The 56,581-nt window shown below is 71.6% G+C and carries 49 protein-coding genes, 1 other RNA gene and 1 pseudogene (2 of these 51 cut by a window edge); 27 read left to right on the forward strand and 24 right to left on the reverse strand.

All coding sequences use genetic code 11. The features are described 5' to 3' along the window. Positions 1-1,956: the 5' portion of an APC family permease gene (locus HHX41_RS16635; protein ID WP_169980182.1), read on the reverse strand. The gene continues 87 nt to the left of window position 1, outside the view; 1,956 of the gene's 2,043 nt are visible here — the first part of the coding sequence; its start codon is at positions 1,954-1,956; its stop codon lies off the left edge, out of view. A gap of 106 nt (positions 1,957-2,062) precedes the next feature. Between HHX41_RS16635 and HHX41_RS16640 the strand changes: the two genes are divergently transcribed. Both HHX41_RS16640 and HHX41_RS16645 read left to right on the forward strand, forming a co-directional pair. Next, positions 2,063-2,731, forward strand: a complete 669-nt coding sequence (locus HHX41_RS16640) for a TrkA family potassium uptake protein (RefSeq protein ID WP_182906669.1) — start codon at positions 2,063-2,065, stop codon at positions 2,729-2,731. Beyond that, positions 2,731-3,399: a TrkA family potassium uptake protein gene (locus tag HHX41_RS16645; protein WP_169980178.1), complete on the forward strand. Its 669-nt coding sequence runs from the start codon at positions 2,731-2,733 to the stop codon at positions 3,397-3,399. Before HHX41_RS16640 ends, HHX41_RS16645 begins: the two co-directional genes overlap by 1 nt. Before the next feature lie 57 nt (positions 3,400-3,456). Here HHX41_RS16645 and HHX41_RS16650 read toward each other — a convergent pair whose 3' ends face one another. The 6 genes from HHX41_RS16650 to valS all read right to left on the reverse strand — a co-directional run bounded on the left by HHX41_RS16650 (position 3,457) and on the right by valS (position 9,807). Continuing rightward, positions 3,457-4,149 carry a DUF3159 domain-containing protein gene (locus HHX41_RS16650; protein WP_182906670.1) on the reverse strand — a complete coding sequence of 231 codons (693 nt, stop codon included), beginning with the start codon at positions 4,147-4,149 and terminating at the stop codon, positions 3,457-3,459. Between the two features lie 16 nt (positions 4,150-4,165). Beyond that, a complete protein-coding gene (locus HHX41_RS16655; RefSeq protein ID WP_030505482.1) occupies positions 4,166-4,558 on the reverse strand; it encodes an OB-fold nucleic acid binding domain-containing protein in 393 nt (130 codons plus the stop codon). Positions 4,559-4,729: 171 nt separating this feature from the next. Further along, positions 4,730-5,404: a DUF3710 domain-containing protein gene (locus HHX41_RS16660; RefSeq protein ID WP_182906671.1), complete on the reverse strand. Its 675-nt coding sequence runs from the start codon at positions 5,402-5,404 to the stop codon at positions 4,730-4,732. Positions 5,405-5,451: 47 nt separating this feature from the next. Further along, positions 5,452-5,892 carry a dUTP diphosphatase gene (gene dut, locus HHX41_RS16665; protein ID WP_182906672.1) on the reverse strand — a complete coding sequence of 147 codons (441 nt, stop codon included), beginning with the start codon at positions 5,890-5,892 and terminating at the stop codon, positions 5,452-5,454. Positions 5,893-5,903: 11 nt separating this feature from the next. Continuing rightward, positions 5,904-7,085 (reverse strand): AI-2E family transporter, encoded by a 1,182-nt coding sequence (locus tag HHX41_RS16670; protein ID WP_182906673.1) that lies wholly within the window; start codon positions 7,083-7,085, stop codon positions 5,904-5,906. A 199-nt stretch (positions 7,086-7,284) separates the two neighbouring features. Beyond that, positions 7,285-9,807 (reverse strand): valine--tRNA ligase, encoded by a 2,523-nt coding sequence (gene valS, locus HHX41_RS16675; RefSeq protein ID WP_169980169.1) that lies wholly within the window; start codon positions 9,805-9,807, stop codon positions 7,285-7,287. Between the two features lie 69 nt (positions 9,808-9,876). Between valS and HHX41_RS16680 the strand changes: the two genes are divergently transcribed. Continuing rightward, a complete protein-coding gene (locus HHX41_RS16680; RefSeq protein WP_169980167.1) occupies positions 9,877-10,194 on the forward strand; it encodes a DUF4235 domain-containing protein in 318 nt (105 codons plus the stop codon). Here the strand turns inward: HHX41_RS16680 and HHX41_RS16685 are convergent. From HHX41_RS16685 to HHX41_RS16705, 5 genes are all read right to left on the reverse strand, one after another. Then, entirely contained in the window at positions 10,184-11,581 is a 1,398-nt protein-coding gene (locus tag HHX41_RS16685; protein ID WP_169980165.1) for a trehalose-6-phosphate synthase, read from the reverse strand. The two genes, HHX41_RS16680 and HHX41_RS16685, sit on opposite strands and share 11 nt — an antisense overlap. A 258-nt stretch (positions 11,582-11,839) precedes the next feature. Next, positions 11,840-12,649 carry a hypothetical protein gene (locus tag HHX41_RS16690; protein ID WP_310742020.1) on the reverse strand — a complete coding sequence of 270 codons (810 nt, stop codon included), beginning with the start codon at positions 12,647-12,649 and terminating at the stop codon, positions 11,840-11,842. Positions 12,650-12,668: 19 nt separating this feature from the next. Further along, the gene (locus tag HHX41_RS16695; RefSeq protein ID WP_030505490.1) at positions 12,669-12,968 is read right to left on the reverse strand and encodes a DUF4193 domain-containing protein; all 300 of its coding nucleotides are present in this window, start codon (positions 12,966-12,968) and stop codon (positions 12,669-12,671) included. A gap of 258 nt (positions 12,969-13,226) precedes the next feature. After that, a complete protein-coding gene (locus HHX41_RS16700; RefSeq protein ID WP_310742021.1) occupies positions 13,227-14,711 on the reverse strand; it encodes a HAMP domain-containing sensor histidine kinase in 1,485 nt (494 codons plus the stop codon). Between the two features lie 49 nt (positions 14,712-14,760). Further along, a complete protein-coding gene (locus HHX41_RS16705) occupies positions 14,761-15,414 on the reverse strand; it encodes a response regulator transcription factor (RefSeq protein WP_169980162.1) in 654 nt (217 codons plus the stop codon). 241 nt (positions 15,415-15,655) lie between these two features. Between HHX41_RS16705 and HHX41_RS16710 the strand changes: the two genes are divergently transcribed. Then, positions 15,656-15,820 (forward strand): hypothetical protein, encoded by a 165-nt coding sequence (locus tag HHX41_RS16710; protein ID WP_169949406.1) that lies wholly within the window; start codon positions 15,656-15,658, stop codon positions 15,818-15,820. 303 nt (positions 15,821-16,123) lie between these two features. Here the strand turns inward: HHX41_RS16710 and HHX41_RS16715 are convergent, their stop codons facing one another. The 3 genes from HHX41_RS16715 to HHX41_RS16725 all read right to left on the reverse strand — a co-directional run bounded on the left by HHX41_RS16715 (position 16,124) and on the right by HHX41_RS16725 (position 19,379). Beyond that, a complete protein-coding gene (locus tag HHX41_RS16715; protein ID WP_169980160.1) occupies positions 16,124-16,300 on the reverse strand; it encodes a hypothetical protein in 177 nt (58 codons plus the stop codon). Positions 16,301-16,495: 195 nt separating this feature from the next. After that, a complete protein-coding gene (locus tag HHX41_RS16720; RefSeq protein WP_182906674.1) occupies positions 16,496-17,317 on the reverse strand; it encodes an inositol monophosphatase family protein in 822 nt (273 codons plus the stop codon). A 115-nt stretch (positions 17,318-17,432) separates the two neighbouring features. Next, on the reverse strand, positions 17,433-19,379 hold the full coding sequence (locus tag HHX41_RS16725; protein ID WP_182906807.1) for an alpha/beta fold hydrolase: 1,947 nt from the start codon (positions 19,377-19,379) through the stop codon (positions 17,433-17,435). A 116-nt stretch (positions 19,380-19,495) separates the two neighbouring features. Here HHX41_RS16725 and HHX41_RS16730 point away from each other — a divergent pair, with 116 nt between their 5' ends. Next, the gene (locus HHX41_RS16730; protein ID WP_182906675.1) at positions 19,496-20,497 is read left to right on the forward strand and encodes a ferrochelatase; all 1,002 of its coding nucleotides are present in this window, start codon (positions 19,496-19,498) and stop codon (positions 20,495-20,497) included. 22 nt (positions 20,498-20,519) lie between these two features. Here the strand turns inward: HHX41_RS16730 and HHX41_RS16735 are convergent, their stop codons facing one another. Beyond that, complete coding sequence (locus HHX41_RS16735) at positions 20,520-21,746, reverse strand: lytic transglycosylase domain-containing protein (RefSeq protein ID WP_310742022.1); 1,227 nt, start codon at positions 21,744-21,746, stop codon at positions 20,520-20,522. A 177-nt stretch (positions 21,747-21,923) separates the two neighbouring features. On the opposite strand from HHX41_RS16735, the gene HHX41_RS16740 reads away from it, so the two are divergent. The 5 genes from HHX41_RS16740 to HHX41_RS16760 all read left to right on the forward strand — a co-directional run bounded on the left by HHX41_RS16740 (position 21,924) and on the right by HHX41_RS16760 (position 30,278). Next, positions 21,924-23,114, forward strand: a complete 1,191-nt coding sequence (locus tag HHX41_RS16740; protein ID WP_182906676.1) for an MFS transporter — start codon at positions 21,924-21,926, stop codon at positions 23,112-23,114. An 87-nt stretch (positions 23,115-23,201) separates the two neighbouring features. Continuing rightward, on the forward strand, positions 23,202-24,494 hold the full coding sequence (locus HHX41_RS16745; RefSeq protein WP_182906677.1) for a D-arabinono-1,4-lactone oxidase: 1,293 nt from the start codon (positions 23,202-23,204) through the stop codon (positions 24,492-24,494). 500 nt (positions 24,495-24,994) lie between these two features. Further along, on the forward strand, positions 24,995-27,238 hold the full coding sequence (gene sepH, locus HHX41_RS40645) for a septation protein SepH (protein WP_259401021.1): 2,244 nt from the start codon (positions 24,995-24,997) through the stop codon (positions 27,236-27,238). Between the two features lie 301 nt (positions 27,239-27,539). Then, positions 27,540-28,934: a vanadium-dependent haloperoxidase gene (locus tag HHX41_RS16755; RefSeq protein ID WP_182906678.1), complete on the forward strand. Its 1,395-nt coding sequence runs from the start codon at positions 27,540-27,542 to the stop codon at positions 28,932-28,934. Between the two features lie 126 nt (positions 28,935-29,060). After that, positions 29,061-30,278 carry an XRE family transcriptional regulator gene (locus HHX41_RS16760; RefSeq protein ID WP_182906679.1) on the forward strand — a complete coding sequence of 406 codons (1,218 nt, stop codon included), beginning with the start codon at positions 29,061-29,063 and terminating at the stop codon, positions 30,276-30,278. On the opposite strand, the gene HHX41_RS16765 is transcribed toward HHX41_RS16760, so the two are convergent. Next, a complete protein-coding gene (locus tag HHX41_RS16765) occupies positions 30,275-31,909 on the reverse strand; it encodes a PH domain-containing protein (RefSeq protein ID WP_310742023.1) in 1,635 nt (544 codons plus the stop codon). The two genes, HHX41_RS16760 and HHX41_RS16765, sit on opposite strands and share 4 nt — an antisense overlap. Next, positions 31,906-32,415 carry a PH domain-containing protein gene (locus HHX41_RS16770; RefSeq protein ID WP_182906680.1) on the reverse strand — a complete coding sequence of 170 codons (510 nt, stop codon included), beginning with the start codon at positions 32,413-32,415 and terminating at the stop codon, positions 31,906-31,908. The genes HHX41_RS16765 and HHX41_RS16770 overlap by 4 nt, the downstream gene beginning before the upstream one ends. A 710-nt stretch (positions 32,416-33,125) precedes the next feature. Here HHX41_RS16770 and HHX41_RS16775 point away from each other — a divergent pair. The 5 genes from HHX41_RS16775 (at position 33,126) to HHX41_RS16795 (ending at position 39,964) form a co-directional block, all read left to right on the forward strand. Further along, positions 33,126-33,644 carry a YbhB/YbcL family Raf kinase inhibitor-like protein gene (locus HHX41_RS16775; RefSeq protein ID WP_310742024.1) on the forward strand — a complete coding sequence of 173 codons (519 nt, stop codon included), beginning with the start codon at positions 33,126-33,128 and terminating at the stop codon, positions 33,642-33,644. A gap of 183 nt (positions 33,645-33,827) precedes the next feature. Then, complete coding sequence (locus HHX41_RS16780) at positions 33,828-35,768, forward strand: hypothetical protein (RefSeq protein WP_182906681.1); 1,941 nt, start codon at positions 33,828-33,830, stop codon at positions 35,766-35,768. 53 nt (positions 35,769-35,821) lie between these two features. After that, positions 35,822-38,107: a SulP family inorganic anion transporter gene (locus tag HHX41_RS16785; RefSeq protein ID WP_182906682.1), complete on the forward strand. Its 2,286-nt coding sequence runs from the start codon at positions 35,822-35,824 to the stop codon at positions 38,105-38,107. A 144-nt stretch (positions 38,108-38,251) separates the two neighbouring features. Beyond that, positions 38,252-39,265, forward strand: coding sequence for an NAD-dependent epimerase/dehydratase family protein (locus HHX41_RS16790; protein WP_182906683.1), 1,014 nt, complete (start codon positions 38,252-38,254; stop codon positions 39,263-39,265). 60 nt (positions 39,266-39,325) lie between these two features. After that, the gene (locus tag HHX41_RS16795; RefSeq protein WP_182906684.1) at positions 39,326-39,964 is read left to right on the forward strand and encodes a type II toxin-antitoxin system PemK/MazF family toxin; all 639 of its coding nucleotides are present in this window, start codon (positions 39,326-39,328) and stop codon (positions 39,962-39,964) included. 62 nt (positions 39,965-40,026) lie between these two features. Here HHX41_RS16795 and HHX41_RS16800 read toward each other — a convergent pair whose 3' ends face one another. Next, positions 40,027-40,776, reverse strand: coding sequence for a TetR/AcrR family transcriptional regulator (locus HHX41_RS16800; RefSeq protein WP_182906685.1), 750 nt, complete (start codon positions 40,774-40,776; stop codon positions 40,027-40,029). A 117-nt stretch (positions 40,777-40,893) separates the two neighbouring features. Between HHX41_RS16800 and atpB the strand changes: the two genes are divergently transcribed. From atpB to HHX41_RS16820, 4 genes are all read left to right on the forward strand, one after another. After that, positions 40,894-41,682: a F0F1 ATP synthase subunit A gene (gene atpB / locus HHX41_RS16805; protein ID WP_182906686.1), complete on the forward strand. Its 789-nt coding sequence runs from the start codon at positions 40,894-40,896 to the stop codon at positions 41,680-41,682. 77 nt (positions 41,683-41,759) lie between these two features. After that, a complete protein-coding gene (locus HHX41_RS16810; protein ID WP_182906687.1) occupies positions 41,760-42,044 on the forward strand; it encodes a YiaA/YiaB family inner membrane protein in 285 nt (94 codons plus the stop codon). Between the two features lie 378 nt (positions 42,045-42,422). After that, positions 42,423-43,427 (forward strand): multicopper oxidase domain-containing protein, encoded by a 1,005-nt coding sequence (locus tag HHX41_RS16815; RefSeq protein ID WP_211591628.1) that lies wholly within the window; start codon positions 42,423-42,425, stop codon positions 43,425-43,427. A 115-nt stretch (positions 43,428-43,542) separates the two neighbouring features. Further along, positions 43,543-44,265 (forward strand): hypothetical protein, encoded by a 723-nt coding sequence (locus HHX41_RS16820; protein ID WP_182906688.1) that lies wholly within the window; start codon positions 43,543-43,545, stop codon positions 44,263-44,265. Between the two features lie 109 nt (positions 44,266-44,374). Here the strand turns inward: HHX41_RS16820 and HHX41_RS16825 are convergent, their stop codons facing one another. After that, positions 44,375-45,133 carry a cell wall metabolism sensor histidine kinase WalK gene (locus HHX41_RS16825; protein ID WP_169980122.1) on the reverse strand — a complete coding sequence of 253 codons (759 nt, stop codon included), beginning with the start codon at positions 45,131-45,133 and terminating at the stop codon, positions 44,375-44,377. A gap of 170 nt (positions 45,134-45,303) precedes the next feature. Continuing rightward, complete coding sequence (locus HHX41_RS16830) at positions 45,304-46,527, reverse strand: saccharopine dehydrogenase family protein (RefSeq protein WP_182906689.1); 1,224 nt, start codon at positions 46,525-46,527, stop codon at positions 45,304-45,306. Positions 46,528-46,641: 114 nt separating this feature from the next. Between HHX41_RS16830 and HHX41_RS16835 the strand changes: the two genes are divergently transcribed. Further along, positions 46,642-47,355: a TetR/AcrR family transcriptional regulator gene (locus tag HHX41_RS16835; RefSeq protein WP_182906690.1), complete on the forward strand. Its 714-nt coding sequence runs from the start codon at positions 46,642-46,644 to the stop codon at positions 47,353-47,355. 53 nt (positions 47,356-47,408) lie between these two features. Here the strand turns inward: HHX41_RS16835 and HHX41_RS16840 are convergent, their stop codons facing one another. Further along, positions 47,409-48,122 (reverse strand): VOC family protein, encoded by a 714-nt coding sequence (locus tag HHX41_RS16840; RefSeq protein WP_182906691.1) that lies wholly within the window; start codon positions 48,120-48,122, stop codon positions 47,409-47,411. A 1,218-nt stretch (positions 48,123-49,340) separates the two neighbouring features. Here HHX41_RS16840 and HHX41_RS16845 point away from each other — a divergent pair. After that, the gene (locus tag HHX41_RS16845; protein WP_182906692.1) at positions 49,341-50,333 is read left to right on the forward strand and encodes a hypothetical protein; all 993 of its coding nucleotides are present in this window, start codon (positions 49,341-49,343) and stop codon (positions 50,331-50,333) included. Between the two features lie 307 nt (positions 50,334-50,640). On the opposite strand, the gene HHX41_RS16850 is transcribed toward HHX41_RS16845, so the two are convergent. Beyond that, positions 50,641-50,997: an SRPBCC domain-containing protein gene (locus HHX41_RS16850; protein ID WP_182906693.1), complete on the reverse strand. Its 357-nt coding sequence runs from the start codon at positions 50,995-50,997 to the stop codon at positions 50,641-50,643. Between the two features lie 444 nt (positions 50,998-51,441). On the opposite strand from HHX41_RS16850, the gene HHX41_RS16855 reads away from it, so the two are divergent. Then, positions 51,442-51,660 (forward strand): hypothetical protein, encoded by a 219-nt coding sequence (locus HHX41_RS16855; RefSeq protein WP_182906694.1) that lies wholly within the window; start codon positions 51,442-51,444, stop codon positions 51,658-51,660. Between the two features lie 162 nt (positions 51,661-51,822). Beyond that, positions 51,823-51,927 (forward strand): annotated as a pseudogene (locus tag HHX41_RS42325) (hypothetical protein); the annotation flags it as partial. Positions 51,928-52,042: 115 nt separating this feature from the next. Here HHX41_RS42325 and rnpB read toward each other — a convergent pair. After that, an RNA gene (gene rnpB, locus HHX41_RS16865) (RNase P RNA component class A) lies at positions 52,043-52,432 on the reverse strand. Positions 52,433-52,625: 193 nt separating this feature from the next. Here rnpB and HHX41_RS16870 point away from each other — a divergent pair. The 4 genes from HHX41_RS16870 to HHX41_RS16885 all read left to right on the forward strand — a co-directional run. Continuing rightward, positions 52,626-53,546 carry an ABC transporter ATP-binding protein gene (locus HHX41_RS16870; RefSeq protein WP_182906695.1) on the forward strand — a complete coding sequence of 307 codons (921 nt, stop codon included), beginning with the start codon at positions 52,626-52,628 and terminating at the stop codon, positions 53,544-53,546. Further along, a complete protein-coding gene (locus HHX41_RS16875; RefSeq protein ID WP_182906696.1) occupies positions 53,543-54,316 on the forward strand; it encodes a hypothetical protein in 774 nt (257 codons plus the stop codon). The genes HHX41_RS16870 and HHX41_RS16875 overlap by 4 nt, the downstream gene beginning before the upstream one ends. A gap of 95 nt (positions 54,317-54,411) precedes the next feature. Then, entirely contained in the window at positions 54,412-55,122 is a 711-nt protein-coding gene (locus HHX41_RS16880) for a response regulator transcription factor (RefSeq protein ID WP_182906697.1), read from the forward strand. Further along, a protein-coding gene (locus HHX41_RS16885) for a cell wall metabolism sensor histidine kinase WalK (RefSeq protein ID WP_182906698.1) crosses the window boundary here: on the forward strand, positions 55,119-56,581 show its 5' portion. The gene runs 97 nt beyond the window's last position; 1,463 of the gene's 1,560 nt are visible here — the first part of the coding sequence; its start codon is at positions 55,119-55,121; its stop codon lies off the right edge, out of view. The genes HHX41_RS16880 and HHX41_RS16885 overlap by 4 nt, the downstream gene beginning before the upstream one ends.

Below are 56,581 nucleotides of genomic sequence, written 5' to 3' on the forward strand. Positions count from 1 at the left end.
ACGGTCGGAGGAGGCGAGCTGGAACGGCACGCTCGTGACCATGACCCCGGGCTTGAACAACAGCCGGCCCTTGAGCCGCAACGCGCTCTGGTTGTGCAGAAGGTGTTCCCACCAGCGGCCGACCACGTACTCGGGGATGTAGACCGTCACGACGTCGCGCGGCGAGCGCCGCCGCAGCGACTTCACGTAGTCGAGCACGGGACCGGTGATCTCCCGGTACGGCGAGTCGAGGATCTTCAGCGGTACGTCGATGCCGCGCCGGTCCCACTCCTCCCTGAGCCTGTTCGCCTCGTCGGCGTCCACCATGACGGTCACGGCCTCCAGGCTCGACGGGCGGGTCGCCCTGGCGTACGCGAGCGCGCGCAGCGTCGGCTTGTGGATCTTCGAGACGAGCACGATCGCGTGGTTGCGAGCCGGCAGCATCGACTCGTCGATCTCGCTCTCCTCCGGCGCGGCGAGCTCCTCGGCGACCCGGTCGTAGTGCCGCCTGATGCCCTTCATCATCAGGAACAGCACCGGCATCGCGATGCAGACGATGTACGCCCCGTGGGTGAACTTGGTGGCGAGCACGACGACGAGCACGAGCGCGGTCATGATCGCACCGAAGCCGTTGATCAGCCGCGAGCGCATCATGTGGAAGCGCGCCCTCGCGTCGCTCTCGGTCCTCAGGTGACGGGTCCAGTGCCGGACCATGCCGATCTGGCTGAGGGTGAACGAGACGAACACCCCGACGATGTAGAGGTTGAGCAGCTTGCTCACGTCCGCGTCGAACGCCCAGATAAGCAGGCAGGCCCCGGCCGCGAGGATGACGATGCCGTTGCTGAAGGCGAGGCGGTCGCCCCGGGTGTGGAGCTGACGCGGCAGGTAGCGGTCCTGGGCGAGGATCGACCCGAGCACCGGGAAGCCGTTGAACGCGGTGTTGGCCGCCAGGAACAGGATGAGGGCGGTCACCGCGGCGATCACGACGAACAGGACCGAGCCGTTGCCGAAGACGGCCGACGCGACCTGCGCGATGATCGGCTGCTGGTAGTAGCCGGGCCCGGCCGGGTGACCGTTGATGATGATGTCCCTGGCCGCGGTGGCGGGGTCGGCCACCGTCACCCCGGACTTCAGGCCGAGGAAGATGATCCCGCTGAACATCGTGACCGCGATGAGGCCCATCATCAGCAGCGTCGTCGCGGCGTTCCTGCTCTTGGGCTTGCGGAAGGCCGGCACGCCGTTGCTGATCGCCTCGACACCGGTCAGCGCCGCGCAGCCGGAGGAGAAGGCGCGCAGCACCAGGAACGCCAGCGCGAACCCGGCCAGGTCCGCCTGCTCGGCGACGAGTTTGTAGTCCGCCGTCGGGGCACGTAGCTCCTCGCCCAGTACGACCAGGCGGAACAGCCCCCACAGGATCATGCCGATGACCGCGGCCATGAAGGCGTAGGTCGGAACAGCGAAAGCGACACCCGATTCCCGGATGCCGCGCAGGTTCATGATGGTCAGCAGTACGACGATGGCTATCGCTACCAAGGGGCGATGCTCGGCGACGAAGGGAATCGTCGCGCCCACGTAGTCGGCGCCGTTGGCGACCGACACCGCCACGGTCAGCACGTAGTCGACGAGCAGGGCGCTCGCGACGGTCAGCCCCGCCGTCGGTCCCAGGTTCGTCGTGGCCACCTCGTAGTCGCCGCCGCCGCTGGGGTAGGCGTGCACGTTCTGCCGGTAGGACGCCACCACGACGAGCATGACGAGGACGACCCCCGCCGCGACCCACGGGCTGATGCTGTAGAGGCCGACCCCGGCGATCGACAGGATGATCAGGATCTCCTGCGGCGCGTACGCCACAGAAGACAGTGCGTCACTGGCGAAGACGGGCAGCGCCACACGCTTGGGCAGCAGCTGATGGTGGAGCGCGGTGCTTCGCAGAGCCCGCCCCACGAGGAGCCGCTTGACAAGATCTGGCACCTTGGACACGTCTGTTGAGCCTAGTCCCCCCGTGTCGTGCCCGGGTCATGCGGTGCGCCATGAGGGCGACATACTGTCTGCAATAGGAGACCGCCACAACCCACGGCGGGGGAGCATGCATATTGTGATCATGGGATGCGGACGGGTCGGCTCGACCCTGGCGCACATCCTTGAGGACAACGGGCACTCGGTCGCCGTGATCGACCGTGACCCGCAGGCCTTCCGGCGGCTGCGGGCAGGCTTCCGGGGCCGCAGGGTAACCGGCATCGGCTTCGACCGCGACGTCCTGGAAGAGGCCGGCATCGCCTCGGCCGCCTCCTTCGTGGCCGTCAGCAGCGGGGACAACTCCAACATCATCTCCGCCCGGGTCGCCCGGGAGATGTTCGGCGTGGACAACGTGGTCGCCCGCATCTACGACCCCCGCCGGGCCGAGGTCTACCAGCGGCTCGGCATCCCCACCGTGGCGACGGTCCGCTGGACCGCCGACCAGATCCTGCGCCGGGTGCTGCCCGAGGGCGCGGAACCCCTCTGGCGGGACCCGACCGGTACGGTCGTCCTCGCTGAGGTGGTCTTCCACCAGGGCTGGATCGGCACCCGGGCCAGGGGGATCGAGAACGTCACCGGCGCGCGCGTGGCCTTCCTCAACCGCATGGGCGAGGCGCTCGTGCCGAAGGACGCGACCGTCGTCCAGGAAGGGGACATCCTCCACCTGGTCGCCGCCGAGAACGACATGGACCGCATCAACAAGATGCTGTCCGCCCCGCCGTCCGACGAGGAGCACTGATGCGCGTCACCATCGCCGGCGCCGGAGCCGTCGGCCGCTCCATCGCGGCGGAGCTCCTGGAGAACGGCCACGAGGTCCTGCTCATCGACATCGACCCCCACGCCATCAAGATCGACAGTGTGCCGCGGGCCGAGTGGCTGCTGGCCGACGCCTGCGAGATCTCCTCACTGGACGAGGCCGGGCTGAACAGCTGCCAGGTCGTGATCGCCGCCTCCGGCGACGACAAGGTCAACCTCGTGGTCTCGCTGCTCGCCAAGACCGAGTACGGCGTGCCGCGGGTGGTCGCCCGGGTCAACCACCCCAAGAACGAGTGGCTGTTCAACGAGTCGTGGGGCGTGGACGTCGCGGTCTCCACCCCGCGTCTGCTGTCGGCCCTGGTCGAGGAGGCGGTCAGCGTCGGCGACCTGGTGCGTCTCATGACCTTCCGGCAGGGTCAGGCCAACCTGGTGGAGCTCACGCTGGCCGAGGACGCGCCGGTGGTGGGCCAGCGGGCGGGCTCGGTGCCGTGGCCGGTGGACGCCGCCCTCGTGGCGATCCTGCGCGAGGGCCGGGTGCTGGTCCCCTCGGCCGACGACCCGCTGGAGGTCGGCGACGAGCTGCTGTTCGTGGCCAACCAGGAGGTCGAGCACGAGCTCACCGTCCTGCTGTCGGCCCACGGACGTTCCTGACCCGCACGAACTCAGGCCCCGGGACACGCGCCCGGGGCCTTCCTTCTTCGCGTTCCGTCAGACGGACGGCTGAACGGGCGGCTGGGCGGACGGCTGGAGACCGGGCTCGATCGGGGTGCGGCCCCGGGCGAGCACCCACACCATCGCGGCCAGCGCCGCGACCTGCAGCGGCCAGCCCAAGGCGATCTTGGCCACGCCGAGAGCGGTCACGTGGTCCGCCCAGTAGAGCGGCAGTTGGACCACCACCCGCAGCAGGCAGGGCAGCATGAGCAGCCACGTCAGCCGCGAGCACAGCCGGACCAGCGCGGAGTCGTTGTGCCAGGCCGTCGGGTCGCCGGTCACCGAACCGATCAGGAACCCCACGACCGGCCAGCGGACCACGATCGACAGCAGCATGCCGGCGGCGTAGGCCCCGTTGTAGAGGATCCCCGGCAGGAACACGTCCTTGGCGTCGCCGGTGCGGGTCGCGAAGAACGCGCCGATGCCGATGCCGACAAGGCTGTTGAGCACGAACTGCGGCGTCGTGCGCTGCGCGAGCCGCACCAGCAGGAGCACCACCGCCGAGGCGATGCCGACGATCAGCGAGGCCTTCAGCTGGCTGGTGCCCACCCACGTGCCGGTGAAGGCGATCGTGGGCACGGCCGCCTCGACGATCCCGCGCCTGCCGCCCAGCGCCTTGCTCATCTGGGCACGAACGGCCGCCTCAACGGTGGCGTGCGCCGCAGGGGCCGTCATGTCGGCTGTGCTCATACGGTCTCCAGAGAGATCAAGGGCCACCGGCCGGGCGTAGCTCGTAACGGGGGTTGAACATGACCTTGCGGCCGTCCTGGACGCTGACCAGCCCTTCGGCCCGCACCACCCGGCCCGGCTCGATGCCGGCGATCTTCCGGCGGCCGAGCCAGACCAGGTCGATCACGTCCGACCCGTCGTACAGCTCCGCCTCGAGGGCCGGCGCGCCGCCGCGCGGGCGGAGGGTGACGGTGCGCAGCGTGCCCGCGACGCAGGTGCGCTGACGCTCACCGCACCGGGCGATGGGTGTGGCCCCCTGCTGCTCCAGGTCCTCCTGGAGCTCGGCGGCCTCCAGTTCGGCCTGGCTGGTGGTCAGCCGTCGGAAGAAGCCCCGCAGTCCGCCTCGTCTGGCAGGCTCCGGCGTGCCCATCGGTCACTCACCCAGCTTCCTCCCCCTGCGGGGGATTCGTCGTCCCGGCTTCCAGCCTAGGCCCGTCGTTTCCCACCGCAGCATACGTGAGCCGCAGACGGGCCAGAAGGACGGTCAGGGCAGGGCTTGCTCCTCGATTCGGTCAACCGGCGCGCCGCCCCGCGGCGCAGGTCAGCGGATCTCGCTGATCTCGGGACCGCGTTCGAAGGGCCGGAACTCCTGGCGGCCCCCCTGCTCCTCCATGGCATGCCGCGCCTCGGCCGGCAGGCGGAGCTGGATCGCCTCCCTGGGCGGCATCGGCTCGTCGCCGCGCACGACGACGATGTCGCGCACGACGTCCTCCAGGATTCGCGCCGCCTCCGGATCGACCGCCGCCCTACCGCTGATCACGGCCCGCAGGAACCAGCGCGGCCCGTCGACGCCGACGTAGCGCACCGGCTGCCGTCCCTGCGCCTGGCCCTGTGCGGGCACCTCGGCCGCGATCTCGGGGCCGAACGGGCCGTCCCGCTCCTCGGCCGCTCCGCCCGCGGCCACCACCTCGCGGGCCAGCTCGGCCCGCACCTCGTTCCAGATCCCGCTGCGCTTGGGCGCGGCGAAGGCGTTCACCTGCAGGGCGCTCTCCTCGACCAGGACGATCACACCGTCGACCTGGTCGCCCGCCATGCTGAGCTGGATCTCGAACCCGGGGCCGACGGGCAGGCGCAGGCCCCCCAGGTCCACTCGCTCGGCCTCCGGATAGTCGTCGCCGGAGTCCCAGGGGCCCGTCGTCCGCGCCGGGGCGGGGCTTTCCTCCCGCCCGACGGCTGCTGCGGTCTCCTCCTCCGCGCGTCGCCGGCGTCGCAACACTTGTCTCACTCTCCTCGCATCGTGGCCCGTTCCCGGGCCCCGCGGTGTCAGCTCCCCGTCGAGCCGAACCCGTTCGTGCCCCGTACGGAGCCGGGCAACCGGTCGACCTCGTAGAACGCCGCCCGTTCCACCCGCTGGACGACGAGCTGAGCGATGCGGTCGCCGCGCCGGAGCCGTACCGCGTCCTTGGCGTCGGTATTGATCATCGTCACCCTGATCTCGCCCCGGTAGCCGGCGTCGATCGTGCCCGGCGCGTTGACCAGCGTGACACCGTGCCGGGCCGCCAGGCCCGAACGCGGGTGGACGAAGGCGGCGTAGCCGTCCGGCAGCGCGATGGCGACACCGGTCCGCACGACCGCCCGCTCACCGGGCAGCAGCTCGACGTCCTCCGCCGCGTACAGGTCAGCCCCGGCGTCACCGGGATGGGCGTACGACGGGAGCGGAAGGCCGGGGTCGAGCCGGTGTATCAGGATCTCGACATCGCTCATGAGGCAAGACCCTACCCGTTGCGCTGGGGGGACACCGCCTCTCCCGCTCCGGAGGACGGGCGTGCCGTCTCCGGTTCCTGCCCGCTCTGCCCGGGGGCGGCGGGCTCCGGCTCCTGGGAGGGTGCGGACTTCGGAAGGCCGGCCTCTTCGGCGCCGGGCGGGCCGCCTTCGGCCGGCGGCTCGATCTCGGGCTGGGCGCGGCGCAGCTCGGGCAGCGCGCGGTAGATGACCGCCGTGAGCGGCACGGCCACCACGGCGCCCGCGATGCCGCCGAGCACACCGCCCACCGCGAGGACGAGGATGATCGCCAAGGGGTGGAACTCCAGGGCCCGGCCGACGATGAGCGGCTGGAGCACGTGGTTTTCCAGCTGCTGCTCGACCACGAGGACGCCGACGAAGATCAACGCGTAGACCCAGCCCTGGGAGCCGAAGGTCACCAGCGTCGCGATGCCGCCCGCCAGCAGGATGCCGACGACCGGGACGAAGCTCGCCAGGAAGACGAGCACCGCGAGGGGCGCCCACAGCGGCACCCGCATCCCGGCGAGCACCACTCCGATCACGACTCCGTGGATGGCCGCGACCGCGACCGTGCCGTGCACATAGTGCGAGATCGTCGCCCAGGCCGCCCGGCCCGCCCGGTCCACCCGCGGCGCGGTGCCGCCGAAGGCGCGCAGGAACCAGCCCCAGATCCGTTCGCCGTCCTTCAGCAGGAAGAAGGTCACGAAGAGGATCAGCACGATCGAGGTGAGCACCTCGACGACCGCGGTGGCGCCGCTCAGCACCGTGCTGGTGATCTGACTGCGGTACTGGGTGATCTGGCTGCTGAGCTGGTCCACGAAGTCGGCGATCTGCGCCTCCTTCAGGTGGAGGGGACCGTGCAGCAGCCAGTCCTGGACGTTGCGCACGGTGACCTGGATCTGCAGGACCAGCCGGGGGAACTCCTCGTTCGCCCGCACGCCGATCAGGAATCCGATGCCGACTATCAACGCGAGGCCCAGCAGCATCGTGATCCACGTCGCGTAGATCGGCCGGAGCCCGGCGGAGCGCAGCCGTCGCGTCAGCGGATAAAGCAGGGCCGCGAGCAGCAGCGCCACGACCACCGGCATGACGACGAAGCTGATCCTGCCGATGATCTGCCACAGGAAGTAGACCATCGCGCCGAGCAGCAGCAGCCGCCAACTCCACGCGGCCATCGTGGCCAGGGTCGGCGGAACCCTCTCATGGGTACTGCGGTTAGACGGGATCACGGATCCAGCCTGGCATGTCGGCGGGCACGGCGCGCGGCCGTTTTACCCGTGATTGGGGATCGATTCGGCGCGATCCGCGGCCGGCCGCCGCGCCGCCGCGCCGCGGGATCGCCCCGCGGCGCGGCGGTGGCCGGCGGCGTCGTCGTCAGGCGGTCAGCTCGGCGACCGCGTCGAGCGGGGCGTCACCGGGTTCGAGGACGAACTCCTCGACGTTGCCGGCCGCGCACAGGTCGTCCTGGGCCAGCCGGACCAGCTCCGCCTGGTCCCCCGACACGGTCAGCCGGGAGACCTCGGCCCGCATCGACAGCCGGGCCTCGGACTTCGCCCGGCGCACACGGCGGAGCACCTCCGCCACGGCGTCGAGCACCGCGGTGTCGCCGAGCCCCGCCTCGGGCAGCTCGCCGGCGGACGGCCAGGCGGCGCGGTGCACCGAGCCCTCCCGCCACCACGACCAGACCTCCTCGGTCACGAACGGCAGGAACGGCGCGAACAGCCGCAGCAGCACGCCGAGCGCGCGCCGCAGGGCGGCGACGGCCGAGGCGTCCCCGGCGTACGCGCGGGCCTTGACCAGCTCCAGGTAGTCGTCGCAGAACGACCAGAAGAACCGCTCGGTCCGCTCCAGCGCCCGGGTGTAGTCGTACGCCTCGAACGCCTCGGTGGCCTCGGCGACGACCGCCCGCAGCGCGGCCAGCATGGACAGGTCGACCGGCTCGGTGACCTCGCCGCCGCCCTCGGACCGGAAGCCGAGCACGAACTTCGACGCGTTCAGGATCTTGATGGCCAGCCGACGGCCGATCTTGATCTGCCCGGTGTCGAACGCCGTGTCGGTGCCGGGACGCCCGTTCGCCGCCCAGTAACGGACCGCGTCGGAGCCGTACTCCTCCAGCAGGCCCAGGGGCGTGACGACGTTGCCCTTGGACTTCGACATCTTCTTGCGGTCGGGGTCGAGGATCCATCCCGAGATCGCCGCGTGCCGCCAGGGCAGCCCACCGTGCTCCAGGTGCGCACGCACGACCGTGGAGAACAGCCAGGTGCGGATGATCTCGTGGGCCTGCGGCCGCAGGTCCATCGGGAAGACGCGGCGGAACAGGTCGTCGTCGCGCTCCCACCCGGCGGCGATCTGCGGGCTCAGCGAGGAGGTCGCCCACGTGTCCATGACGTCGGGATCGGCGACGAAGCCGAACGGCTTGCCCCGCTGGTCCTCGGTGTACCCGGGCGGCACGTCGCTGGACGGGTCGACCGGCAGCGCCGACTCGGGCGGGACGATCGGAGCCTCGTGGATCGGCTCGCCCTCGGCGTCGAGCGGGTACCAGACCGGGATCGGCACGCCGAAGAACCGCTGCCGGGAGATCAGCCAGTCGCCCGCCAGGCCCTCGACCCAGTTGTCGTACCTGACCCGCATGTGCGGCGGATGCCACTCCAGCTCCCGGCCGCGCTCCAGCAGCTCCGCGCGCAGCCGCGCGTCCCTGCCGCCGTTACGGATGTACCACTGCCGGGTGGTGACGATCTCGAGCGGCCGGTCTCCCTTCTCGTAGAACTTCACCGGCCGCTGGATCTTGCGCGGCTCGCCGTCCAGGTGGCCGGACTCGCGCAGCATCTCCACGATCCGCTCGCGCGCGCTGTGCACCGTCTTGCCGGCCAGCTCGGCGTACGGCTCGGCGGGCACGCCCTGCGGCGGCTCGGGGAGCAGGCGGCCGTCCCAGCCGATCACCGGCCGGGTCGGCAGGTCCAGCTCGCGCCACCAGGTGACGTCGGTGACGTCGCCGAACGTGCAGATCATCGCGATGCCCGAGCCCTTGTCCGGCTCGGCGAGGTGATGGGCCACGACCGGCACCTCGACCCCGAAGACCGGGGTGCGGACGGTGGTGCCGAACAACGGCCGGTAGCGCTCGTCGTCGGGGTGGGCGACCAGCGCCACGCAGGCCGGGATCAGCTCGGGGCGGGTCGTCTCGATCCACACCATGCCCTCGCCGGGCCGCTCGAAGCCGATCCGGTGGAAGGCGCCGGGCCATTCCCGGTCCTCCAGCTCGGCCTGGGCCACGGCCGTACGGAACGTCACGTCCCACAGGGTCGGGGCCTCGGCGACGTACGCCTCGCCGCGGGCGAGGTTGCGCAGGAACGCGCGCTGGGACGCAGCCCGGGCGCCCGCGTCGATGGTCGCGTACGTCATCGACCAGTCCACCGACAGGCCGAGACGGCGCCACAGCTCCTCGAACGCCTTCTCGTCCTCGGCGGTCAGCCGCTCGCACAGCTCGATGAAGTTCCGGCGCGAGATCGGCACCTGCCGCTTGGCGTCCGGCTTCTCCGGCGGCGTGAAGTCCGGGTCGTACGGCATGGAGGGATCGCAGCGCACGCCGAAGTGGTTCTGCACGCGACGCTCGGTGGGCAGGCCGTTATCGTCCCACCCCATCGGGTAGAAGACCTCGCGCCCCCGCATCCGCTGGTAGCGGGCGATCGTGTCCGTGTGCGTGTAGGAGAAGACGTGCCCCACATGGAGGGACCCGGACACGGTGGGCGGCGGGGTGTCGATGGAGTAGACCTCGTCCCTGCCCCGGGACCGGTCGAACCGGTAGGTGCCCTCGGCCTCCCAGCGCCCTACCCATACCGCTTCCAAGCCGTCGAGTGTGGGTTTCTCGGGCATGGCTGCGGGGAGTCGCTGTTCGGTCATGCCACCACATGGTATGGCGTGGACCGCCACCCCGTGCGGAGACACTAAGGTCGTTATCGAGGAGGAATCATGGCGGACATGGCTCGGGAGGCCAAGCGCGAACTCGGCGCGATGGACAAGCCCGACATGCAGTGGCGTATCGTCGGCGGCCTGCTCGGCCTGGCGGTGGGCTTCTGCTCGCGCAAGGTGCTGTCGTTCGCGTGGGAGAAGGCCACCGGCAAGAAGCCGCCGGCGAGCGCCGACTCCCCCGACATCGGGCTCGGCGAGGCGATCGCGTACGCCGTGGTGATGGGCCTGGGCATGGAGATCACCAGGATCGTCGTCACCCGGTCGGCGGCGAGGAAGTGGCGCAACTGGAAGGACGCCGCCCGGGACCTCACTCCGTAGGAGCGGCCCGCTCCCCGGACTCCAGGGCGGTGAGGAAGTCGCTCGCCCACCTGTCCACGTTGTAGGTGGCGACCCTGCGCCTGAGCGAGCGCATCCGGCGCGCCAGCTCGTGCGGGGTCGCCCGCATCGCCGCCAGCATCGTCCGCTTCATGCCGTCGATGTCGTACGGGTTGACCATGTAGGCCTGGCGCATCTCGTCGGCCGCGCCGGCGAACTCGCTCAGCACGAGCGCCCCGCGCAGATCGTGGCGGCAGGCGACGTACTCCTTGGCGACGAGGTTCATGCCGTCGCGCAGCGGCGTGACGACCATGACGTCGGCCGCCAGGTAGAGAGCCGCCAGCTCCTCCTTGTCGTACGACTGGTGCAGGTAGGAGATCGGCATGCGGCCGAGCACGCCGTGCTCGCCGTTGATGCGGCCCACTCTCAGCTCGATGTCGTTGCGCAGCCGGATGTACTCGGCGACGCGCTCCCGCGTGGGCGTCGCGACCTGGACGAAGACCGCCTCGTCCGGCTTGATCACGCCGTCGTCGAGCAGCTCGCCGAACGCCTTGAGCCGCTGGCCGATCCCCTTGGTGTAGTCGAGCCGGTCGACGCCGAGCAGCACGTGCTCCGGATCGCCCAGCTCGGCGCGGATCTCCCTGGCCCGCTGCTGGACGCGCGGCTCGCGGACGAGCTGGTCGAGCTCGCCGTAGTCGACCGAGATCGGGAACGACTCCGCGCGGACGGTCCGGTCTTCGAGCTGGATCTCGTTGCGGAGGTACTGCACCCCGAGCAGGCGGCGGCACAGGCGCAGGAAGTTGGCCGCGCCGCCCGGCCGCTGGAAGCCCACGAGATCGGCCCCGAGCAGGCCTTCGAGGATCTCGTTGCGCCACGGCAGCTGGTAGAACAGCTCACCCGGCGGGAACGGGATGTGCAGGAAGAACCCGATCTTCAGATCGGGCCGCAGCTTTCGCAGCATCGCGGGCACGAGCTGGAGCTGGTAGTCCTGCACCCACACGACCGCGCCGGGCGCGGCGGCGTCCGCGGCCGCGCGGGCGAACCGGTCGTTGACCGCTCGGTAGGCGTCCCAGAGCACGCGCGAGTAGACGGGCGTCGCGACCACGTCGTGGTAGAGCGGCCACAGGGTGGCGTTGGAGAAGCCCTCGTAGTACAGCTCGACCTCGAGCTGGGACATCGGGATGGGGATGAGATGCATGCCGTCGTGGTCGAAGGGCTTCAGCTCCTCTCCGGCCGCTCCGGTCCAGCCGAGCCAGGCCCCGTCACGGCGTTGCATGACGGGCGCGATGGCGGTGACAAGCCCTCCCGGGCTGCGCCGCCACTCGTTCTCGCCCACGCGATCGACCGGTAGCCGGTTCGCGACGATCAGAAATGAGCTGGTGCCACGCATGCATCTCCTCCAGGTGGTCGCCTGTGACCACCATACGGAAAGTCACCAGTGACCCCCATACCCGTAAGAACGTGCACAATTCCCACCGGTTGTTGTGAGAATGATCTCACGCAGCTCATACGGGGTCGGCAAGTGGTTTAGACCACTGGGTGACACTTCCCTACCTGAAAGATCAGGACGGTCCGAGAGGGCCGATAGGGACGGCACCTGGGCCGATGCCCGTTCTCCCCGGGGGACGGAACCGGATCGGCAGGGGGATCAGCCGGATGCGGAGGGTCCGCCTGGAGACGGGGGCGTCAGCTCGGAGATAGGGGTGGCGGCATGGGGCAGAGCGCGCTGGCGGCGCAGGTCCGCGCGCACGGCGGCGGCGAGCTTCTTGGTGGCGGCCCGGTTCAGCGCGCCGCCGGCCACGGCGCCGGTGAGGAAGGGGCCGAGTGTGGTGAGGTGCCGACCGAGCGTGCGCATCAGGCGGTTGCGCAGCGCGGTCTTGGCGGCGGTCCCGAGCGCGATCGTGGCCGAGCCGGGGGCGAGGGGGTTGACGCCCCGCTGCTTCGACCAGGCGAGCGCGAACGCGGCCGCCCTCTGGGTGCCGTTGCCGGGGACCCGCACGTCGTACACCTCGTGTAGTTCGGCGAGGAGCTTCACCTCGATGGCCGCGACGACCAGCGTCTCGGCCACGATCTGGGCGGGTGCGGACAGCAGGAGCGGCGGAGCGGCGAACTCGGCCGCGGCGAGCGCCCCGCCGACCGCGCCGACCGCCGTCGTCGCCTTGGCGGCGGTGCGGACGAGGTCGTCGGCGAGCTGCTCGCCGGTGAGCCCGTAGTGGTGTTCCCGCAGGGTCTCAAGGTCCCTGACCGGTAACCGCGGAGCGATGTTCATGAATACGTCGGCAAGCCATCGGCCACGGCCGACTCCCCGTTGGCGCGCCTTCCCCGCGGACCGTGCCAGGGCCCCGCTGAGGCGGCCGAGCAGCCGGCGCCGCTCGGCCCCGTCCGTCTCCTCAGAGGCGACGAGCTTGCCGACCAGGTCGGCGACCTCGTTGTTTGAATCATCCGCTGCTGAAGTCACGGACCCTCCCAAGGGTCTCCTAGGCGGCGCACTCGCGGCAGACCTGCTGGCCGTTCTTCTCCGAGGCCAGCTGGCTGCGGTGGTGCACCAGGAAGCACCGCGAACAGGTGAATTCGTCGGCCTGCCGAGGAATCACCCGCAGCGAGAGCTCCTCGTTCGACAGATCCGCCCCCGGCAGCTCCAACGACTCGGCCAGATCGGTCTCGTCGATGTCGATGCTGCCCGACGACTTGTCGCTCCTACGCGCCTGGAGTTCCTGAAGGCTGTCCTCGTTGAGGTCGTCGTCGGTCTTACGCGGGCTGTCGTAGTCGGTAGCCATCTGCTACTCCATCCCCCTCATCTATCTGCCTGCGCCTGTGTCGCGCGTGGATAACGCTCGGAAGGCCGGTGTTGTGCCCGCGGGGGCCGGTAAATTGTGCAATCGGTACCCGCTTGAACGAACACTGAACCTTCCGACACGCGAGGGGCGTCCCGCCGGAGGCTGCGGTTAGCCAAATATGGCGAAAACCACAGTATCGGCGGTATCCCTACCGCGTTCGACGGCACATCCAACCACATGTACGGCGCGCTCGCTCCATCAGCGCGCCGACTGCGGCGTCCCCGGAGATCCCCCGGTTCCGGAGAGTCGTACCGTCACCACGAGACCGCCCCCGTCTCGGGGAACGGCGGCGACCGTACCGCCGTGCGCACGGACGATCGCGCGCACGATGGACAGGCCGAGACCCGCGCCCTTGGCGGACTGGACCCGGTCGGCATTCAGGCGCCGGAACGGCTCGAACAGGCTCTCCACCTCGTACGCGGGAACGTGCGGTCCCGTGTTCGCGACCTGAACAACCGCACCCCCGTCGACAATTCCCGTCCGGACCCATACTTTTCCGGACTCGCCAAGATTGTGCTTGATGCCGTTCTCAACCAGGTTGGAGACGCAGCGTTCTATGAGAACGGGGTCGCCGGTCGTGGCCGCCGGGTGGAGGTCGTGCTCGACCGTGACGCCCTCTTCCCCGGCGAAGGGGGCCAGTTGCTCCACCGCCGTCCTGGCGACCTCCTGGACGTCCACGGGCTTGCGCACCGACAGCTCGCGCTCGCTGCGGGCGAGCAGGAGCAGGCCCTCGATGAGCCGCTCGTTGCGGGCCGTGGTGCCCAGGAGCGTACGCCCGAGCACCTTCAGATCGTCGGAGGCCTCGGGGTCGGACAGGGCCACCTCCAGCACCGTCCGGTTGATCGCCAGCGGCGTGCGCAGTTCGTGCGAGGCGTTGTCCACGAACCGCCGCTGCGCGTCGAAGGCGGTGTTGAGCCTGGTGAGCATGGCGTCGAAGGTGTCGGCCAGCTCCTTCAGCTCGTCGTCGGGGCCCTGGAGGTCGATGCGCTCGTGGGCGAGCGAGGTCTCCGACAGCTTCCGCGCGGTCGCCGTCATCTTCATTACCGGCCGCAGGGCCCGGTCGGCCACTACGTAGCCGAGCATCAGGGCGAAGATCCCCACGCCCAGCAGCGCCAGCAGCGCCCGCTTCAGCAGTTCGCTGCGCGCCGCCGCGGTCACCGCCGCCTGCGACTGGGCGAACTGCCTGTTGACCTGGTCGACCCACTCCTGCGGCACGATCCCGCTCGGGATGTAGATCTTCGGCACGTTCTGCCAGCCGACGTCGATCGCCTGGCCGACCAGCACGTACATGACCATCACCAGCAGCGCGCCGGCGACGAAGACCAGCGCGGCGTACGTAAGGGTCAGGCGCCACCGGATGCTGACGCGGTTCTGCAGCGACCTGATCTCGTCGAGCAGGTTGCCCCGCTGCACCGGGTGGGCGACCAGCGGCGGCGGCCCGTCCCAGGCGGGCGGGCCGCTGGGCGGCGGCACCTGGCTGCGGTAGGGGCCGGTGCCCATCGGGTTCGACATCCTGCGGGTCGGACCCGCCGCCTGCGCTCCGGCCGGAGCCGGCGAGCCCGGCGCGGTCGCGGAGCCCGGCGCGGTCGCGGAGCCCGGCGCGGTCGCGGCGGAGCCCGCTTCGCCGGGCGGCGGAAGGATCTGCGGCGTCCCCCTGTCGGAGGCGTCACGCGGTTCGGTCACAGGACCCCCTCCCCCGGGGAACTCGCGGAGACGGCGGCGGCGCGGGTCGTCACAGCCGGTACCCGACGCCCGGCACGGTCTCGATCACCGGCGGATCGCCCAGCTTCTTGCGCAGCGTCATCATGGTCACCCTGACCACGTTGGTGAACGGGTCGATGTTCTCGTCCCACGCCTTGTCGAGCAGGTCCTCCTGGCTGACGACGGCGCCCTCGGCCCGCATCAGCTCCTCCAGCACCGCGAACTCCTTCTTGGTGAGGTGGATCTCCGCGCCGTCCCTCGTCACCTGACGCCTGCCGGGGTCGAGCCGGATGCCCGCGCGTTCGAGAACGGGCGGCAGCGGCGGCGCGGACCTGCGGCCGAGCGCGCGCACCCGGGCCACGAGCTCCATGAACACGAAGGGCTTGGCCAGGTAGTCGTCGGCGCCGATCTCCAGCCCCTCGACCTTGTCGTCCACGTCACCCGCGGCCGTCAGCATGATGATCCGCGAGGCCGACCGCTGGGCGACCAGGCGGCGGGCCACCTCGTCACCGTGCACCTTGGGCAGGTCGCGGTCGAGCACGATCACGTCGTAGTCGATGTAGCCGGTCTTCTCCAGAGCGGCGGCGCCGTCGTAGGCGACGTCGACAGCCATCGCCTCCCGGCGGAGGCCGGTGGCGATCGCGTCCGCGAGCACCCGCTCGTCCTCCACCACAAGCACGCGCATCAAGTCCTCCTAGCTGGTACGACGTCCTAATTGTGGTCACATTCGACGTAAGCCGCCGGTAAGCGGTTCCAGCGCTCTACGTGACGTAGAGCACAGAAATTCACAGGTTTGCGGTCGGTCCGGACATGGGTAAGGCCCGTGACACCCTCCATTGTCGTGTGCCGGGGAAGGGCGTGCCTCACCGCAGGAGCCGCGCCGGAGCCCCCAGTGACACGTTTCGCCCCCTGAGAAAGAAGGTGAGATGGGCGAGTTCACGACCACGATCGAAACCAGGCTCGACCAGGCCTACAAGGGTCTTGAAGAGGCCACCACGAGCGGGGACGACTTCCTCGCCGACACCCTCACCGCCGAGATCGAGGACCTGCACCGCCTCGCCGAGGATCACGGCATTTCCATCCCGCGCTGACCGCTACGAACACTGACGAGGGGGCCCGCCGATCGGCGGGCCCCCTCGACTGTGTGCCCGGGCGAACTCCGGGCGTCCGCGCCGGGCGGACGCACGCGCGTCGTGCCCGGCGCTCTCTGCGCGCGTTGTGCCCGGCGGACTCCGCGCGAAATCACCGCGAACCCTGGGCGAACCCTGCGCGAACCCCGCATGTACTCGGCGGGAGTTCACAGCGGCTCCTGGTCAGGCGCGCGGCGGCCGCCGGCTCGGCGCCCCGGGCCATAGTCGCGCAGAGCGTGGCACCGCCGGTGTCACGCGAAGTCGTCACGCGAAGTCGTCACGGTCCACGTCGGCCTCGGACATGGCCTCTTTGAGCTTGGCGGCCATCTCGGTGTCCTGTGGGCCGCGTCGCGAGTCGCCCCGCTGTGCGGGCGCGGCCTGCCGCGACAGGGCCGGGTCGTTCTGATCGGTCTTGGGGGCGTTCTCTTCGGGAACGGTCATGTTCTGCTCCTTCCGCCGTCGTCCTGCGCCGCGTACCCGCGAGGCGGCCGGGCATGCCGCCGGGACCTGGGCAATCGACCGACGAGCACAGAGCATCGCGGTTGATGAGCACCGAGCAACGCGACGATGAGCGACCGCGGCGCCGGCCGGATCGACCGGCCGGCGCCGCGCGGACGTTGTCGAAGCCGGGGGCCTTCAGTCGCGTTCGGGGTCGAGGGGGACGAGCAGGTCGTGCAGTTCCTCGAAGAGCCCGGGGGCCGCGCACAACGTCATGTCGGGGCTGACCGGCCTGCCGTTCAGGCCGCCGAGCCGGGCCCCGGCCTCCACGGCGATCAGGCCCGCCGCCGCGTGGTCCCAGTAGTTGGTGCCGCGCTCGTAGTAGGCGTCGACGCGGCCCGTCGCGACGGAGCAGAGATCGACGGCGCACGAGCCGCCGCGCCGGATGTCCCTGACCTGGGGAACGACCTGTGCCAGCACTTCGGCCTGCACCCGGCGACGCCCGGCTTCGTAGCCGAACCCGGTGGCGACGAGGGCCTTGGCCAGCGGGACGCCGGTGTTGCAGCGCAGTCGCTCGCCCCTCAGCCAGGCGCCCCCGCCCTTCGACGCGGTGAACAGCTCGCCGCGCGGCACGTTGTGCACCGCTCCCGCGACGATCTCGCCGTCCACCTCGACGCCGATGCTCACCGCCCAGTCCGGCAGGCCGTACAGGAAGTTGACCGTGCCGTCGATGGGGTCGACGACCCACCGGACGGCGCCCTCGCCGGGGGTGTCGCCGCCCTCCTCGCCGAGGATCGCGTCGTGCGGCCTGGCCTCGGCGATCCTGCCGCGGATCAGTTCCTCCGCGGCCCGGTCGAGGGCGGTGACGACGTCGGTGGGGCTCGACTTGGTGGCGAGCACCTCGGGCCGCGCGGGCCGCTTGGCGAGGAGCATCTGGCCGGCCTCCTCCGCTATGCCGGTCGCCAGTTCCAGCAGTTCCTCCACCCGCGCGCGGTCATGCCGGTACTCCCGCTCGTCCATCCTGGCCTGCCCCCTCCTCGTACGTGCTCGGAAAACGAAGCGCGGCCGGCGCCCGGCTCGGGCGTCGGCCGCATGGAGACATCCTTCCAAATCAGGATGTACCGCCACTCAACGGTCAGCTCAGGGACGGCGGCCGGGTCCACTCCTCGTCCAGGACGTGCTGAGAAAGGAAGGCCAGGACGGTCTCGTACCAGGCGATCGCGTTGCCGGGCTTGAGCACCCAGTGGTTCTCGTCGGGGAAGTAGAGGAACTTCGACTCGACCCCCGAACGCTGGAGGTCCCACCACAGCCGCAGGCCCTCGCCGATCGGCACGCGGTAGTCCTTGTCACCGTGGATCACCAGCATCGGCGTCCTGATCTCCCCGAGCGACCGGTGGGGCGACAGCCGGGCGTACCGGGCGGACCCGAGGACGCCGAACTCCCGCTGCCAGTAGTTCGCGCCGTCGGTGGTGCCCGCGAACTGGTCCAGGTTCCACAGCGAGGCGTGCGTCACGATGGCCCGGAACCGGTCGGTGTGCCCGGCGACCCAGTTGGCCATGTAGCCGCCGAACGACCCGCCCATCGCCGCCGTCCGCTGCTCGTCGATCTCCGGCCGCTTGAGGCACTCGTCGGTGATCGCCATGAGGTCGGCGTGGGTCACCGGCCCCCAGTCGCCCCAGCCCCGCTCGACCATGCCCTGGCCGTACCCGGTGGACAGGCAGGGGTCGGGCAGCAGCACGGCGTAGCCGTGCCGGGCCATGAGCCAGGGGTTCCAGCGCCAGCTCCAGTCGTTCCAGCTCGACAGCGGACCGCCATGGATCCACAGCAGGAACGGCGCCGGGTCCTCGGCGGTCGCCTCCGCGGGGACGACCAGCCAGCCGCGGATCTCGGTCCCGTCCTCGGCCGTCGCGGTCACCTCGGTCAGCGTGCCGGGCAGGTCGAGCGGCGGCGTCGGCGAGGGCAGCGTCGTCACCGAGCCGTCGGCGGCGATCCGCACCGGCCGCGGCGGCGAGTCGATCGCGCCGCGCAGGGCGTAGACCGAGCCGTCGGGGGCCGGGCACAGTTCGGCGTACGCACCGTCGTCCGAGGTCACCCGGGTGACCGCGCCGTCGAGGGGGACGCGGAAGACCGGCCGCCGGCCCTGGTGGTCGGCGGCGAAGTAGAGCTCCCGTGACGAGGGCGCCCACGCGACCGCCGCGGGGAAGATCTCCCCGGCGACCGTGCGTCCCTCGCCCGTGTCCAGGTCGACCACCCACAGGTCGAGCGCGACCGGCGCCTCCTCGGTGCCGTGCCGCTCCCGCACGCAGGCGACCAGCCGCCCGTCGGGCGACACCACGACCGGACCGCCGAAGTCGTGCCCGCCGGACGTCGCGAGCGTGCGCCGGGACCCGTCCGCGACGTCGATCGCGACCAGGTCCCAGCGGACGTCGCCGTTCCGGAGCGGCACCCGCCAGGTCGTGACCACGGTCCGCCCGTCCGGGGTGACGTCGAACGACATGTGCTCGTCCAGCGCGCCGCCGGGCTCGGGCGTGAGGTCACGCACGTCCTCCAGGCCCTCGCGCGCGGCGCGGCCGGCGAAGATCCGGGTCTGCGCCGGGCCGAGGTCGTGGTCCCAGTAACGCACCGGATAGCCCTCGTGCAGGATCGCGCTCACCCCGGCCTCCTCGCGGGCCTTGCGGCGCTCCTCCTCGGTGCCGGCGTCGCCGGGGAGCACCGCGGAGGCGTAGACGACCGCGCCGCCGGCCGCCCGCACGCCGGAGACCCCACCTGGGCGGGTGGCGACGCGCACCGGCTCGCCGCGCTCGGGCAGCAGCCACAGGGCGGCGGTGTCGCCGCCGGTCTCCTTGGCCGTCTCGTCGGGCCTGCGGGAGACGAAGAACAGAGTCCCGTCGGGGGTGAACTCGGCCCCCGCCTCCCCCTTCGCCGACCTGGTCAGCCGGCGGGGCTCGCCTCCGGGGTCCTGGGGGATCTCCCACAGCGCGGTGCCGTACGACTTGCCGTCGGGGTTGAGCGACTGGACCACGGACACGAGCCGGGTCCCGTCGGGCGACAGCCGCAGGGAGTTCACGCGCGGCAGGGCCATGTATTCGGGGATGTCCGGAAATTGGCTCACCGCTCGAACCTACTCGCAGACGCGGCAGCCGCCCAACCTTTAAGGCGCGGGCCAGACTGTCGTACCGTCCGCGTAAGGTGTGGCGCATGGGGAGCACCAACGGGTACGACGCCCTGCTCGTCGTCTCCTTCGGCGGGCCGGAGAAGCCCGAGGACGTCATGCCGTTCCTGGAGAACGTCGTGCGCGGCCGGGGCGTGCCGCGCGAGCGGCTGCTGGAAGTCGAGGCGCACTACCAGGGGTTCGGCGGAGTCAGCCCGATCAACCAGCAGTGCCGTGACCTGATCGCCGCGCTCGACGTGGACCTGCCGGTCTATTGGGGCAACCGCAACTGGCACCCGTTCCTGGAGGACACGGTCCGCCGGATGAAGGAGGACGGCGTCCGCAAGGCGGCGGCCTTCGTCACCGCGGCCTACAGCTCCTACTCGTCCTGCCGGCAGTACCTCGACGACATCGCCCGTGCCCGCGCCGCCGTCCCCGGCGCCCCCGAGATCGTCAAGCTCCGTCACTACTACGACCACCCCGGGTTCGTCGCGGCGATGGCCGACCACACCCGCGAGGCCCTCGGCCGGCTGCCCGAGAGCGACCGCGATCAGGCCCGGCTCGTGTTCACCGCGCACAGCATCCCCGTCTCCATGGCCCGGACGGCGGGCCCGGCGGGCGGTGCGTACGAGGCCCAGCTCAGGCGGGCCGCCGAGCTGGTGACGGCCCAGATCGGTGAGGCACGGCTCGGCGAGGGGCGGGCCTGGGACCTGGTCTGGCAGAGCCGCAGCGGCCCGCCACAGGTGCCCTGGCTGGAGCCCGACGTCTGCGACCACCTGAAGGCGCTGCACACCGAGGGCGTGCGGTCGGCCGTCCTGGTGCCCATCGGGTTCGTCTCCGACCACATGGAGGTCGTCTACGACCTCGACGTCGAGGCGGCGGCCACGGCCGAGAAGCTCGGCATGGCCCTCACCAGGGCCTCGACCGCGGGCACCCATCCGCGGTTCGTGTCGATGGTGGCCGAACTACTCGCCGAGCCCGAGCCCGCTCCATGCCCGGCGACCTGCTGCCCGGCACCCGTGCGGCCCGCCCGCCCGGCGGCAGGGTGACGGTCCGGTAAGACTTTCCCCCTCAGGAGGCGTACGCGCGGGCGTAGGCGTCCGCGAGGGACAGGACCTTGTTCACGTAGTCCCAGGAGTGGTTGTAGAACCACACGGCCTTCCTGAGTTTGTCGCCGCCGGCGCCGGCTCCGTTGGCGCACAGGTATTTGGCGGCCGACGGCACCGCGTCGTAGGGGCTCCAGATGTCCGCCTCGCCGTCGCCGTCGCCGTCCACGCCGTACGCCTTCCAGGTGGCGGGCATGAACTGCATCGGCCCGAGCGCCCCCGCCGACGAGGGGCCGTTGTTGCGGCCGTGGCTGCTCTCGACCTGCCCGATGGCGGCCAGGACGGTCCACGAGAGGCCGGGGCAGACGGTGGCGGCCCGCTGGTAGAGGTCCAGGTAGCTCCCGGGCCGCCCCACCAGGGCCTGTCCCGGTGTGGCCGTGGCGTGCGGCCGGGCCGCGGCCTGCCCGACCCGGACTACCTGCGCGCCCTTGCCGAGCAGGCGCCTGACCGCCGTGTCGCTCACCTTGCCCGGGTCGCCGTGGACCAGCACCACGACGCCGGCGGGGAAGCCGAGCCTGCGCCCCAGGTCCTGGCTGACCAGGCCGTCCACCCCGGGCAGTCCGAGCGAGGCCGAGGCCGCGACGCGCAGCCTGGGGCCGCGGTCGATCTGGTAGTCCGCGCCGAGCACCATGCCGAGACGCTTGATCGTGGCCACGTCGGCGACCATCTCGCCCCGGGCGAGCGCGCTCCACACCTCCGGGTGGTCGGCCACGCGCTTGGGCGTCCACGACCGGAACGTGGCCGGGTCGACCGCGAGCAGCCGCAGGGCCGTGCCCGACACGTGGACCGCGCCGCCGTCGGTGACCGCCACCTTCTGTACGTGCCGCAGCTTGGCGATCTTCAGCAGGGTGCCCTCCGGCACCCGCTTCGGGGCGATCGCCAGCAGGTGCGGCGGCGTGACCTGCACGCCGGGCCCGCCGACGACGGGCGCGCTCGACGGCAGCGTGCGGTCGGGCACGAGGCTTCCCGCCGTCGCCCGCGCGGCCGGAGGCGGGTCGCCCGCCCGCGCTCCATCGGTCTCCGCCCGTGCCGCGTCCTGCCCCGGACGGCCGCCGCCCGCCGCCAGCGCGCCCCTGTCCGGCCAGGTGACCAGGAAGGCGGTGCCGGCGGTGATGACGCTCAGGATCACGACGGCGAGGCCGGTCACGATCGGGCGCAGCCGCGCGGAGGCGGCATGAGTGGGTGTCCTCACCTCAGCCCCTGCACCCCCGACGCGGAAAAATCACTTGCCTCATGATATGCGGGTAGGCGATAACCAAACCGGAGACAAACGCCGTCCGCGTGTCCCGGGGGGCGCCCTGGGACCGCCGCCGCTGTCGAACGGCCGGCCCGGACGCACACGCACCACCGTGCGGAAGGGAAACACACCATGGTCGGGCCGTATCGGGGGCTGTTCGGCACGCCCGGAGTCAAGGGCTTCGTCATCTCCGGGTTCATCGGGCGCGCGCCCATGTCGATGCTCGGCATCGGCGTCATCCTGCTGATCTCCGCCGTCACCGGGTCGTACGCGACCGCCGGGGCGGTCGCGGCGGCCGTGTCGCTCGCGTTCGCCGTCGCCGCGCCCCTGTCGGGGCGGCTGGTGGACCGGTTCGGCCAGGCGAAGGTCCTCGTCCCGTTCATCCTCCTGCACGCCGTCTCGATCACCGCCCTGATGCTGTGCGCGCACGCCGGGGCACCGCAGTGGACGCTGTACGCCACGGGCGTGGCGTCCGGGGCGACCGGCCTGTCGCTGGGCTCGATGGTCCGGGCCCGCTGGTCGCACGTGCTCAAGGACTCCGGCCGGCTGCACACCGCTTTCTCGTTCGAGTCTGTGGCCGACGAGATGATCTTCGTCGGCGGGCCGGCCTTCGTGACCGCGCTCACCACGGGCGTCAACGTGTACGCCGGGCTGATCGCCACCATCGCCTTGGCCCTGGCGGGCACCCTCGCCTTCGCCTGCTTCCGCGGCACCGAACCGCCGGCCGTGCGGCACCGGAGCGCGGGCCGGTCCCCGATCGCGATCCCGGGGGTCGCGATGCTGTCGGCCGTCTTCCTCGCCATGGGGGCGGTGTTCGGCTCGATCGACATCATCACGGTCGCCTTCGCCGACGAGCACGGCAGCAAGGCGGCGTCGGGATTCCTGCTCGCCTCGATCGCGGCCGGCAGCATGGTCTCCGGCCTGTGGTTCGGCTCCCGCCAGTGGAAGATCAGCCTGCGCAGCCGGTTCGTCCGCGGCCTGTCGCTGTTCGCGGCCGGGCTCACGCCCGTGCTGCTGATGGACGACATCCGGGCGATGGCTCCCGCGCTCTTCCTCGCCGGCCTGTCGATCTCTCCCACGCTGATCACCGGGTTCTCCCTCGTGGAGCGGATGGTCCCGGCCGGGCAGCTCACCGAGGGCATGGCGTGGATCTCCACGGCCCTCGGGCTCGGGGTGGCCGCCGGCGCGTGGGCGGGCGGGCGGCTGACGGACCTGTTCGGCGCATCCAACGCGTACGGTTTCTCCTACGCCTGCGCGCTGCTCGCGGTGGTGGCCGGCCTCGGCGGCTCCGCGCTGGTCCGGAGGCGTCAGTACACCGGCTGAGCGGCGGGCCGCGTGCCCATAGGCAGCCGGCCCGATCATGAGTAGTGTTCATGTCCACCCCGGGCAGGTGCCGGGGCGAGGAGGATCATGGACGCCTTCGTCAACTGGGCGCGCAACCAGTCGGTCACCCCCGCGGAGGTCCGCACCCCCGCATCGACGGCCGAGGTCGCCGACGCCGTACGGGACGCCGCCAGGACCGGCCGGCGGGTCCGTATGACCGGCACGGGGCACTCGTTCACCGGGGTCGCGCTCACCGACGGCATCCTGCTGCGGCCCGGCGCGCTGACCGGCGTCCTCGACGCGGGCGACGGATGGGTCAAGGTCGCCGCGGGCACCCCGCTCCACGCGCTCAACGAGGAGCTCCACCGGCGCGGCCTGGCGCTGGCCAACATGGGTGACATCACGGCCCAGACCGCCGCCGGGGCGATCCAGACCGGGACCCACGGCACCGGCAGGCACGTCGGCGGCCTCGCCGACCAGGTCGTCGAACTGGAGATGGTCCTCGCCGACGGCTCCGTGACGACGGTGCGCGAGGGCGACCTGTTCGACGCCGCCCGGGTGGGCCTCGGCGCGCTCGGCGTCCTGACCGCGGTCACCTTCCGGGTCGAGCCCGCGTTCCTGCTGCGGGCCCGCCGCGAGCCGATGGCGTTCAGCCGGATCCTCGAGACGCTCGGCGAACTGACGGAGACCGACGACCACCTCGACTTCTTCTGGCTTCCCCACACCGACACCTGCCTGGTCAAGCGCAACAACCGCGACGCCGGACCGGCCCGGCCGCCCGCGGCGTTCAAGCGGTGGCTCGACAACGTCTTCCTGGAGAACACGCTGTTCGGCGCGGCCTGCGCCCTCGGGGCCCGCTTCCCCGGCGCGGTGCCCACGATCAACGGAGTCTCCGCGCGCATGCTCGGGGCGTCGGAGTCCGTCGACGCGTCCTACCGGGTCTTCACCTCGGTGCGCGAGGTCCGCTTCCTGGAGATGGAGTACGCCGTTCCGCGCCACCACCTCGCCCAGGCCCTGCGCGAGACGCGGGACCTCGTGGAGCGGTCGGACTGGCCGATCACCTTCCCCGTCGAGGTGCGGGTCACGCCGCCCTCGGACGCCTGGCTGTCCACCGCGTACGGCAGGCCCTCGGCGTACGTCGCCTGCCACGTCTACCGCCAGGCCCCCGACCCCGCGTACTTCGAGGGCGTGGAGGAGATCATGGTCAGGCTGGGGGGCCGGCCCCACTGGGGCAAGCTGCACACCCGCGACGCGGACTACCTGCGTACCGTGTATCCGAGGTTCGGCGACTTCCTCGCGCTGCGCCGCGAGATGGACCCGGACGGGCTGTTCGCCAACGATTACCTCGACCGCGTACTCGGCGCGTCGCGGGAAGCCTGACCCCATGGCCGCGTAAAGTCCCTCTCCACGGTCCGGCGTCTTCCGCGTGTCGCGTTGCCCGCGCCGGCCCTCGGGCAGGCACATTGCGGAGCACGGGCACACCAGAGCCCGGCGCGCCACTCGAACCCGAGGGAGCAAGCAGGAATGAGACCCTCCCGCAGGTCCGGCCGCACGGCGTACGGCACGGTCACGGCGCCGTGCGCCGCGCCCGTGCCACACGGACGGGCGGTGGGCGCGCACCACCTGAGGAGACACGACCCTCGCTCTCGCCTTCTGGGCCGGATCGGCGGCGCGGCCGCCGTCCGTGGACTGCCGCTCCCACACGACCGACGGGTTGCGGAAAGGTGAACGCGAAAAATGTGACCGGGGTCACAACATCTGCCTCGCCCCCTGGCGAGGCGATGTTCGGACATGCCGGGTACGGTGCTGGAAGGCAACCGGCTCACGCGAGAGACTCAAGGGTCCGGGGGAAGACAGAGCACGACGACGAAGGGACTCGCATGCAGGAGCTCCGTCTCGTCGCGGTAAGTGAGGACGGAACGTACCTCGTCCTGGCGACGGCCGGGCGGGGCACGCGCTTCACGCTGCCCGTCGACGACCGGCTCCGCGCTGCCGTCCGCGGCAACTTCTCCCGTCTCGGCCAGTACGAGATCGAAGTGGAGAGCCCGTTGCGTCCCAAGGAGATCCAGGCGCGCATCCGTGCCGGCGAGACGGCGGAGGAGATCGCGGCCACCGCCGGCATTCCGGTGGAGAGAGTCCGCTGGTTCGAGGGGCCGGTTCTCCAGGAGCGCGAGTACATGGCCCAGCAGGCCCAGCGGGTCTCGGTCCGGATGCCCGGCGAGACGACCCCCGGGCCCACGCTCGGCGAACTGGTCGCCGAGCGGCTGACCCGGCGCGGCGTGCCCGCCGACGAGATCGACTGGGACTCCGCCAAGCGCGACGACAACCTGTGGCGGGTGCGGCTCGGCTTCGTCTGGAACGGCCACACCCGGCACGCCGAGTGGCTCTTCGACCCGCGCCGCCGCCACATCACCCCCAACGACGACGAGGCCATGCGCCTGTCGGCGGCCGAGTACGTCGAGCCGGAGCGGGACGACGCCACCGTGCGGCCCTTCGTGCCCCGCCTGGCGTCCAAGCTCGCCCCGGTGCCGCCGCTGCCGCAGGAGGCCTATCCGGCCCGTGACGAACGCGGTCTCGGCGTGCCTGCCGTACGTCCCGAGCCCGTGCGCTCCGAGCCGGCCGCGCTGGCCGAGCCCGTGCCGCCGCCGCGGCTGAGCCCGCCGCTGCGCGCGGAGCCCGGGCGATCCGAGTCCGGACGGCCGGAACCGTACGCGGACGAGCCCGCGGCGTACCGGCCCGAACTGACCCCGGTGCCCTTCCGGCTGCCGCAGTCGCTCATCGCCGCCCCCGACCCCGTGCCCCCGACCGACGCCAGGGTGGAGCGCGCCGCGGAGACCCCAGCGGAGACCACTGGGGAGCCGGCCGCCGAGTCCGTCCGGGTCGTCCCGCAGGCCGCGGACACTCGGGCCGTTCCGAGCCGTGAGGCCACCGGAGACGGCGCGGGCCGCGAGGACGGTCAGGACGCGGTGGGACGGCAGGCCGCGTCCCAGCCCGTCGCCGATGCCACGCCCGTGCCCGCTGCGGCGGCTGCGGCTGTCGGCGAGGCCACCGTCGCCGGACCGGCGTCCCGCCCGCAGGAGCCCGCCGCGAACGCGGCGCCGGACGCCGACGCCACCACGACGCCAAGCGATGCCGCGGGCACGTCGGCGGACCCGCAGGAGGCCGCGCGCCCCGCGACGCCCGCGGACGCGTTGTCCGCCGAGAACTCCTCGACGCCCACGGGCACCACGACGACCACGACCGTCGGCACCGCGGCGGCGCCGGACCCCGTTCCGGCTGGTACGGAGGCGACGGGCACCGCGACGGCGGACTCCGGGGCGACCGTTTCCGGAGCCGCGGACGTCGTGGCCGCCGGAGGCGGCGCCTCTGGCGGTGCCGGCGCGGCCGCCGCCGCAGCGGTCCCGGACGCTCACGCCCGCACGGACGTCCCCGGCGCGGCTGCCGAGGGCGAGCACCCGGCCGCGCCCGATCCGGGCACGGAAACCGGCACAGGCACAGGCACAGGCACAGGGGTGGACACCGCCATGGCCACGACCGCGGACCCCGCCGGCGGCGCCGCGGACGAGGCGACATCGGCGGTCGCGCTTTCCGCCGCCGTCCCCGCACCCGCTCCGCCCGCGGAGCCCGTAACGGCGCCCGCCCCCCGACCGGCGGCGGACACCGCGACGAGCGTGCCCACGGAGTCCGTGGCGGAGCCCACGACGGAGCCCGCCGCCCCGCCGGCGGCCGACACCGCGGCGAACGTCCCCGCGGAGCCCGCGACGGCCCCTGCCACTCCCGCCCCTGCCGCTCCGGCGGCGGAGGCCCAGCCGGCTGCCACTCAGGCGGAGGCCGCGCCGGCCGCTGAAGCTCCGGCGCAGCCGGCCGCCGAGGCCGCACCCACGCGTCAGGCTCCGGCTCCCGCCCCGGCGGCCCGTACGGGTGACGCCGGGAAGCGCGCGGGCGACGGGCCCAAGGACGGCGCGAAGGAGGCGCAGAAGGACGCCTCGAAGGACGCCAAGCCCGAGACGCCCGCCCCGCCCGTGCCGAAGCCGGCTCCCCCGCGTCCCCGCAAGTCGCGCGGACGCCGGGCCTCGGTGCCGACCTGGGATGAGATCATGTTCGGCGCCCGCAAGCAGGACTGACCCCGCGGGACGCCGGGCCTTCGAGGCCCGCTGAGCGGAGCCGGTGACGGCATCGGCCGTGATCAACCTGGCATGGAAAGGCCGGCGGGGAGTTCGCGAACTCCCCGCCGGCCTTTCGCACGTCCGCGCGGATGCCCGGCTGCGCACGAGGGCCGTCGCCGGCCCCGTCTCTCTGCGTCTCAGGCGAACAGCCCCGTGTCGGACTGTCCGGAACAGTTCCGGACGATCATCAGCCTTGTCCCGCGTCTCGTCGATCGACGATCTTCCGTGGTGTTCCCTCTTCCCCCCACGGAGGTTCTCCTTGCATCGACGATCACGGTGGAAACGCATCCGCGTGCTCGCGGCGGCCGCTCTGGTGACCGCAGGCACGCTGGTCGCGCTCCCCCGGGCAACGCACGCGGCGGTCACGGGGCCACCGCCGCAGGCGTCCGCCTTCGACCACGTCCTCTACTGGAACAGCGTCTTCCTCGACACCATCCGCACCCTTCCCCGGGACGGCGTCGACCCTCAGTACAGCCACGACGGGGACCCGACCCGGCTCGCGCGGGCCGGCGCCATGCTGCACATCGCCCTCCACGACGCGAACTGGCCGGCCGCGCCCGTCACGTACCTGCCGAAGATCACCCAGCAGAACCCGGACGACTCGATAGAGGCCACCATGGACGCGGCGGCACACCGCGTGCTCGAACACCTCTATCCGTACCTCGACTTCGACGCGAACCTCGCGTACGCGCTCGCGCAGATCCCCTCGTCGGTCCCGTCCCGCTACATCCAGGGCGGACGCGCCGACGGCGAGAGGATCGGCGATCTGATGATCGCCGAGCGGTCGGGGGACGGGCCGGCGTTCGACCTCTCCTACACGGAGGGCACGGTCCCCGGCGCGTGGCGGCAGACGGGCTCCGGACCGGCCGTGACGCCCAACTGGGGGAGGCTCAAGCCGTTCGCCATGACGTCTTCAACGCAGTTCCGGCCACCGCCGCCCGGCGGCTTCACCTCCTACGACCAGCTCGTCCGCAGTTCGCAGTACGCGCAGCAGGTCAACGAGGTCAAGGCGTACGGCGGGGCGGGAACACCCACCTCGCGGTCCGCCGACCAGACGCACGCGGCGTTCTTCTGGGCCAACGACGGCAAGGGCACCTACCGGCCGGTGGGGCACCTGTTCTCCATCACCCAGACGGTGGCCAAGCAGAGGAAACTGAAGCAGAACGAGACGGCGGAGCTGTTCAACCTCGTCTCCATGGCGCTGGCCGACGCGTCGATCGTCGCCTGGGGGGCGAAGTTCGACTCACCGGTCGACCTGTGGCGGCCGGAGAGCGCGATCAAGCTGGCCGACACGAACCTCAACCCCGCCGTCACACCCGACCCCTCCTGGGCGCCGCTGTCGGTGAACGCCGCCGGGCAGCACTTCTCGCCGCCCTTCCCCGCGTACATCTCCGGACATGCCACGTTCGCCGGGGCCTGGGCGGGCGTGATGCAGAGGTGGTTCGGGCACAACCTGACCTTCACCGCGTCCACCGACGATCCGAACGCCAACCCGAAGACCAGGACCTTCACGAGCTTCGAGCAGGCCGCCGAGGAGGACGCCCTCAGCCGGCTCTGGCTCGGCGTCCACTACCGCTGGGACGCCGACCGCGGCCTCGACGCGGGGTTCAATCTGGGTGACTTCGTCTACGTGACCAAGCGCGACCAGGGATAGGAACAGGCCACTCCTCCGAGCCCTCCGGGCGGCGAAATCCGCTGACCCGGAGGGCTGCCTCGCGTCACCGATCTTTGTTAGTGTTTCGCCCGGATCGACGCCAAAGCGGGGCTTGGGAGGATCGTCGTGTCAGGGCCCTTAAGCACGCCTCCCCAACCCGAGGGCCTGACCAACCCGGCCGAGTTCGTCGCCGCGCTGGGCCGTCTCCGCCAGTGGTCCGGCCTGACCTACCGGCAGCTCACGGCCGCCGCGAAGACGGCGGGGGACGTGCTGCCCACCAGCACGATCGCAGGGGCCCTGGGACGCACGACCCTCCCCAGGGAGGAGTTCGTCGCCGCCTTCGTCCGCGCCTGCGGGCTCGGCGAGGCCGAGACGGCGCGCTGGGTGGCGCACAGGAAGCGACTCGCCGCGGGCATGACGCTTCCGGCCGATCCGCGGGACGAGGCCACCGGCCCGGACCGCCCACCCGGCCGGCCGGAGCACCCCGGGCCGGCCGGCCGGTCCGGTCACGCCGAACCCGCCGCCCCCGCCGTACCGGACGACCCCGCCGCGGCGGAGGATCCGGCAGGGCCGCTCCGGGACGCCGTACGACCGGAAACCCGGGTGCTGCGGCGGTTCGCCGTGGCGGGCGCGGGCGTCGTGGTCCTGCTCCTCGCCACAGGCGCGGTCCTGCCGGAGCTGCGCGCGTCCCTGACCGGCGGCGGTGCGAAGCCCTCGCCCGCACCCGCCGCCGCGACGGCCGGTAGCGACCGCACACCGTCCTCGGCCTTCCCCGGCGCCGCGACGGCCGGGAGCGACCGTACGCCGTCCTCCGCCGCGACCCCCGGGGGCGGCCGCATGCCGCGCGACGGGTGGTACCGCATGATCCCCTCGCACGTCGCCGGAGCCGACCTGTGCGTCGGGGAGGGACGCGAGCGCAACAAGCGGACCGACCGGCCACTGGCCGTGCAGCGGCCCTGCCGGGACCTCGTCCCCGACACCTACCTGCGGGCGGCCGGCGGCGGCGCCTACGAGATCCAATGGCACCACCCCGAGGAGGGCGTCGGCTGCCTCACGGTCGACGGTGCGTTGACCGGCCAGGACACGCTGCTCGCTCCCGAGAACTGCTCCGGGGCCGCGCACCAGCGGTTCCTGCTGACGCCCTCGGGGCCGGGGTTCACCCTGCGGCCCCTGCACAGCGGGCTGTGCCTCGGAGCGCTGTACGGCGAGGCCGACGTGACTCCCGGCGCCGAACTCGCCCAGAAGTCCTGCACGGGGCGGCCCGACCAGCTGTTCCTCTTCCGCCCTGTGCCCGCTCCGGCCTGGACGCGCGCCGATCACGCCCGCCGGGCCCACGCGTCCTAGCTCGCCGGGGGCCGTGGGGCGAGGAACGGCGCGAGCCACTCGGGGGTGACCTCGGCCGCGAAGGCGACGCCCTGCTCCTCCCCCGCGTCGACCACCGCGTAGCCGCCGCTGCCCGCGCCGACCCCGGCGACCACGGTCAGCAGGCCCGCCATCCGTTGCGGAAGCGTCTGCCGCACCGTCCACCCGACCACCGCGCGGCGCTCCACGACGACCTGACCGCGGCGCAGGGAGCCCGACCTGACCGACAGACGGGCGCCGTCCCAGGCGTGCCCGAGCGAGCGGTAGCGGTCGAAGGCCAGGGGCACCCCCGCGGCGGCGAGCACGGCCGCGATGATCGCGGCGAGGTTCCAGCCCGCGAGCAGGGCGGCCACGGCGACCAGAAGCCACGGCGCGACCGCGCGCACGAGCCTGCGGCGGCGGGCGGCGGGCGGATGACGGCGCAACGGCGCCCGGATCGGCCCCACCGCCTCCGCGGCCACCCCGGTGGCGAACGCCCGGGGCGTCACGGGCAGCAGTTGTCCCCTGCTCCGGGCGTCCCCCAGCCCGGTGACCAGGGCCCACAGCCGTACGACCCCGGCACGCCGCTCGATCAGGCCGTCGGCCAGTTCGTACCCCCTGATCCTGCGCCGCTCCAGCGACACGGCCCTGCGGGTGAACAGGCCGCGCTCGGCGACGAGGTGCCCCTCCCGGGCGCGCAGCGTGAAGTCCCAGTTGAACAGCGCGTACGTCACTCCGCCGGCGACGGGCATGGCCGCCACGAGCACCAGGGCGACGGCGATCAGCAGCCCGGGCCGGTCGAGCGCCCATTCGAGCGCGCGCACGGCCGCCCGTTCGCCGAGGCCCAGCTCGCGCCGCCACTGCCAGGCGAGACCGAAGGCACCGGCGACCAGCGCGAACGGCGTGAAGAGATAGGCGCCGGACAGCGGGCCGTACATCAGCCAGGCGCGCGGCACCCGGGCCAGCACCCGCGGCGGGTCGTCGGCCCCGCCGCCCTCCCCCTCGGCGGGAACGGCTCCCGCAGCCGCGACGGCGGCGCCCCGCACGACCTGCGCGGCCGGGCCGGGACCGCGCTCGGCCTGGCCGGCGTCCTGAGGGGTCCCAGCACCGGCCGGTCCGGGCACCGCCGGGAGGGGCCCGCGGGCGAGCAGCACGGCGCGCAGCGCCTCGGCGCGCTCGGCCGTGAGCGCGTCCAGCACGCCCTCCTGCTCGCCGCCTCCGGCACCGGTGTCCAGCCTGAGCACGGCCAGGCCGAGCACCCGGTGGAGTGGTGAGGCGCTGACGTCGACGCCCCTGATCCGTTCCAGCGGGATCGTGCGCACCGAACGGCCGACCAGTGCCCGGTTCAGCTCCAGCCTGCCGCCCGCGACCCGGTAGGTGAACGTCGCCCACCGGAGCACCGCGTAGATCGCCGAACCGGCGACCCCGGCGGCCGCCCAGCCGAACGACGCGGGCGAGAAGCCCCCGGCGAGCAGCACGCCCGCCAGCGGCAGGACCAGCGAGGGCAGCATGCGGATCGGGTCGATCAGCAGCACCCGCGGGCTCAGCCGCGCGGTCCCGGATGGCTCCGGCGCGCCGGGAGCGGCGGGCGGGCCGCCAGGAGGGACGGCGGTGGAAGGCGGCGGGCCGGTCACGTGGCGTCGTCCCTGAGCTCCTCGGCCCGCCGGGCGAGATCCTCCGCGAGGCGTGCCGCGACCTCGTCGTCCAGCCCGGAGATCGTGGACGATCCGGCGTAGGAGGCCGTGCGGATCTCCACGGTCGCCAGCCCCAGCAGGCGTTCGAGCCAGCCCTGCGCGCGGTCGACCGTCTGGATCCTGCTCACCGGGACGAAGACCCACCGCCTGCTCAGCCACCCCGCCCGGGCGTAGACGACGTCGCCGGACAGCTCCCAGCGGTGTACGACGTACCGCAGCAGGGGTTCCAGGACGACGAAGGGCGCCATGACCACGCCGACGGCGACCGGGAGCAGCCAGGCGTGCTCGGACAGCATGTCCGGGGGCCACCGCGCCCCGCTCAGCCAGGCGGCCGCCCCGGCCGTCCCGCCGACGAGCAGGACGAAGCCGATCAGTGCCTCCACCAGCCACAACACGATGGCGCGGCGCGACACCGGATGGGCCGGATCGCGGAGCGGTGCTGTCACGCCCCCACCCTAGGCAAGCCGTCGGCGATATGTCAGCGGGTGACGGCCGCCCTCAGGGCCCTGTCGGCGCCGCTCCGCACGGCCTGGCGAAACGGCACGGCCGGACGCGGGCGCCCGACGGGTGGACTCGACGGTGCCCCAGGGCCGGCTCCTGGGCGTCCCGGGCCCCGGCGGGGCCGGGAAGACCACAGCGGTGCGGGGTCCTGGCGACGCTCGTGCGGCCGGACGGGGGCGGGGCGTACGTGGCGGGGTTCGACGTGGTCCGGCAGGCGCACCATCCGCGGGCGGCGGCACCGGAGCGGGCCCGGCGGGCGTCGCGGCCGGTGACGGCCGCGCCCCCTCCACGGCGGGCTCGCCCCTCAGCATCGCGGGGTGGAGCCCGGCCGGCGCGGGCGAGGGGTCGGCCCCGAACCGCTTCGCGAACACCGGCCGGGCCTCCTCGTAGGCGGCCACGAGGGGGCCCAGAACGGCGAAGCTCATGCCCGCGCCCCGGATGTCCCCCTGCATGCCTCGATTCTGGCGGAAAGCGCGCGCGAAGCCTCACACCCCCGCACAACGGTCCTCGACGCGCGCGGATCGATTCTGAAGACACCGAGGTCAACGGCCCGTACGGGCTCGATCATCGGTACGGATCACCGCGATCCGGTCGGGGCACCTGTCCAATCCGCGTAGCATCATCGGGCATGGGGTCGCCGAGAAAATCAGCGGTCGTGCGAGCCGCCGTCACGGTGACGGCGTTCACGCTGGCCGCGTCGGGCTGCGGAATCCTGGGCGGGGGGTCGCCGAGGAACCTCGACGTCATCAGCGTGTCGAGCCCGCAGTTCCGCGACGGCGCCCCCCTGCCGGACGACTACTCCTGCAAGGGGGGGCAGGGCAACCCGCCTCTCCGCTGGTCGGGCACGTCGGGCGCCAAGTCGGTGGCCCTCGTGGTCGACGACAGCAGTCCTCTCAGCGGCCCGGAGGTGCACTGGGTGGTGTACGACATCGACCCCGCGACGACGGAGCTGGGCATGAACGACGTCCCCCGGGGCGCCAGGCAGGGCAGGACGACGAGCGGGAAGGTGGGCTATGCGCCCCCATGCCGGGCCGACGGCAGCTACCGTTTCACTGTCTACGCGTTGAACGCGAAGCTCGAGCTGCAGCAGGGGGCCGACCTCGCGCAGACCCTGGAGGGCATCGCGAGTCACACCATCGCCCGTGGGCGCCTCACGGCGAACACGATCGAGTGACATGCTGAGCACCGGAGGTAGTCGTGCTACACCAATCTTCGCCTAGGGTGTGACAACGGTCATTGTGGTCGAGCAGAATCGGATCCAATTGCTGAGCGCAGGTGGTCAAAGGGGGCAGGTCGCGTCGATGGCCGCGCGATCTCACCGGCGCCGCAGAAAGGCCATGGCCTTGAGGGTGGTGCTATGACTGCGGTCATTTCGGGTCTTGTCGCCGTCGTGCTTCTTGTGCTGCTGGTCGTGGCGCTGGGCATGCGGTCGATGAACCGCAGGGAGAGCGCTCTCTCCGCCGAGCGCATCAAGGCGATGGCCGAGAACAAGGGCCCCAAGCCCCGGCGGCCCGCCGAGGAGACGTTCTTCGAGAGCTTCCCCAAGGGGTTCGACGCCTTCGAGGAGCCGGATAAGCAGCGGCCCGCGCCGCGCCCGGCCCCCCGCCCCGGCGGACGGCAGGCCGCGCGGCCCGCGCAGCGCGGCGGCAAACAGCCCGCCGCCGCCCGCGGCAAGCGCGGCGTGGACGAGTGGGGCGAGGCCGACGACTACGACGACGACTACTGGTCGCGCGTACGCGCCGACGACGGCGGCTTCGGGGGGACGATCGCCGCGAAGATGGCCACACCCCGTCCGGTCGACGAGACCGAGGGCGTGGCCGGTGCCCCGGCCCAGGCGGCCGACCCCGACGCCGCGACCGTGCAGGCCCCCCTGCCCTCCCGCCCGTCCCGCCCCTCCCGCCCCTCCCGCGCCGGCGGCTCCGAGCCCGTGATGCCCGCCGCCCCCGTGCCCGCCTCGGCCCTCGCCGACCAGAAGACCGTCACGTTCTCGGCGCCGACGCCCGACCTGCTCGACGCCGCCGCAGCGGCCGGCTCCTCCGCGACCGGTCCCTTCGACGCGAGCCGCGCGACCGGCCCCTTCGACTCCCCCGCGGCGGGCGACCCCTTCGCGACCGCTACCGGGCCCCAGCCGGCCACGCCGGGCGCGTCCGGCAGGTCGGGCAGGTCCGGCCGGTCGTCGCGCGCCGCCCGTCGCGCCGCCGCCGCTGCCGCCGCCGAGACCGGCGGCTCCTACGACAGCCCGCGCGCCACGGGTCCGTTCCCGTCGTCCGCGAGCACCGGCTCGTACGGGACGCAGCCCGCCGACCCGCTGGGAATCTCGGCGAGCACCGGGCCGTTCGGGGCCCCCGCGTACGACACGCCGGCGGGCACCGGGCCGTTCACGGCGCAGGGCGGCACGGGCTCCCACTCCGTCTCCCCCGACGGCCGTTACGACACGGCGCCGTCCTCCGCCATCCCGGCCACCGGATCCTTCGCCGCGGCCTCGTACGACGCGGCCCGCACGAGCGGCGCGTTCGACGCCGCGGCGTCCACCGCCTCGCCGGGCGACGCGCTCGCCGACTCCGCGCCCCGCTCGACCGGCGGCTCCTTCGACGCGTGGGCGGGCTACGAGACGCCGCGTTCCGACACCTACGACCAGTCCGGCGTCGCGACGGGCCCGTTCCGTGCGGCCGACACTCCGCCGTACTCGCCCAACGCGACGGGCGCCGGTCCCGACAGGGGCGGCGCCACCGACCCCGGCTGGCCGGTCGCGGGCAGCTACCCGCCGGTCCCCGCCGCCGCCGCTTCCACGACGGACCCCTCCTGGACGGGCGCCCGCGACGTGCTCGACGACCCCGAACCGCCGCGCGGCGCGTCCTCCTGGCCCAACGCGGACACCTACCAGACCCCGGCCTACGAGGGCTACTCCTCCGGCTACCCCGCCGAGGGCGGCTACGCGGCCGGCTCGACGCCGCCGGCCGCGCCCTCCACCCCGTCGTACGAGGTGAGCGCGGGCTGGGCGACGATCGACGCCTCCGACACGGTGACAGGTTCCGCGCCCGGGACCGCGCCGGGCACCGCCTCGCCATACGAATCGGCGGGCTACGACGCCCCGTCAGGGCAGAGTCGGTACGGCTACGACCCCCAGCAGCCGCAGCAGGGATACGGCGACGCCCAGCAGCCGTCGTGGCCCGAGCAGAACACCGGAGGAAGCTGGCCCTCCTACGACGAGCTGTACGGCGACACCCCCACCTCGGCGAGCGGGCGGCGGGGCAGCCACCGCAACCCGGAGAGCGACTATCCCGACTACTACCGGTGATTTTCCCGTTGCCTGCCTGGTGAGGGCCCTGGTGGCTGACATATCGTCAGCCCATGACAATCAGTGACGACGCGATCTCACGCCGTAACTGGAAGTCCGTGCTCCAGCATGACGTGCCCGCTTCGCTGGTGGTCTTCCTGGTGGCGGTGCCGCTGTCGCTCGGCATCGCGGTCGCGTCGGGCGCACCGGTGGCGGCGGGGCTCGTCGCCGCCGTGGTCGGCGGCGTGGTGGCCGGCGCCCTCGGCGGGTCCGTCGTCCAGGTGAGCGGCCCGGCCGCCGGGCTCTCCCTGGTCGTCGCCGAGCTCGTCCACACCTACGGCTGGCGCGCCACCTGCGCCATCACCGTCATGGCCGGCGTCCTCCAGCTGGGGCTCGGCTGGCTGAAGGTGGCGCGGGCCGCACTGGGGGTCTCCCCCGCCGTCGTCCACGGCATGCTCGCCGGGGTCGGCGTGGTGATCGCGCTGTCCCAGCTGCACATCGTGCTCGGCGGCTCGCCGCAGCGCTCCGCGCTGGAGAACGTCGTGGAGCTCCCCGCCCAGATCCTCGACAACCACACGCACAGCGTCGTGATCGGGGTGCTGACGATCGGGGTCCTGCTCGTGTGGGGGCGCGTCCCCCGGCTGCGTACCGTGCCCGCCCCGCTCGCCGCGCTGATGGTCGCCACGCTGACGGCCGCGGTGACGGGCTGGGACCTGACGAAGGTGGACCTGAAGGGCGGGTTCTCCTCGGTCGAGGCGCCGCTGATGCCGCAGGGCGACTGGCACGCGATCGCCAGAGCCGTCCTGCTCGTCGCCCTCCTCGCCGGGGTGGAGTCGCTGCTGACCTGCGTGGCCTCCAACCGCCTGCACGACGGTCCGCGCGCCGACCTCGACCGCGAGCTGACCGCGCAGGGGGTGGCGAACGTGGTGTCCGGCGCCCTCGGCGGCCTCCCGGTGGCGGGCGTCGTCGTGCGCACGACGACCAACGCGCGGGCGGGCGCGCGCAGCCGCTGGTCCACCGTGCTCCACGGGGTGTGGGTGCTGCTGTTCACCGCGGCCTTCGCCTGGATGATCGCGTTGATCCCGCTGGAGGCGCTCGCGGCGCTGCTGCTGTTCATCGGCGTGCAGATGGTCAACCTCGGGCACGTCCGCAACCTGCGCAGCCACCGCGAGATACCGGTCTACTTCGTGACGATGGCCGGGGTCGTGCTGGTCGGCCTGGCCGAGGGCGTGGCGATCGGCCTCGGGCTGGCCGCCCTGCTGGCCCTGCGCCGCCTGGCCTGGGTCTCGGTCGACGTACGGCAGGCGGGCGAGCGGCGATGGCGGGTCATCGTCACCGGGTCGCTGACGTTCCTCGGCGTGCCCCGGCTGACCGAGGCGCTGCGCGGCATCCCCGCGGGGTCCGCGGTCGAGCTGGACCTGCACCTGGACTTCATGGACAACGCCGCCTTCGAGGCCCTGCACGCCTGGCGGCTGGAGCACGAACGCACCGGCGGCGTCATCGACGTGGACGAGCCGCACGGCGAGTGGTACTCCGCCGCGATCAGCGGCGCCCGCCTGTACCCGGCCAGGATCCCGCCCCGGCACGACCGCTGGTGGCTACCGTGGGCCTACCGGCGCCGCTCCCGTCCGATGGACTCCTGCGCCGGGGACGCCGGTACCTACGAGGTGATCGGCGCGAACGGCGCGGGCGGTGGCGACCATGACTTCGTCACCGCGATTCCCGGACCGCAGGGCGCGCCCGACCTGCTGGAGGGGACGCGGGAGTTCCAGCGCCGGACCGCGCCGATGGTCCGCCCGCTGCTCCACCGCATGGCCCGCAAGCAGTCGCCGTCGCATCTGTTCATCACCTGTGCGGACTCCCGCATCGTGCCGAACATCATCACCGCGAGCGGCCCCGGCGACCTGTTCACGCTGCGCAACATCGGCAATCTCGTGCCGCGCGCGGGCGCCCTCCCCGCGGACGACTCGGTCGCGGCCACGATCGAGTACGCCGTGAAGGTGCTCGAGGTGCGCACGATCACGGTCTGCGGCCACTCGGGCTGCGGAGCGATGGCCGCCCTGCTCGGCGAGGTGCCCGACCTGCCCGCGCTGCGCGACTGGCTGCGGCACGGGCGGCAGAGCCTGGCCCGGTTCGTGGCCGAGGAACGCACCGAGGACGACGCCGGGCCGCTCGACCGGCTCTGCCGGGTCAACGTGATCCAGCAACTCGACAACCTGCGGACCCACCCGTTCGTGGACACCCTCGTAAGGGCGGGCAGGCTGGAGCTCACGGGCCTGTACTTCGACATCGGCGCGGCGCGGGTGCACGTGCTGGAGCAGGAGCGCTTCACGCCGGTTCCCGAACTGCGCACCGGCTGAGCCCGGCCCGGTCTCGGCCGGGGGGAACGGCCGTACGGCGACTCGCCGGGACGTCCTGTGGGCCGCCTTCCGCTGTGAGCGGATCACGTCCGCCGACCGTGAAACGGGGCAGACGCCGGGGGCGGGCGGGCCAAGGATGTCCGTATGAAAATTCTGGTCATCGGCGGTTCGGTGTTCCTCGGACGCGCCATCGTGGAGGAGGCGCTGCGACGCGGTCACGAGGTCACGACCTTCAACCGCGGCAGGAGCGGGACCGACCTGCCGGGTGTGGAGGCGGTCCGCGGCGACCGTGAGGTCGCCGCGGACCTGCGGCGGCTCGCGGACGGCAGGCAGTGGGACGCGGTGGTCGACGTGTGCGGGTTCGTCCCCCGCGTCGTCCTGGAGTCGGTACGCACGCTGTCGGGGCACGCTTCGCATTACACGTTCATCTCCAGCATCTCCGCCTATCGGGACTGGCCCGAGAAGCAGGGGGTCGACGAGACCTTCCCGCTGTACGAGTGCCCGCCGGACGCGGACGCCGAGTTCGGCGACTACGGCGTGCTGAAGGCCGGCTGCGAGCGGGCGGTCGAGCAGCACTTCGACGGCGGCGCACTGGTCATCCAGCCCGGCCTGATCCTCGGACCCCACGAGAACGTGGGCCGGCTGCCCTGGTGGCTCACCCGGATCTCCAGGGGTGGACGGGTGCTCGCCCCCGGCGACCCGGACCTGCCGATCCAGCTCATCGACGCCCGCGACATCGCGGCCTTCACCCTCGACCAGGTGGCGAGGGGTACGACCGGCCGTTACATGACCGGCGGAGTGCAGGGCAACGCCACGTACGGCAGCTGGCTGGACGACTGCGCGGAGGTCACCGGCTCCGACGCGGAGTTCGTCTGGGCCGGCGACCGGTTCCTGCTCGACCAGGGCGTGCAGCAGTGGACCGAGCTTCCCCTGTGGTCGGCCGCCGGGGAGAGCGAGGGCGTGTGGACCCACTCCTCCGCGAAGGCCGTCGCCGCGGGTCTCACCTGCAGACCGGTACGGGAGACCGTGCGCGACACCTGGGAGTGGCTGAAGGACATTCCCGAGGAGCGGCGCAGCTTCGGCGGCGTCCGGCTGAGCCACGGCATCGACCCGGAGAAGGAGGCGCGCATCCTCGCCGCGTGGGACGCCCGCTCCTGACCGCGACCGGCCTTCCCCGCGCGGCGGAGCGCAGCCGCGCGGGGCTTTAGGCTGTCGGTCATGATCTGGGTGGTATTGGCGGTGGCCGTGCTGGTCGTGTTGGGGGCGCTCGGCGTGGCCGGCCGCCTGCCGGGAGTACGCCGGCGGTCCACGCCGCCTCCCTCCGGGGGCGGCCGTCTATCGGGCCGCGGCGGCGGGCAGGCACGGCCCGCGGGACGCGGGACGGCCGGGACCACGCGGCCGGGCACCAGGCCCGGGAGCGGCACCGGCCCCGGCACGAGGCGCGGCTCCACCGGCCACGCCTCGGGGACCGGTGGCGGGGGCCGCCGGGCGACGGGCGGCGACGGGGCCGGGCGCGGCGGTGCGGCCACGCAGGCCGGACCGCGTCCCGGTGAGATCTGGTGGGCCGACGTGCCCTACGAGGACGGGCCCGGCCACAAGGTGCGCCCGTGCGTGGTGCTCAGGACCTACCGGGGCGGCGCCGAGGTCCTGAAGATCACGAGCCAGGATCGCAGCGACCGCGACGACCACGTGGAGATCCCCACCCGTGCCTGGGATCCCGACGCCGACCACAACAGCTTCCTCGACCTCACCGGGCCGGTGCGCGTCCCCGTCGCCGACTTCCAGGACAGGGCGGGCACGCTCGACGCGCGCGTCTGGCGGCAGGTCTGCCGTCTCCACGAGATCTCCCCGAACTGACCCCGCCGGGCCCGGGAACGGCCGGTCGGTGAAGACGCCGCCCGGTGGGCCGGGACGTCACGTCAGCGCGGTGACACGGGCCCTTCCGTCTCGCCGCGCGGCGGCAGACCCGCGGCGATTCCGTCGAGCAGCCGGTCCAGGCCGTACGCGAAGCGGTCGTCGGCGGCGGTGTACTCCCGCCCGGCCTCCTTCGTCATCCGCTCCAGCATGGGATAGTTCCCCGTCGCGATGAGCGACTGGATGTAGGAAAGGTGCCGGGCCAGCCGCTGGGCCAGCGTGAGCCCCAGCCGCCGCATCGCCTCGGCCTCGGCCAGTTCGCTCTGGATGTACCCGTGCACGTACGCGAAGACCGCGCCGACGAGGGTCAGCATCTCGTCGACGCTCAGGCCGATACCGTCGAGCATGCCGAGGGCGCTCTCCGTCAGACGCGCGCTGTTCGGGCCGGCCTGCGGCCGGCCGGCCGCGAGCGGTGCGAGCCACGGATGGCGGAGCATGGTGCGCCGGGCCTGCCAGGCCAGCAGGCGGAGTCCTTCGGCCCAGTCGTCCGGCGGCCGCCGGTCCTCCGGCAGGTACTCCCCCACCGCAGTGTCGATCATGAGGTCGAAAACCTCGTCCTTGCCCGTCACGTAGCGGTACAGGGACATCGTGCCCGCCCCGAGATCGGCGGCGAGCCGCCGCATGGAGATCGCCTCCAGCCCCTCGGCGTCGGCGATCCTGATCGCGGCCTCGGCGAGAGCGGCGCGGCTGAAGCTCGGCCGCGGCCCCCGGGCGGGGCGCTCGGGTCGCATCCACAGGTTGTCGTGGCCCGTCATCGTTGGTCGTCCCAGGTCGTCGCGCTATTGCGTACACGGTACCCGGTATGTAGGCTCGCATCGGTAAAGTGAGTACGGCGTACTCAGTTTTTGAACGGCCGGACGAGGGGATTCCCCATGCCCGTAAGCCTCGCCGGAGACGACTTCACGGCTCCCGGTGTCGAACTGTTCGACTTTCCGTCGCTGTGGCCCGGCGCGCCACACTGGCTGACCAAGCCCGTGGTGCTGGCCGCGGTGGGCGTGGTCCTGCTGTGCGCGCTCGCGTGGGGGGCGTTCGCGCGGCCGTCACTGGTCCCCCGCGGCCTGCAGCATCTCGGCGAGTACGGTTACCTGTTCGTGCGCGACCAGGTGGCCCGGCCGTTCCTCGGCGCGGACGCCGAGAGGTGGATGCCGTTCCTGCTCAGCCTCTTCTCGGTGATCCTGCTGTGGAACCTGTTCGGCGTGATCCCGGGAGTGCAGTTCCCGGTGAACTCTCACATCGCGTTCCCGGTGGTGTTCGCCCTGGTCGTGTACGTGATCAAGCTCTATCTCGGCTTCCGGCACCACGGGGTGGGCGGATATCTCAAGAGCCTGATGTTCCCGCCCGGCCTGCCCAAGCCGCTCGCGCTGGTCCTGTTCGCGCCGCTCGAACTGCTCTACACGTTCGTCACCGCGCCGTTCACGCATGCCGTACGGCTGTTCGCGAACATGTTCGCGGGGCATCTGCTGCTGGCGTTCTTCAGCGCGGTCGGATTCTGGTTCCTCGTCGAGCACCCCACGGTGCCCGGGTTCCCGGTGGGCCTGGCCGGCGTGGCCATGGCCGTCCTGATGACGGGCCTGGAGATCTTCATCCAGTTCCTGCAGGCATTCCTGTTCACCATGCTGGCGGCCATGTACATCGGCAACGCCCTGCACCCGGACCACTGAAGGCGGGGTCCGTACTCACCGGTAACTGAGTATCGGCGCTCATGTCCGGCAGGCGTACGCCACGGATCATGACACTCATGACGAAACCGGTGAAACCCTCGACGACGACGGCTTTCTACGTCCAGGCCGTCATCTCATTCGCGATCTCCCTCGCGGCCCTGGCGGCCGGCATCCTCTACCTTCCGGTCACGGCCTGGGTGCGCTCCTTTCTCGCCCTCGGGCTGATGTACGTGGTGACCTCGACGTTCACGCTGGCCAAATGCGTACGGGACCGGCAGGAGGAGTCGAGCGTCGTCAGCCGGGTGGACCAGGCCCGGCTCGACAAACTCCTCGCCGAGCACGACCCCTTCCGGGCCGACTGACAGGACCGGCCGGCCGGGCGGCGGCGGCACAGCTGGACCTCTCATGGGGCCTCGGCAGGGCGGAGCGGGTCGGGGCGCACAGGGAACCATGCGCGACCTTAGCAGCCACATAACACTTCATCCATCTATGTGACGAAGTGTTATCAGTTGCCGCGTGACTTCTTGACACTGATGGCACAACTACCGCCTAATTCCATCGAAAGTATCAGCGATGCCGTAGAAAGCATCACCTGTCCCGCCCCGCTGCCTTCAGGCCGGACCGAGCGCTCCGCGTCTCCGCCCGGCAGACGCGACGTCGTCCCGGCCCGGCTCGTCACCGGTCCGCGGAGGCGGAGCCGCCCCGGGCGCGAACGGGACGTCGTCACCGATAGGGGAACCATGACCGAGGTAGGCAGGGGCATGGGCCGGAGCCAGTTCTCCCGGCGCGCCTTCACCACGGCCGCGACCGCCGCCGCGTTCGCCCCGCTGGTCATGTCGGGCCAGGCAAGCGCGGCGCCCGTGGACAAGACCGCGACCGCACCGACCGGCGTGCTCCCGCGCCGCATCACCCTCTACGCGGAGAACCTGCCGAACGGCGAGATGGGTTACGGCCTGGAGCCGGGTAAGGCGACGATCCCCGGACCGCTCATCGAGATGGTCGAGGGCGAGACCCTCGAAATCGAACTGGTCAACAACTCGGACGTGACCGCGAGCCTCCACGTCCACGGCGTGGACTACGAGGTGACCAGCGACGGCACGCGCATGAACGACAGCGTGGTGGAGCCGGGAGGCCGGCGCACCTACGTCTGGCGCACCCATGCGCAGGGCCGCCGATCCGGCGGGACCATCGAGCCCGGCAGCGCGGGCTACTGGCACTACCACGACCACGTGGTGGGCTCCGATCACGGTACGGGAGGCATCAAGAAGGGCCTCTACGGGCCGCTGGTGGTCCGCCGGAAGGGCGACGTGCTGCCGGACAAGACGTTCACCGTCGTCTTCAACGACATGCTGATCAACAACCGCAGAGGGGAAGGGCCGCACTTCCTCGCCAAGATCGGCGAGCGGGTGGAGTTCATCGTCATCACCCACGGGAGCGCCTTCCACACCTTCCACATCCACGGGCACCGATGGGCCGACAACCGCACCGGCCTGCTGGAAGGCCCTCAGGACCCGAGCCGGATCATCGACACCAAGACCACCGGCCCGGCCGAGTCGTTCGGCTTCCAGGTGATCGCCGGGGAGCGCGTCGGCCCGGGGGCGTGGATGTACCACTGCCATGTCCAGAGCCACTCCGACATGGGAATGGTCGGGGTGTTCATGGTGGCCGACGAGAAGGGCAACGTTCCCGGCCACGACATGGGCGGCATGACCCACAATCCCGACATGGGCACCATGCCGCACTGATCCCGTCCCGCCCTCGTAGGCGCCGGGCGGGCCCGTTCGCGACGCGGGCCCGCCCGGTCGCCCGCGGGGGCGGGACGCCCGTGCCGCCGGACGGCGAGGTCAGTAGCCTGCGGCCATGAACAGCGACATGGACGAGCGTGGGCAACCGGCTCTCGCCGCCGCCGCACCTGAGGCGGCTCTCGACTACTACCTGATCACGTCGGAGACGGGCGCCGAGGGAGTCGTCGTCGAGGAGTTCGCCCTGGCCGACGACTTCAGGACCGTCGGCCTGAACACCGCCGGGTGGACCGCGGCCGACGGCGTGTGGTGGAGTTCGGCGGCCTTCGGGCGCGCGATGCGGGAGGATCCCGGCCTGCGCGCCCGCGCGCACGCGGTGAGCCGCCCCGAGGCCGAGGCGGCCTACCACGGTCTCGGCGGGGGCGAACTGCCCGGCGAGGCGTGGTTGCGCGCCATGTTCCACGACTACCGGCTCCTGCCGGACTCGCCTCCCCTGCGCCTCAGCCCGCCGCAGGTTCCCGAGGGGTTCCACGACACGCGGGTCTACCGCGTGCTGTTCGCCGGCGAGCCCAGCCTTCCCCGCCTCGCGGAGATGGTGACGCTCGCGGCGGAGGCCGGCGACCCGCGGACCAGGGTCGTCGGCACGGGTGCGCTGCGCACGGCCTCGGACGTCTTCACCTGGGACGTACGCCGGATCGGGCCCGGTGCCGCCTGCTCCGTCGACCTCACGGCCCATCTGGGGACCACGTCCGACGAGGCCCTCGGGCCGCTGCTGCGGCGGTTGACGACGGTCATGCGCCACGCGGGACCGGTCCCCGTGACCGTCGAGCGTTTCTCCTGAACGCGCAGGCCGTACGGCGCCGCGGCCGACACCCCGGCCGGCGGCCCGGCCTCGGGGCTACGCCGGCGTTCCCCGCTTGTTCGGTCCCCATCGCGGAGAAGGGAGCCGGTCAGGCCAGGGGCAGCCGGACGACGAAGGCCGCGCCGCCGGTCGGCGACCGCTCGACGTGCACCTGGCCCTCGTGGCCGTACACGATGTTCCGCACGATGGCCAGGCCGAGGCCGGTTCCGCCGCGGTCGCGGGAGCGGGCGGCGTCGAGACGGGTGAAGCGGTCGAAAACCCGCTCACGGTCCTCCTCCCGGATCCCGTCGCCGTCGTCGGCGACGACGAGCTCCGCGGTGTCGGCCGTACGCTGGACCTGGACGATCACGCGGGTCCTGGCGTGTCGCTGCGCGTTGTCGAGCAGCTCGGAGAGCATCCGCCGGAGCCGGGCGTCCAGGCCGCGGACCACGACCCCGGGGTCGGCCCGCACCTTGACGTCGAGCCTGTCGGTGCGCTGGGCCAGCTCGCTCTGCACGAGCTGCCCGAGGTCCAGCAGGGCCGGCTCAGTCGGCTGCGCGGCCGCCTGAAGCCGGGCCAGCAGGTAGAGATCGTCGACCAGCGCATGCAGCCGCTCCACGTCGTTGAGCGCCCGTTCGAGCAGGTCGTCCACATCGATTTCGCCGGGATGCAGCCGGGCCTCCTCCAGCTGTGCCCGCAGCCCCGCGATCGGGGTGCGCAGCTCGTGGGACACGTCGGCCTCGAACCGTCGCTGCCAGTCGATGGCCCGATACAGCTTGCCGCACATGCTGTCGATGCCGTGCTTCACGCTGCGCTCCAGCTCATCGAGTTCGCCAAGGCAGTCACGGAGGTGGCGGAGCGATGTCATCTCTGTGAGGTTCCCTGACCCGCCCGCGACGATTCCCAGCAGAACCTAAAATCGGCACACTCGGTGCTCGTCGTACGAGGGCGCGGGCTGCCGGACCGTTGGGCTCTCGCCGGTGCGGTGACGCCGGTCGACGGGCCGAGCCGCGACGGCGTCACCCGCGTCCCGCGCGGTCACTGCTCGCGCATGCCCCAGGGAGAGCCGTACTCCGTGAGCAGGTCGAGGAAGGGCCGGGGCGGCAGGGCCTCAGGGCCCAGGACGCCGGCCCCGGACCAGACGCCGGTGGCCATCAGTTCGAGGGCCACGACCGGGTTGACGGCGGTCTGCCAGACCACCGCCTGCGAGCCGTACTCACGCATGGACCACTCGTTGTCGACCACGTGATACAGGTAGACCTCGCGCGAGCCGCCGTTCCTGGTGCCCTTGACCCAGGTGCCCGCGCACGTCTTGCCGCGCATGCGATCCCCGAGGGTCGCCGGGTCGGGCAGGCACGCCGCGACCACGTCACGCGGGGAGACCTTGACGGTGGCGCCGTCCTCGGCGACGACCTGGACCGTTTCGGTGCGGTCCAGCCCCAGCAGGTGCAGGGTCCGCAGCGTGTCGATGAACTCCGCGCCCAGCCCGTACTTGAAGGTCACCCGCTCGGCGTCGACCCAGCGGGGCACGAGCAGGACCTCCTCGTGCTCCACGTTGACGCACTCCACCGGGCCGATGCCCTCGGGGAAGTCGAACACCTCCGGCTCGCTGAAGGGCGGGGTGGTGAACCAGCCCCGGCCCGCCTCGTACACGACCGGGGGGTTGAGACACTCCTCGATCGTGGTCCAGATGTTGAAGGACGGCGCGAAGTCGTACCCGTCGACGGTGAGGTCGGCGCCGTCGCGGATGCCGATCTCCTCGATGTGGTCGAAGAGCTCGTCGGCGGCGTACCGGGCGAAGACGTCCGACAGCCCCGGCTCCACCCCGATGCCGACCAGCGCGAGCCTGCCCGCCTTCTCCCACTCGGCGGCCATCTCGAACTGGGCGTCCCCCAGCTTGACCCCGCACACCTCGTGCGGGCGCTCCGGATCGGGCCGCGACAGCGACATCGCCATGTCCAGGTAGTGCGCTCCGGCCGACAGCGCCGCCCGGAACAGCGGCATGACGAACCGCGGGTCGGTGGCGTTGAGCAGGACGTCGCAGCGGTGCTCGGCCAGCAGCGCCGCCACCGCGGCCTCGTCGCTCGCGTCCACCCGCCGGGCGCTGAAGCGCGCGCCCGCCTCCCCGAGTGCGGCGACCGCCGCCTCCGCTCGGGACAGGTCGTAGTCGGTCACGACCATGTGGTCGAAGAAGGACCGGCGGGCCGCGATCCGGGTGATCGCCGTACCCACACCACCGGCGCCGACAAGCAGAACACGCATGACAAAACTCTCCCTTTCCAGGACAAAACGTCTTGGTACGCCCGATCCAACGGCACCGTCACTGATAACGTCAATGGCGTTGGCATAAGCTGCCAGGCGGAGAGGAGGAGCGGCGTGCCCAAGCCCGTGGTCCCGGAACCGGCGCGCAGACGGCGCCGCCCGACGAAGAACGGAGTGGTCCTCTCGGAGGACCTGATCGTACGGACCGCGCTGCGCATGCTGCGCGAGCACGGCTCCGCCGGATTGACCGTACGGCGGCTCGGCATCGCACTGGGCGCCGACCCCAGCACGCTCTACCGCTACTTCGCCGGAATCGACGACCTGACCCTGGCCATCGGCGACATGCTCATCGGGCGTGCCATGGCCGGCTGGCGTGGCACCGGCGACTGGCGCGCCGACCTACGCGAACTGGGCCTGCTCATCCACGCCGCCTACCTCGAACACCCCCAGGCCGCCGTGCTGACCGCCAGCCGCATCAGCGGCAAGTCCCACGAAATCGCGGCCGACGAGGCCATCCTCGGGCTGCTGCGGGGTGCCGGGTTCTCCGACCGTGAGGCGGTGCGCGTCTACCACACCTTCATCGACATGACGCTGGCCTTCGCCGCGCTGGACGCGGCCTCCCTCGCGCTGCCGGAACAGGCACGCAGGGCGGACGAGGAGATCTGGCAGGCGACCTACGCCCGCCTCCCCCCGGTCACCCACCCCAACATCGCGGCGGTCGCGCCTCTGCTGATCGCCGACATGAACGACAGCGCCTACCCCGCCGCCCTGGACATGCTGCTCGACAGCGCCATGTCACGCCTCAACACCGGCTCCGGACACCCCTGACCGCAGAGCCGGACGCGCGACGGCCTTGTGCGCCATCACGTTCGAGGAAGGCACTATCGCGAGGACAGAACGCAGAACTCGTTGCCGTCGGGGTCGGCCATGACCACCCAACCGGCCTCGCCCTGACCGATGTCGATGCGCTCCGCCCCCAGCGAGATGAGACGCTCGACCTCCGCTTGCTGATCGCCGTCGGCGGATGGAGCGATGTCGAAATGCAGCCGGTTCTTCCCGTTCTTCGGCATCAGCGGCGGACCACCCCAGGTGATCTTCGGACCGCCGTGCGGCGAGCGGATCGCGGTCTCCTGGTCCTGGTCCCAGACCAACGGCCAGCCCAGCGCTGCGCTCCAGAAATACCCGACCTCCTGCGAACCGTCGCAGGAGACCGCCCCGATGAATCCGCAGTCGGCGAGGAACTTGTTGTCCGGGCCGATGACGCAGAACTCGTTGCCTTCGGGGTCCGCGAGCACGACGTGATCGTCCTCCGGGCTCTGCCCGATGTCGATGTGCCGGGCGCCGAGTTCGAGCGCCCTGGCCACCGTCTGCTGCTGGTTCTCAAGGGATGTGCTCGTCAGATCGAAGTGCGCGCGGTTCTGACCGGACTTCTGCTCCTGGGTCGGCAGGAATCGAATCCGGAACCCGGTGTCATCGCTCGGCAGGAGCGCGATGTCATCCTCGGCCGTCTCCCAGCCCAGAACACCGGCCCAGAAGCGCGCGAGACGGAGCGGATCGTGCGCGTCGAAGCAGAGCGCGACGAGGTGACAGGTCATGCCGCTCCGCACCTCCAATTCGAATGCAAAGCCGTCGGCAGGGCACGTCCTCCGCGCCCATAAAGAAGACCAAGGCTAGGCGCTCCGGGACACGCCACGCGAAGCATTTTCCGCAGGGCGATCTCGCCGCGTACGCGTTCCCGATCGCCGTGCCTTCCGCGCCCGGTCTCCGAGACGAGGCCTGAGCTGGGGCTTGTGGTTCAGCACGTGCCGGCCGTTTCGGAGGTCTCTCGCGTTCCGCCGCAACAGCGGTGGCGTCTCAGTCGTCCTCCCTGGCAGCCTCCAGGCTTCCCGGCAGCCTCCGGGCGAGGCCTACTGCCGTGCCACGGGCGGCCCGCGCCTCGTCGCCGAGGCGGCCTGACGGGCTCACGGCTGTAGGGCGCTCACCCTGCCGGCGTTCCCTGCCGGGTCACCGCGGCTCTCTGAGCGATCCGCCGTCTGCCAGTGGCGCGGGTAGGCCGGTCGCTGCTCCGGATGCCGGGGCCGCCACCGGTCCAGGTGTGAGCCGGGCTGGGGAGGCCGGCGATCCGAGCGGACCACCGAGGACGCGGGCACGCAGTCGTACTGCGGGCACGGTGTGGTGAAGCACTGCTTGGGCGAGGGCACGCAGACGCGCCCCGGGCCACAGTTGACCGCCGCACACGGCGATCCGGGACTACACGCAGTGGACTCTTGCCCGGCCGGCGCGGCGGCGATGACCGCCCGTGCCGACAGAACTCCCGGCGACTCGTCGGCCCAGGCATCGGCCATGGCGGTTGGCGATGTCGCCACGGCCACGCCCACTATCAGGATCAGTTTTCGGAGCATGTCTCCCCCGGCTGTGGTGATCGCTTCTACCCTCGCGATGCTCGCACCGGCCGCGCCCGCTGACGGCAAAACGGCTCCCAGCAAGTCGCATGACTTGCCGAAAGCCCACGCGGGCGATGACCGGGACTCTGTCGCAGCCCACGAACGCCCATAAGCGCCCGCCGGTGCCGTACCGAACTGGTGCCGCCTCGACGGACTACCCGAAAGGAATGTAACGAGCGCGAAGAACCTATCGATCTACCTAGTGCACCGTGTATCGACTATTCCCGCCTCCCGAGGTCGCCGCCGGAGGATATGCCACGTCGTCAAACATCGGAAAAGACGCGGGGTTCGCCTGTGAAACTAATTCTCATCCGAGTGCGCAGGTCCATCCGACCGCTCTTCGTTCTAATCGTTGTCACACTTGTCACAGTGGCTTTCATATGGATAGATGGAATAAACACCACCTGGGGAAAAGTAATATTGACGGGCCTTGCCGGGGGAGCTTTCACGCGAATCGCGTTCGATTCCGTCAGGGTACTGAAACTGCTCTTCATTTTCGGCAAGTACTCGAGACCGTCGCACACAAAACATTATCGCGACATCCTCGGCCCGCTCATCGGCTCCCAGAAGGAGTACTGTCTTATACTTCGCCCGTTCGGAAGTGATGGCGAAATCATCATCCCCCACATTGGACGCATTCCACAGAACGGCATCAGCGCAACATCCACCATGGAACAGGTCATCGCCCGCAAATGCTACAAGCAGCTCGGCTTCAGAACTTACACAATAGTTGATCAGAACCGACGGCTTGCTCCCCCCGGCCCGGTTTATCTGCGCGCATCGAATGACGAGTGGAAGGTCGCGGCGAAGGAACTCATCCTCCGAGCACACACAATCATGTTGGTTGTCTCGCCTCATCAGGATGTTCGCGAATCCCTCTGGTGGGAGCTGAAATGTATCGTCGAACACGACCTGAAGACGCGGATGCTCCTGCTGTTACCGCCTCCCAGCCAGGACCACGCGGTGTACACGAACGCGAGGCGGCAGACATGTGTGATCTTGGCGGCTCTGGACGACTACCTGTGCTTCAACGATGATCCGGTCGATCTGCACGGCAACGCCAATCCAACTAGACTCAGCGATCGCGTTGAGTATTACGAGAGCAATCTCCCGCCGTTTCTTCATGCCGTCCAGTTCACACCGAGCCGGGATGAGGATGACGAATCCGAGACGACCTGTTGGTCCATCGAGCCCAATAAATCCGGCGTCCTACGCACGAGGGCGACAGTCAAGAACTATGAAGGCGTCATCGAACAAATGCTCACGGCAAACACCCGACGCCTGTCCAAGCTTGGATTCTCATCCCGCTACCCGTGGCCGCGTGGATACAGATCCGCACCGGATCCGGACCGGAAGATGTGAAGGTGGACCAGTCCGCCTGCAGGGCAGGGATCTAATTGCGCGCGCTCTCCACCTGCACGGATTCGCTTTGAATCAACAAGCGACCTGCACGCTTGCGCTCGTTGCCATCGCTTGCCAGCACTTCCCTGAGCCATGTGCCCCGCAGTGCCCCAGACCCGTCGTGCCTCGAATCCGGCTTCCGCTTCTCGACGAGAGCCAGTCACAATGCGGCGCTGCTCCTGCGTGGTGTCCTACGACGCGATCGACGAGGGACAGCACGATCACCAGTGAGGCGGATAATCGGCGTCGTCACGCAGCGATTCCGGCCCTACTGGCCGAAGGAGAAGCGGAGCTGAGCGTTTATCAAGAAATTGAGCCGGTGGCGCAGATGACCGATCACAGCCTGCTCCGGAATTTCTCCAGGCGTCAACAGCGTCCAGCACAGTTTGCATCCGTTCTCGGCCGGCCGTATATCGAACCGGATCTCATCGTCGGGCCTCTCAGGCCACAAGGACGACCAGACCACGAGTTCCGGCTCCACCGCCTGAAGGATGCGGGGCTCAACCTCGCCGGGACGCAGATCAAGCCATCGCCGTCCACCAGGTCGCCATGGGTCGGCCAGACTCTCCCACACGATGTGGGGAGGCGGCGGTTGGTTGCGCTCTCGCGAGCCCAGCTCGATCACTTCGACAGACTAGTAAGGGAATGTGACCAGTGCAGCCCTCGTACGATCGCGTCGGTCCGCGAGGCCAGTGCATTCGCAGGCGCCTGCGCTACCTGCCCGAGGATGTAGCAGAGAAGTGGCGGTCGCCGACCGGTGGCACAAGTTTCCACCTGAAGAGAGGTGAGCCTGTCTGCCCCGAACACAAGCGGGGCCCCGCACGGGAGCACGGTCGTGGTGATGTGCCACGAGCAGGAGTGATCGGAGAGTCGGCCCAGATCAGAGGGTCTTAAGATGGACGAGTCGGCCTGTAGGCCGGGTTCGAATTTCCCACGCTCTCTACCTGCGGCGAATCGCTCTACCTCTTAAGCGACCTGCGGGAACGCTCTCGTTCGTGCTCATCGCTTGCCAGTGTTTTCCGCCGCCATGTGCCCCCGGAGTGCCCCGGCCCGCCCATACAATCCAGACGTGTCAGACTCCCGCATTCGCCGCCGAGCTTTGATGCGTCTCACTCTGTGGTGGGCTGCTTCTTACGTCGCTACGTTGGGAGCGCGCCTCTTTGCCGACAATGCGTCCCTTGCGGACTCTTTGGTGACGAGCACGGGCACGTTGATCTTCGCCATCCCGTTCGGCATCGTCGCATGGTGGCCGGAACTCCGCCGCCGAGAGCCTGAAGACAAGAACTGATTCGTCCTAGCGGACGGCCTGGGGCGATTATCCGGCTCATACCGTGAGCTGGCTTTCGGTGTTCGCCGGTCCTCATCATTTCGCGCTGTTCTCGCGCTCGTGTGCCCTGGCTGTGCCCTGCGAGCCTGGTAGGTCTCGCCTGTCTGAAGCACGACCTTTCACGACCTGCGGCACACCTTCGCGAGCACGGCCCTGGCCGAGGGCGTTCCGATCTCCGAGGTGTCCCGGTGGCACGGTCATGAGTCGATCACCACGACGGTCGATCTCTACGGGCATCTCGTGCCGGAAGCCTTCGAGCGGGCTCGTACGGCGATCGATTCGGCATTCCGGTCCGCCCCGAGGAGGAGGGCCCGGGAATCTGCCCAGATCAGAGGGCGGAAGGTGGACGAGTCGGCCTGTAGGCCGGGTTCTGTGGTCAGCCACAAGGGCTGACCGGCGGCCATCCATCTAGGACCGCCGTTGCCGGCGGCCTCAAGCGGTCTACCCGCGCGGCTCGGGCGGGCAGCCCTCGAACGTCGCGCGCGGGACGTTCCGGAGAACGTCCCTTCTTGACCTTGCTCCGGGTGGGGTTTACCGAGCCGCCCACGTCACCGTGGGCGCTGGTGGTCTCTTACACCACCGTTTCACCCTTACCCCCGTGAAGGGGCGGTCTGTTTTCTGTGGCACTGTCCCGCGGGTCGCCCCGGGTCGGCGTTACCGACCACCCTGCCCTGTGGAGCCCGGACCTTCCTCGGCAGGGCCGAAGCCCTGACGCGGCCGCCCGGCCGGCTCGTCCACCGTGAAGGTAAGCCTAGCGGCTCCCGAATCATTCCCCGGCCCGGCCGGCGGTCATGTGAAGACCCTCTGAGTTCGCCCGGGAGACGGAGACGTGAGGCCGCACCGGCGCAGGTCGCGGGCGGACCGCTCACAGGACTCGCACAGAACCTCTCAGAGACCACGCAGACCGGTGGGCGAGTCTGCGTCCCATGATTGAGTTGCGGCAACTGACGAAGAGGTACGGCGAGGTCGCCGTCGTGGACGGCCTCAGCTTCGACGTACGGCCGGGCGCCGTCACCGGCTTCCTCGGGCCGAACGGCGCGGGCAAGACGAGCACGATGCGGATGATCCTCGGGCTCGACAGGCCGACGAGCGGGAGCGCGACGATCGGGGGGCGACGCTACGCCGACCTGCCCATGCCCCTGCGGGAGGTGGGGGCACTGCTCGACGCGCACGCCGTGCACCCGCGCAGGACCGCGTTCGACCATCTGCTCTCCCTGGCGTACGGCAACGGCATCGGACGGCGCCGGGTTGAGGAGGTGCTGGGGCTCGTTGGCCTGGCCGACGTGGCGGGCCGTCGCCCCGGTGGATTCTCCCTGGGGATGAAGCAGCGGCTCGGCATCGCTGTGGCGCTGCTCGGCGACCCCCCGGTGGTGCTGCTCGACGAACCCGTCAACGGGCTGGACCCCGAGGGCATCCGGTGGATCCGCACGCTGACACGGAGCCTGGCCGCGCAGGGCCGGACCGTCCTGCTGTCCAGCCACCTGATGAGCGAGATGGCCCTCACCGCCGACCATCTCGTCGTCATCGGCCGCGGGCGGCTGATCGCCGACACCGGGCTGGAGGCCTTCGTCCGCTCGGCCGCGCGGCAGGCGGTGCTCGTGCGCACTCCCGACGCGCCGCGGCTCGCCTCCCTGCTCCGGGAGGCCGGCGCCGTCGTACGGCCCGGCGCCGGGGGCGGCCTGACGGTGACCGGGCTGTCCGGCGCCGAGATCGGGGGTCTCGCCGGCGCGCACGGAATCGTCCTGCATGAGCTCACGCCGTGGCGGGCCTCCTTGGAGGAGGCCTATCTGGAGCTCACCGGCGACAGCGTCGAGTTCGCCTCGAGTCCCGCCGGAGCCGTCTCATGACCGCGTACGGCGTGCTGCGCTCGGAGTGGGTGAAGTTCCGCAGCATCCGGGCCATGCTCGGCTGCCTGGCCGGGGCTGTGGTCGCCGCCGGGTCGTACGGCTACCTGTTCGGCATGGCCGCCGCACGCGACTACCTCGCCGCGCCGGCCGCGGACCGGGCGGCCTTCGACCCCACGGAGACGGCCTTCCGCGCTCTCGTGCTGGTGGGAGTGCTCATCAGCGCGGCCGGCGCGCTGACCGTGACCTCCGAGTACGCCTCGGGGACGATGCCGGTCAGCGTCACCGCCGTGCCCAGACGCGGGCTCCTCCTCGCCGGCAAGGGGGCCGTCGTCGCGCTGGCCACGCTCCTCACCGGGCCGCCGCTGGCGCTCCTGTCGCTGACGCTCAGCCAGGCGGCGCTCGCGGCGCGGGGCGTGCCGAGCGTGGGACCCGGTGATCCGGGAGTGCCGGGGGCGCTGCTGGGCGCGGGCCTGTTCACGGGCCTGATCGGCCTGTACGGCATGGCGCTCGGGTTCCTGCTGCGCAGGTCGGCGGGGGCCGTCTCGCTCGGGACGTTCCTGCTGGTCCTGCCCGGCATGGCGGGCCTGTTCCCGGAGGCGGTGGCCAGGTGGATCGTCACCTGGTGGCCGAGCGCGGCGGGCGCGAGGCTCTTCGCGGTCCATCCCGGCACGGAGGGGCTCGCGCCGCTCGCGGGCGCCGGGGTGCTCGCCGCCACCGTGCTCGGCCTGCTCTGCGCCGCCGCCGCCCTCTTCCACCGGCGGGACGCCTGAGGTCCACCGGCGGGACACCTGAGGCGATGTGCCCTGTACGCCGGGCTTAGCACCGCGTACCTATTCTTCCGCTGATCGGCGAAGGGAGGCCGGAGGTGGACGGGCGGCACCTGCTGGTGGTCGACGACGAACCCGTGGTGCGGGAACTGCTGGCGGCCACGCTCCGCTTCGCGGGATACGAGGTGACCTCGGCCGCGACCGGGTCGCAGGCCCTGGACACCGCGCGGGGCACGCCGCCCGACCTCGTGCTCCTCGACGTCATGCTGCCCGACATGGACGGCTTCGAGGTCATGCGCCGTCTCCGGACGCTGCCCCGCCCGCTGTCCGGCGGCCGTCCGGGTCAGGTGCCCGTGCTCTTCCTGACCGCGCGCGACACCACGCAGGACAAGATCAACGGACTGCGTCTGGGTGGCGACGACTACGTGACCAAGCCGTTCGACCTGGAGGAACTGCTGGCCCGGATCGAGGCCGTGCTCAGGCGGGCCGGAGCCGCCCCCGAGGACCGCACGCTGCGGGTGGCCGACCTGGAACTCGACCCGGAGGGCCATCAGGTGGCCCGGGCGGGCACCCCCGTGCGGTTGTCGCCGACCGAGTTCCGCCTGCTGCACTACCTGGTGCTCAACGCCGGGAGGGTAGTGTCCAAGGCGCAGATCCTGGAGCACGTCTGGCGGTACGACTTCGCCGGAGACTCCAGCATCGTGGACACCTACGTGAGCTATGTGCGCCGCAAGATCGACAGAACCGGGCCCAAGCTGATCCACACGATGCACGGGATCGGATACGTGCTGCGCGGGCCACACCCATGACGGCGCGCACGAGGCGTCCGTCGCCGCGCTGGGGGAGCCTGTCGCTGCGTGGACGGCTTCTGCTCACCACCATGGCCCTGCTCGCGGCCGGTCTCGCCGTCAGCGGCGCGGTCGCGGTCGCCACGCTGCGGGCCCACCTCATCGAACGCGTGGACCGGCAGCTCACGCCGATGGCGACGGTGCTGTCGCGGATCCCCGCCCGGCTGATCGCCGGACCGTCCGCGCCGCAGAGCCCGCAACTGCCGGGCACCCTGCCCGGGATGGACCTGATCGACCAGGTGTACATCGCCTACCTGCGCGCGGACGGCGCCGTCGAGCAGGAGGGCGGTCCGTGGCTACAGGACCGGCTGCGGGACGGGCTGCCGGATCGGGGCCCGGCGCTCCCCCGGCTCGACAGCGCCGAGGTCGAGCGGCTGGGCGGGCGGCCGTTCGACGTGACCGGCCCCGAGGGCGGCAAATGGCGGGTCGTCGCCGTCCTGCGGCCCGCCACCGCGTCGACGCCGGCGGCGGCATCCGGCAGCGTCGTCGTGGCGGCGTCGCTCGGCGGGGTGCGGTCCACCGTCGGCCGCCTGACGACGGTCTGCGCGGCGACCGCGGCGGCGCTCGTGACGTCGCTCGCCGTCATCGGTTGGTTCGCCGTACGCCGGGGGTTGCGGCCGCTGCGGCGGATCGAGGAGACCGCCGCCGCCATCGCCGGGGGCGACCTGTCCCGGCGCGTCCCCGCGCTGGCCGCGCCCCGGACCGAGGTCGGCCGGCTGGCGGCCGCCCTGAACGTCATGCTCGGCCAGCTGGAGACGGCCTTCGCCGAGCGGGAGCGGGCGCAGGCCCGGATGCGCCGCTTCGTCGCCGACGTCAGCCACGAGCTGCGGACCCCGCTCTTCGGCATCAAGGGGTTCGCCGAACTGCACCGGATGGGCGGGCTGCCCGACGCCGACCTCACCCTCGACCGTATCGAGAGCGAGGCGGGCCGCCTGGTCCGGCTCGTGGAGGACCTGCTCCTGCTCGCCCGTCTGGACGAGGGCGAGAACGCCCTGCCCATGGATCTCGCGCCCATGGACCTGCGGACGCTCGCCGCCGACGCCCACCACGACCTGCGCGCGCTGGACCCCGGACGGGAGGTCGCGCTGACCGGGCCGGACGGCGGGCCGCCGGGTGCGGCGCCGGTTCACGGCGACGAGGCGCGGCTGCGCCAGGTGGTCTCCAACCTCGTGGGCAACGCCGTCGCCCACACCCCGCCGGGCACGCCGGTGCGGATCGGCGTCGGCACGGCCGGCGGGGACGGGGTCCTCGTGATCGCCGACGAGGGGCCGGGGATGCCCGCGGAGGAGGCCGCCCGGGTGTTCGACCGCTTCTACCGGGTGGACGACTCACGCAGCCGCACCGGCGCCGGAGGCGCCGGGCTTGGGCTGGCCATCGTCCGCTCGATCGTCGCCGCGCACGGGGGCCGGGTGGACCTGCG

Source organism: Microbispora sp. H13382, from assembly GCF_014161445.1.
GTDB lineage: Bacteria > Actinomycetota > Actinomycetes > Streptosporangiales > Streptosporangiaceae > Microbispora.

What these genes read in the sequence shown, in the direction of transcription:
- HHX41_RS16785 (WP_182906682.1), top strand. Translation starts at nt 35,822, where the DNA reads ATGACAATCAGTGACGACGCGATCTCACGCCGTAACTGGAAGTCCGTG.
- HHX41_RS16740 (WP_182906676.1), top strand. Translation starts at nt 21,924, where the DNA reads ATGGTCGGGCCGTATCGGGGGCTGTTCGGCACGCCCGGAGTCAAGGGC.
- HHX41_RS16795 (WP_182906684.1), top strand. Translation starts at nt 39,326, where the DNA reads ATGATCTGGGTGGTATTGGCGGTGGCCGTGCTGGTCGTGTTGGGGGCG.
- HHX41_RS16710 (WP_169949406.1), top strand. Translation starts at nt 15,656, where the DNA reads ATGGGCGAGTTCACGACCACGATCGAAACCAGGCTCGACCAGGCCTAC.
- atpB (WP_182906686.1), top strand. Translation starts at nt 40,894, where the DNA reads ATGCCCGTAAGCCTCGCCGGAGACGACTTCACGGCTCCCGGTGTCGAA.
- sepH (WP_259401021.1), top strand. Translation starts at nt 24,995, where the DNA reads ATGCAGGAGCTCCGTCTCGTCGCGGTAAGTGAGGACGGAACGTACCTC.
- HHX41_RS16780 (WP_182906681.1), top strand. Translation starts at nt 33,828, where the DNA reads ATGACTGCGGTCATTTCGGGTCTTGTCGCCGTCGTGCTTCTTGTGCTG.
- valS (WP_169980169.1), bottom strand. Translation starts at nt 9,807, where the DNA reads ATGACCGAACAGCGACTCCCCGCAGCCATGCCCGAGAAACCCACACTC.
- HHX41_RS16810 (WP_182906687.1), top strand. Translation starts at nt 41,760, where the DNA reads ATGACGAAACCGGTGAAACCCTCGACGACGACGGCTTTCTACGTCCAG.
- HHX41_RS16680 (WP_169980167.1), top strand. Translation starts at nt 9,877, where the DNA reads ATGGCGGACATGGCTCGGGAGGCCAAGCGCGAACTCGGCGCGATGGAC.
- HHX41_RS16695 (WP_030505490.1), bottom strand. Translation starts at nt 12,968, where the DNA reads ATGGCTACCGACTACGACAGCCCGCGTAAGACCGACGACGACCTCAAC.
- HHX41_RS16825 (WP_169980122.1), bottom strand. Translation starts at nt 45,133, where the DNA reads ATGACATCGCTCCGCCACCTCCGTGACTGCCTTGGCGAACTCGATGAG.
- HHX41_RS16815 (WP_211591628.1), top strand. Translation starts at nt 42,423, where the DNA reads ATGACCGAGGTAGGCAGGGGCATGGGCCGGAGCCAGTTCTCCCGGCGC.
- HHX41_RS16800 (WP_182906685.1), bottom strand. Translation starts at nt 40,776, where the DNA reads ATGACGGGCCACGACAACCTGTGGATGCGACCCGAGCGCCCCGCCCGG.
- HHX41_RS16820 (WP_182906688.1), top strand. Translation starts at nt 43,543, where the DNA reads ATGAACAGCGACATGGACGAGCGTGGGCAACCGGCTCTCGCCGCCGCC.
- HHX41_RS16830 (WP_182906689.1), bottom strand. Translation starts at nt 46,527, where the DNA reads ATGCGTGTTCTGCTTGTCGGCGCCGGTGGTGTGGGTACGGCGATCACC.
- HHX41_RS16870 (WP_182906695.1), top strand. Translation starts at nt 52,626, where the DNA reads ATGATTGAGTTGCGGCAACTGACGAAGAGGTACGGCGAGGTCGCCGTC.
- HHX41_RS16725 (WP_182906807.1), bottom strand. Translation starts at nt 19,379, where the DNA reads ATGGCCCTGCCGCGCGTGAACTCCCTGCGGCTGTCGCCCGACGGGACC.
- HHX41_RS16840 (WP_182906691.1), bottom strand. Translation starts at nt 48,122, where the DNA reads ATGACCTGTCACCTCGTCGCGCTCTGCTTCGACGCGCACGATCCGCTC.
- HHX41_RS16685 (WP_169980165.1), bottom strand. Translation starts at nt 11,581, where the DNA reads ATGCGTGGCACCAGCTCATTTCTGATCGTCGCGAACCGGCTACCGGTC.
- HHX41_RS16715 (WP_169980160.1), bottom strand. Translation starts at nt 16,300, where the DNA reads ATGACCGTTCCCGAAGAGAACGCCCCCAAGACCGATCAGAACGACCCG.
- HHX41_RS16655 (WP_030505482.1), bottom strand. Translation starts at nt 4,558, where the DNA reads ATGGGCACGCCGGAGCCTGCCAGACGAGGCGGACTGCGGGGCTTCTTC.
- HHX41_RS16645 (WP_169980178.1), top strand. Translation starts at nt 2,731, where the DNA reads ATGCGCGTCACCATCGCCGGCGCCGGAGCCGTCGGCCGCTCCATCGCG.
- HHX41_RS16670 (WP_182906673.1), bottom strand. Translation starts at nt 7,085, where the DNA reads ATGGCCGCGTGGAGTTGGCGGCTGCTGCTGCTCGGCGCGATGGTCTAC.
- dut (WP_182906672.1), bottom strand. Translation starts at nt 5,892, where the DNA reads ATGAGCGATGTCGAGATCCTGATACACCGGCTCGACCCCGGCCTTCCG.
- HHX41_RS16745 (WP_182906677.1), top strand. Translation starts at nt 23,202, where the DNA reads ATGGACGCCTTCGTCAACTGGGCGCGCAACCAGTCGGTCACCCCCGCG.
- HHX41_RS16705 (WP_169980162.1), bottom strand. Translation starts at nt 15,414, where the DNA reads ATGCGCGTGCTTGTGGTGGAGGACGAGCGGGTGCTCGCGGACGCGATC.
- HHX41_RS16790 (WP_182906683.1), top strand. Translation starts at nt 38,252, where the DNA reads ATGAAAATTCTGGTCATCGGCGGTTCGGTGTTCCTCGGACGCGCCATC.
- HHX41_RS16875 (WP_182906696.1), top strand. Translation starts at nt 53,543, where the DNA reads ATGACCGCGTACGGCGTGCTGCGCTCGGAGTGGGTGAAGTTCCGCAGC.
- HHX41_RS16720 (WP_182906674.1), bottom strand. Translation starts at nt 17,317, where the DNA reads ATGGACGAGCGGGAGTACCGGCATGACCGCGCGCGGGTGGAGGAACTG.
- HHX41_RS16640 (WP_182906669.1), top strand. Translation starts at nt 2,063, where the DNA reads ATGCATATTGTGATCATGGGATGCGGACGGGTCGGCTCGACCCTGGCG.
- HHX41_RS16730 (WP_182906675.1), top strand. Translation starts at nt 19,496, where the DNA reads ATGGGGAGCACCAACGGGTACGACGCCCTGCTCGTCGTCTCCTTCGGC.
- HHX41_RS16650 (WP_182906670.1), bottom strand. Translation starts at nt 4,149, where the DNA reads ATGAGCACAGCCGACATGACGGCCCCTGCGGCGCACGCCACCGTTGAG.